Raw genomic sequence first — 57,346 nt, 5'->3', positions numbered from 1 at the left:
ACCGTGCCGCGCGCGCCCACCCACTCGCCGCGATAACGGGCGCCGGCCGCATGGGCCGCATCTTCAATCAGTGGAATATTGTGCCGCTGCGCCACGTCGCGCAGCGCGGCGATATCCAGCGGCGCACCGGCATAATGCACCGGCACAATCGCCTTGGTTTTCGGCGTGATAGCCGCTTCGACCGCAGCTGCGCTAACCATCAGTGTATCGCGATCCACATCAACCATCACGGGCGTGGCGCCGAGCAGCTCGATCATATTCGGCGTAGAAACCCAGGTCATTGAAGGTGTAATGACCTCATCACCCGGCCCAATGCCCAACGCCATCAGCGTGACATGCATACCCGCCGTGGCAGAATTAATGGCAATCGCGTATTTACAGCCAAAGGCGGCGCAAAAATCCGTTTCCAAACGTTGGTTGTGCGGACCGGTGGTAATCCAACCGGAGCGTAATACCTTTTCAACCGCCGTTATTTCTTCTTCACCCATGGATGGACGAGAGAATGGCAAGAATTGTTCCTGAGCCATAGTTAACCCTAAGCATATCGAGTTTGCGATAAGGCAATTATAGGGCGCTATTATTTAATGAAGATTAAACGACAAAGGAACAACCCAATAATATTTTATGAAAGGTGAATTTCTGTAAGTATAGTTAACCACCGCAATTAGAATCGTAACAATATTAATCCATGCATATGATTGTATTGAATAAAAATACCAAGCAAATATTAATTTATTTTGTTAACTTAATACAACCTTAATAAAAGATAGTTTAATCGCCGATTGTTCTCTTGTTCTTGTCGCAAAAATAAGAAAGTCTTGAAGAAAAATTCATATTCCGCAAATTCAATTTCATTTATATTCGTTTTGTTTAACTTCTATTTATAGTGCAAATCAAAAGCAACTTAAAATTTAAGCATCACGCGTCATAAGCCAACGCTGCTCGCCGACCATTTGTAAGTGAAAACCAATCTCATAAACCGGCGATAATAACGCCGGCACCATCACATCATGGCTTGCCCCTTGCGCCACCACCCGCCCGGCACTCAATAACCACACCTGATCGGCCTGCTGCAATGTCTGGTTCAGATCGTGCGCACAAACCAACACGCTGCGCCCGTGTTGGCAAAACTCGTGCAATAACCGATCCAATGCGGCTTTCTGCGCCACATCCAGGCTATTGCCCGGCTCATCCAGCAGCAACAACCGGCTCAATGGGTTGACCGCAGGCCAAACCTGCAGCAGCGCGGCAACCAGGCGCACCCGTTGCCATTCGCCACCGGAAAGTTGGGCAAGCGTGCGCGGCAACTTATCCGCCAGCTTCAACTGCCGGCACAGATATCCCAGAGTCTCTTCCACAACGGCGGCGGCGCACCCCGGCGGCTGATGCAGCGCCAGATATTGAAAAACCGGCATGAATGCCGCCGGCGGCTGTTGCTGGCCCAAATAGGCGCGCCGGCGTGCCAACTGCCCCGCCGAATAGTGGCTGAGCGGCTGCCCATCCAGCAGCACCTGGCCGCCGCCGGGCAGCAGCCCCGCTACCCGCGCCAACAGGGTGCTTTTACCGGCGCCATTGGGGCCAATCAGGTGTATTTGCCTGCCTGGCGCCACCCGGGCAGACAACGGGAATAAGCGTTGATCAACGCTGACCTGATTAAGCTCCAGCATCGCGAATTACTGCGCCAGCGCCTGTTCGATGGCGGTGACAATGGCGGGATCCTGCGGCTTCATATCCGGGGCAAAACGCACCAGCACGCTGCCATCGCGCCCAATCAGGAATTTCTCAAAATTCCACAGAATATCGCCGGGCTGCTTTGGCCCCTGCCCTTTGCTGATCCGGCGCGCCTTGAACTCGCTGCCGGCTGGCGACACGGCTTCAGGCTTGGCGGCAATCAACGCCTGATACAACGGATGGCGGTTTGCGCCGTTGACTTCAATCTTGCTGAACATAGGGAACTGCACGCCGAACGTGCCGCGGCAAAACGCCAGAATCTCTTCGTTGCTGCCGGGTTCCTGCCCGAGAAATTCGTTGGACGGAAAGCCCAGCACAGCAAAACCGCGATCGCGATAGTTTTCATACAGCGCTTCCAAACCTTCATACTGGTCGGTCAGGCCGCATTGTGAGGCCACATTGACCACCAGTAAAACGTCGCCTTGATACTCCGCCAGCGTGGTTGCACGGTTATCAATCGTTTGCAGTGGTATCGCGTTTATTGGCTGACTCATCGGAACCCTTCCTTTCTGTGTATTTGCAGGTGAAGATACGCGGGGCACGGCGCAGCGGCCAATGCGTAGCGTATCGATGCCATTACCTTACGCTTTTTACCCGCAGCAGTAACCAGATAAAAAGCGGCGCCCCCAGCGTAGCGGTGACCACACCGATAGGCAATTCGGCTGCGGCCAGGGTAACCCGAGCCGTCACGTCTGCAGCCAGCAAAACGCCGGCGCCGGCCAAGGCGCAACCCGGCAAAAGGTAGCGCTGATCGGTCAGCCCAATCAGACGCAATATGTGGGGGATAACCAAGCCAACAAAGCCTATCACACCGGCCAACGCCACGCTGATGCCAACCAGCCAGCCGACCGCCAACACCAGCAAGTTGCGCCACAGGTATAAAGGCAACCCGAGTTGCCGTGCCTGCACCTCGCCCAGCGTCATCACATTAAGCACGTTGCCCTGCCGGCATAGCCACAGCAATACGGGCAAGAGCGCCAGAACCAGCCATTTTTGCCGCCAGTCCACACCGCCAAAACTGCCCATCATCCAATACATCAGTTGGCGCAGATCCAGACTGGTACTGATGTAGACCGCCCAGGTCATGATCGCGGAGCACACGATGCCGAGCGCCACGCCCACCAGCAATAAACGCGCGTTGGTCACGCGGCGGCGGGCAAACGCCAGCAGCAGGAAGGTTATCAACAGAGCCCCGATAATCGCATTCAGGCTCATCAACGCAACCGGCAACACACCATGCCCCAACAACACGGTGAGCACCAGCGTCACCCCGGCCCCGTTAGCCACGCCAAGCAGCCCCGGCTCCGCCAGCGGGTTTTCGAACAGCGCTTGCATCACTGCACCGCTCACCGCCAGGCTCGCCCCCACGGCCAACACCCCCAGCGCGCGCGGCATGCGCAGTTGCCAAACAAATAATTGCGCCGAATCGCTCAACCACTGCGACGGCCAGATCCAACTATCGCCGGCGCACAGGCTGATAAGGAAAATAACCAAGGTGCCGAACGCCAGCAAAGACAGGTGTTTTTGATCGTGGGAGCGTTGCTGTTGCAAAAGAGTGGTAAAAGTGGGCTTGGTTGGCATAAACAAACAGGTTCCCGGCGGCGATAAAACAGCACAAACGTGAATGAGCGATGCCAAATAGTAGGATGTTAGCCTGCAACACGCAATGCTGGCTCGGGCATGGCCTTCATACCAAAGAGATAAGAGATACGGAAAACGCAGGGGCTATAAGCGCAGGCAATTACACGTGGAGGGAATCAGTCTGCCTAAAGCACCACCAACGTAGCCAAACGAAGTTAGCGGCGCATAAAGGAGCAAGCCTGCTGGCCTTGCCTGCCACGCTACGGTGACGGCAAAACCAGCAGCGCTTGATTTTTTAGTTATGCGGGCCGTTGTTTCTCTGCGGGTACTGTTGCTGCCCCGGCCCGTTGTCGTGCCCGCGATCATTACCATGGCCTTTATCATTGCCGTGGTTATCACGACGATCGCCACCGTTGTCATGCCCGTGCTCGCCACGGAACGGGTTGCCGCCTCTCGGGGCATTGTTTTGGCCGTGCGGCGGCTGTGGCTGCCAGCGGCCGCCATCCCAGTACATGCCATGGCCGTTGCGCTCGCCAATGCCGTGGCCCTGATGCGCATGCCACCACTGCGGTGGACGCCAGTCATAGCCATCCCAGTAATAACCGCGGCTATCCCGATCCCCCAGATGCACGGATACCCCCGGCACATTAATGTCGATAGAGACATCAGCGCTGGCAGCCAATGGCAGCATCAGCGGTAAACACACCAGTAACAGGATCTTTTTCATATTTAACTCTCACGTTATTTGACGCTGAGAAAGGTTATAACAAGGCAATTATTTACCGACTATCTCATTTGTGCTCATTTTCAGTTTGCTTTCACATAACTTACAAAATACTTACAATCAATTCTTTCTTATTTAATTAATATAGCTGCTAACAACGATTAACGATTTACTGATGTACTGTGATTATTTAATCTATTTATAATCAGTTTATCCCCACAACCCAGAGATAATATTATGTTGAAACGTATTGGATTGTTCCTGACCGTAACGGTGCTGGCAACAGCGCTAAGTGGCTGCATCTTCCCACCATGGGGGGGGCCTGGCGGCGGCCATGGTGGCGGCGGCGGTGGTGGCCACGGTCATCATTTTGATCGCTAAGTTATTAAAAGGGGCTACGGCCCTTTTTTTATTTACAGGAAACAATAAATATATATAAGAATAATCCGCAAAGCAGTCTGTCAATTTTAATTAACCACTTTTGCTAAAACTCACCGCTAATTCATACCTGCTTTTTTAGGAATAAACTGAAATATATATTAGAAAAGAAAAAAGGCCGCAAAAGCGACCTTTTTGGTTTTATAGCCATTAGCCTTTTGGATTGGCGTTCTCCACTCGGCTTTTCAACTTTTGCCCTGGACGGAAAGTAACCACACGGCGCGCCGTAATCGGAATGTCCTCGCCAGTTTTCGGGTTACGCCCCGGACGTTGGTTCTTGTCCCGTAAATCAAAGTTACCAAAACCTGACAGTTTTACCTGTTCTCCGTTCTCAAGGGCCCGACGGACCTCTTCAAAGAACAGTTCCACCAAGTCTTTGGCGTCCCGTTTGCTAAGCCCAAGCTTCTCAAACAGGTGTTCTGACATTTCAGCTTTAGTAAGCGCCATAGGTTCAATCCCTCAAGGATGCTTGGAATCGCTGTTTTAAAGCCTCTACGCATTTTGCAACGGTAGTGGCTATCTCCTCTTCTTCCAGTGTACGAGCGGTATCCTGCAATATCAGACTGATAGCCAGGCTCTTATAACCCTCTGCCACGCCCTTACCACGGTACACGTCAAACAAGTTTACGCCAACTATATGATTTACGCCAACTTTCTTACACTCTGCCAAAATATCTTCTGCAGGCACGTTTTCAGCGACCACAACGGCGATATCACGGCGGTTTGCCGGGAAGCGAGAAACCTCCCGCGCCTGAGGCACCACGCGGGTTGAAACCTTGTTCCACTCCAGCTCAAACACCACGGTGCGGCCATTAAGTTCCAGTTTACGCTCAAGTTCCGGATGCACAACACCAATGAAACCGACACGCTCACCATGCAAATAAATCGCGGCGCTTTGCCCCGGGTGCAGAGCAGGATTCGCTTCTGCCTTGAACTGAATTTCGGATAATTTACCCGTTAATTCAAGCACAGATTCCAGATCCCCTTTCAAATCATAGAAGTCTACCGCTCTGCGCGCCAGATCCCAATGTTCTTCGTGGGTGGAACCGGCGATCACGCCAGCCAGCATGACATCCTGACGGATACCCAGATCTGCCGTAGTATCAGGCACAAAGCGCAGGCCGCTTTCGAACAGGCGCACACGGCCTTGCTGGCGGTTCTGGTTGTACACCACGGCGGACAACAAGCCGCTCAACAGCGACAGACGCATCGCCGACATATCAACCGAAATGGGGCTTGGCAGAATCAGCGCTTCTTCAGCCGGATGCAACAACGCCTGCACTTTCGGATCGACAAAGCTGTAGGTAATCGCTTCCTGGAAGCCGCGATCCACCAGCAGCGTTTTAACGCGTTTCAGCGCCAGATCCGCTTCACGATGGTGGGTCATCACCAGATCGGCACGCACCGGTACGTTGGGAATGTTGTCGTAACCGTAAACACGCGCAACTTCTTCCACCAAATCTTCTTCGATTTCCATATCGAAGCGCCAGCTTGGCGCCACCGCCAGCCAGTCATTCCCCTGCTCTGTCACCTGGCAGCCCAGACGGCGCAGAATATCGCTCACTTGTTCGCTCGGCACCACATGGCCAATCAGGCGATCCAACTTCTCGCGGCGCAGGGTAATGGTGGCGCGTTTTGGCAGTTCGCTCTCGGCGGTGACGTCAATCACCGGCCCCGGTTGGCCGCCGCAGATGTCGATCAGCAGGCGCGTGGCGCGTTCCATGGCCTGGTGCTGCAACGCCGGATCCACCCCGCGTTCATAACGGTGGGAGGCATCGGTATGCAGCCCGTGGCGACGAGCGCGGCCGGTAATGGCCAACGGATTGAAGAAAGCGCATTCCAGCAACACGTCTTGCGTTTCAGCGTTCACACCGGAGTGTTCGCCGCCGAAAATGCCGGCCATGGCCAGCGCTTTTTGCCGATCGGCGATCACCAAGGTATCGGCATTCAATTTGGCTTCGTTGCCGTCCAGCAAGGTTAACGTTTCACCTTCCTGCGCCATACGCACGACGATCCCGCCGTCAATACGGTTCAAATCAAAGGCGTGCATCGGCTGGCCCAATTCCAGCAACACGTAGTTGGTGACATCCACCACCGCGTCAATAGAACGAATACCGCAACGGCGCAGCTTCTCGCGCATCCACAGCGGCGTTGGCGCATTGACGTTGATGCCTTTCACCACCCGGCCCAGGTAGCGCGGGCACGCCTGCGGCGCCTCAACCTGAATAGGCAGCGTGTCGTTGACGGTAGCGGCCACCGGGCTCATGTCCGGCGCGGTTAGCGCAACCTGGTTCAGCACGCCAACATCACGTGCAACACCGATAATGCCCAGGCAATCAGCGCGGTTTGGCGTGACGCTGATATCAATGGCCACATCGTCAAGCTTGAGGTATTCACGGATATCGCTGCCGACCGGCGCGTCTGCCGGCAGTTCGATGATGCCGTCATGATCGTCGGAAATGCCCAGCTCAGAGAACGAGCACAGCATCCCTTCAGACGGTTCGCCGCGTAGCTTGGCAGGTTTGATTTTGAAATCGCCCGGCAGTACCGCGCCAACGGTAGCCACTGCCACCTTCAGGCCCTGGCGGCAATTCGGCGCGCCGCAAACGATGTCCAGCAGGCGATCGCCGCCGACGTTGACTTTCGTCACGCGCAGCTTATCGGCGTTGGGGTGCTGCGCACACTCCATCACCTGGCCAACGACAACGCCGTTAAATGCGCCGGCAACCGGCTCCACGTCGTCCACTTCCAGGCCGGCCATGGTAATTTGTTCTGCTAATGCTTCGCTGCTGATGGCCGGGTTTACCCACTCGCGCAACCAAAGTTCACTGAATTTCATGTGATATTCCCGCCTTACTTAAACTGTTTGAGGAAACGCAAATCGTTTTCGAAGAATGCGCGCAAATCGGTTACGCCGTAGCGCAGCATGGTCAAGCGCTCCATACCCATGCCGAAGGCAAAGCCGGAGTATACTTCCGGATCGATACCAACATTACGCAGTACGTTCGGGTGCACCATGCCGCAGCCCAGTACTTCCAGCCACTTACCGTTCTTGCCCATAACATCCACTTCGGCGGAAGGCTCGGTAAACGGGAAATATGAAGGGCGGAAACGGATCTGCAAATCTTCCTCAAAGAAGTTCTTCAGGAAATCATGCAATGTGCCTTTCAGGTTGGTGAAACTGATNCGGCTGCTGATCTTTCATGGTACGGATCTGCACGCCGGAAGTTTGCGTACGCAGCAAGCGTTTGGCGTCAAACCAGAAGGTATCGTGATCGGCGCGCGCCGGGTGGTGGCCTGGAATGTTCAGCGCGTCAAAGTTATGGTAGTCATCTTCAATTTCCGGGCCGGTCGCCACGGAAAAGCCCAGCTCGCCAAAGAAGGTTTCAATACGATCGATGGTGCGGGTCACCGGGTGCAGGCCGCCATTTTCCAGGCGGCGCCCTGGCAAGGAGACATCGATGGTCTCTTCTGCCAGGCGGGCATTCAGTGCGGCGGATTCCAGCGCGCTTTTACGCGCATTGAGCGCTTCTTGCACCTGTTGTTTGGCCTGGTTGATCACGGCCCCCGCGGCCGGGCGCTCTTCCGCCGGCAGATCGCGCAGCGACTGCATCTGCAAGGTGAAATGGCCTTTTTTGCCTAAATATTCGACGCGCACCAAATCCAACGCGGCTACATCCTGGGCATCTTCTACGGCTGCCTTGGCATTGGCAACCAGCTCTGCGAGATGTGGCATTGTGTTCCTCTTCTTGGGCCGCTATGGCCGCTAAGTAGTGATTGAGTAATTTATTTGATAGCCAGAAACAAAAAAGCCTCCGCTTAGGGAGGCTTAGGCGCTACTTTCCGTTTCTTTTCTTACGCGCAAGCCCCCTGAATTCAGGCGCTAAAGTAAAAAAAGAAGCGGAAAATAGCAGCGTTCATGCTTGCATTACCTTTCTGAGTTACGCGGCGTGATGTGATTAAGCGCCAGCTAACAGAAGTCTATAGGTTAAAAATACAGGATAAAAGAGGGAGCAAGCTCCCTCTTCCACTGACTTACGCCAGAGCTGCTTTCGCTTTTTCAACCAGCGCGCCGAAGGCCACTTTGTCGAATACCGCGATGTCAGCCAGGATCTTACGGTCAATTTCAATAGAGGCTTTTTTCAGGCCGTTAATGAATTTGCTGTAAGACAAGCCGTTCTGACGAGCAGCTGCGTTAATACGTGCAATCCACAGCTGACGGAACTGACGCTTACGTTGACGACGGTCACGGTAAGCATACTGACCTGCTTTGATTACTGCCTGGAAGGCAACACGATATACGCGCGAACGGGCACCGTAGTAGCCTTTCGCCTGCTTCATAATTTTCTTGTGACGTGCGCGTGCAATTACACCACGTTTTACGCGAGCCATATGCTCTCTCCTAAAGTCTTATTCTTGATTCAAAAAAAGGGCTTATGCGTACGGCAAGCACGCAACAACCAGTACCAGATCGCTATGCGCTACCATGCCTTTCGGACGCAGGTGACGTTTACGCTTGGTTGCTTTTTTGGTCAGAATATGACGCAGGTTAGCATGTTTACGCTTAAAACCACCGCTGCCGGTTTTTTTGAAGCGCTTGGCTGCACCACGTACAGTTTTAATCTTTGGCATTTTAATTAAATCCACTTCGCATTGTTAAACAACGAATCAGTGAGGCGAATAAAGCCCACACAGCGCAAGCGTTGCGCGGGCCTGATTACTTGGAAGCCTTACTGTTTCTTCTTGGGTGCGAGCACCATGATCATCTGGCGGCCTTCGATCTTCGTTGGGAAGGATTCGACCACTGCCAGATCCATATCTTCACACAGATCTTTACGGACGCGGTTAAGCACTTCCATGCCGATCTGCTGGTGCGCCATTTCACGCCCACGGAAACGCAGGGTGATTTTGGCTTTATCGCCATCTTCCAGAAAGCGAACCAGGTTGCGTAGTTTGACCTGATAGTCGCCATCATCGGTACCAGGACGGAATTTGATTTCCTTGACCTGAATAACTTTTTGCTTCTTCTTCTGTTCTTTCGTCGACTTGCTCTTCTCGTAGAGGAATTTGCCGTAATCCATAATTCGGCAAACTGGCGGTTCGGCATTTGGGCTGATTTCGACTAAATCAACGCCCGCTTCCTCAGCTTTTTCAAGAGCTTCATTCAGACTGACAATACCAATCTGCTCGCCATCGACGCCGGTTAGGCGAACTTCTTGCGCGCGAATTTCTCTGTTAATGCGATTAGGACGCGCCGTTTGAACTCGTTTTCCGCCTTTAATACTTTATTCCTCCAGTTGATGAAGACTACGGCTGCGAATTTCTGTCAGCAGCTTGTCTACAAATGCGTTTACGTCTTGGCTACCCAGATCTTTGCCGCGGCGAGTACGAACGGCAACTTTGCCTGCTTCGACTTCTTTATCACCGCAGACCAACATATAAGGCACCCGACGTAAAGTATGTTCGCGAATTTTAAAGCCAATCTTCTCATTTCTCAAGTCTGCTTTGACCCGAATGCCTGCATCTTGCAGTTTTTTGGTCAATTGCTCGACGTATTCCGATTGGCTGTCGGTGATATTCATCACCACCACCTGTACCGGGGCAATCCAGGTTGGGTAGAACCCGGCGTATTCTTCGGTAAGGATACCGATGAAACGCTCCATGGAGCCCAAAATAGCACGGTGAATCATTACCGGCACCACGCGATCGTTGTTTTCGCCAACGTACGACGCGCCTAAACGGCCCGGTAAGAAGAAATCGAGCTGCACGGTACCACATTGCCAGGCGCGATCCAAACAATCATGCAGAGTAAATTCAATTTTTGGCCCATAAAAGGCGCCCTCACCCGGCTGATATTCAAACGGAATGCCGTTTTCAGTCAGCGCGGCGGCCAGATCGTCTTCCGCGCGGGTCCACATTTCTTCCGTACCAATACGCTTCTCTGGCCGGGTGGACAACTTCACCGCTATCTTTTCAAAGCCGAAGGTGCTGTACATGTCATAGACCATCTTGATGCAGTCGTTGACTTCAGCGCGCACCTGGTCTTCGGTACAGAAAATATGTGCGTCATCCTGGGTAAAGCCGCGCACACGCATCAGCCCATGCAGAGAACCCGAAGGCTCGTTGCGGTGGCAACTGCCGAACTCGCCCATGCGCAGCGGCAGATCGCGGTAGGACTTCAGGCCCTGGTTGAAGATCTGCACGTGGCCCGGGCAGTTCATCGGTTTAATGCAGTACTCGCGGTTTTCCGACGAGGTAGTGAACATGGCGTCTTTGTAGTTGTCCCAGTGGCCAGTTTTTTCCCACAGCACACGGTCCATCATAAACGGCCCTTTCACTTCCTGATACTGGTATTCCTTGAGCTTCATGCGCACAAAGGCTTCCAGCTCGCGGAAAATCGTCCAGCCGTCGTTGTGCCAGAACACCATGCCCGGCGCTTCTTCCTGCATGTGGTACAGATCAAGCTGTTTGCCGATTTTACGGTGATCGCGTTTGGCGGCTTCTTCCAGGCGTTGCAGGTAAGCATTAAGCTGCTTTTTATCCGCCCAGGCCGTGCCATAGATACGCTGCAGCATTTTGTTTTTGCTGTCGCCACGCCAGTAGGCGCCGGAGGTTTTCTGCAGTTTGAAATGGTGGCAGAAACGCATGTTCGGCACGTGCGGCCCACGGCACATATCAATGTATTCTTCGTGGTGATACAGGCCTGGATGATCGTCATGGCTGATATTTTCATCCAGGATCGCCACTTTGTAGTTTTCGCCGCGCGCCACAAAGGTGTCACGCGCTTCTTGCCAAGTGACCTTTTTCTTGATGACGTCGTAATCTTTGTTGGCCAACTCATGCATCCGCTTTTCCAGCAGATCCAGGTCTTCCTGCGTCAGGGTATGGTCGATATCAACGTCATAGTAAAAACCGTTGTCGATTACCGGGCCAATGGCCATTTTGGTATCCGGCCACAGTTGTTTGATGGCATGGCCCAACAGGTGCGCACAGGAGTGGCGCAGAATTTCCAGGCCTTCAGGATCTTTGGCGGTGATGATCGCCAGTTGCGCATCGGATTCAATCAGGTCACCGGCATCAACCAGCTCACCATTCACCCGCCCGGCAATACAGGCTTTCGCCAGGCCGGGGCCAATATCAAGGGCGACATCCAGAGGGGAAACGGCACGATCGTAATGGCGTTGACTTCCGTCAGGAAGGGTAATAACAGGCATTAAAAATTCCTTATCTACAGTGGTGACCCACACGACAGATCACATGCAGTACGAAAATTGGGTTTGGATTTAGTCAGTTAGATTGCAGATCTCGCCCACAATTGCCAGATTGTTTTCTAACTTGGTACACAGCGTGGCAAGCATACCTTCACAGCCGCATTTGGCTAAGTGGATAGTATCACTAAATTTCTTCTGGATAAATAAACGGCCTTGTCGCCACCAAGCGAAACAAGAAAAACCCCGGCATCGCTGCCGGGGCTTGCCAGTCTTTCCTGGCTGCCACTCCACTTTGTGAAGAACCGGCCTCTCATCCCTGCTTTGAGACGCGCAAACGGGCCGGGGTATGCGGTTATTTTACCACTACGCGGCGGGCGTTAGTCTTAACCCCCCACAACCCTGCCAGCGCACTGATTACGGCACCGATCAACAGCGCAAAGAACGACCACAGTGCGGCATGGGCCAACGCATCAGCAGCAATGGCCGCCTGTTCACGCGCCTGCTGTTTCAGTTCGGTGTATTCCTGTTTGGCCTGGTTGATTTTCGCATCGGCGTCGTTTAAACGCTGATTGACTATCTCTGCCGTTTTGTTTTTCGCTTCAACCAGGTTTTTAACCGTCTGATCCACCTGCTGCGGGGTCATATCGGTATTCTCCACCAGCGCTTTTTTCACCGCGTCCTCATCCACATCCTGTGAAATCGCGGTACCGTGCATTTTCAGCTTGGCCAGCAAATCCTGAATAATCGCGTCGCTGTTGTCCGGCCGAAGCGCCAGCGCCTTCACCGCATCGGCCACATCGTTTTTGGCCGCGTTCAGTTGCTGCTGCATGAATTCCGGCTGCAGCGAAGGGATGCCGCTTTTTTTCAGCGCGGCCACCACATCGCCCTGTACCTGCTGCGGCTGCAGCGTGGTGTCGATACCCAGCTGTTCAAAGGCTTTGCCGCCGGCGTCCGCCAGCCCAGAAGCGCCTTTGCCGATGGCCGAGCCGGCGCCGGAAAGCAGGCTGCCAGAGGTGGATGCAATCGCGCCGAGTGCATTGCCGGTTGCCTTTACGGCAGAACCCACCAACAACCCGCCCAACACGGCGGCCACAATCAGCGCCGTCGCCCACACCAGGAAACCGTGGATCAGGCCATCATTCGCCGCCAAACGGCCGGCGATAAAGGCACCTGCCGCCAGGCTGATGATAATTGAAACCGCAGACCAAACCGCCACTGCGGTGCCTGCGCCGTTAACCGGATCGTCAGACGTTGGCTCAACCATAGAAAAACCCAGGCTGGTGCCCAACGTTGACAGCAACAGCGACACCGCCAGTACGGTGATCACACCGCCAATCACGCTCCCCCATGAGATTTTTTTTACTGTTGCAAATTCATTTGCCACTTCCATAGTAAAACTCCTTTTAAGTTTTCGATTATGCAGAACCGCCATAATTCTTTATTAGTATAGGATTAGTTGAAAAAACCAGGGAGGAAATGGTGAAAATAAACAAACAAACTTAATAACATGCCCATTTCTAATGTATTTTCATCCCTCGCTACCCCGGCCCCAACCCGCACCGGCAGCGGCAAAAACAACCCAGGCGGCAAATAGTATTTTGCCTGCCGTTTAACAACGGCTAACCTGCATCCTTTAAACATGGTGCGATTTAGCATGAGGGAGCTGTTTTGATGTCGAGCATTTTACAATTGTTCCAGGCCGTCAGCCTTGGCCTGGTGTTATTGTTGCCCTTGGCCAACCCACTGACCACGGTAGCGCTGCTACTGGGGTTATCCGGCAATATGACCCGCGAAGAACGCCAGCAACAGTCGCGCATGGCGTCAATCTATGTCTTTTTCATCATGATGGTGGCGTTTTATGCCGGGCAATTCGTGATGAAAACCTTTGGCATTTCCATCCCCGGCCTGCGTATCGCCGGTGGGCTTATCGTGGCGTTTATCGGTTTCCGCATGCTGTTCCCACAGCAAAAAGCCGATGAGGCGCCGGAGGTGGAAAGCAAAAATACCGAACTGCGTAAAAAAACCTCGGCCAATATCGCCTTTGTACCGCTGGCAATGCCGAGCACGGCCGGACCAGGGACCATCGCGATGATCATCAGTACGGCTTCCAGCATCAAGGAAAACACCCTGGGGTTTTCGCATTGGGTGCTGATGGTCGCGCCGGTGGTCACGTTCCTGTCGGTATCGTTGATTCTGTGGGCATGCCTGAGCAGCTCCGGCGCCATCATGAAGCTGGTCGGCCAAAGCGGTATTGAGGCGATTTCGCGCCTGATGGGCTTCTTGCTGGTGTGTATGGGGGTACAGTTTATTATCAACGGCATTTTGGAGATTATTGCCACCTATCCCCAATAGCCAGATGGCATCGTGCGGTCCACTCGCGTCAGCCAGCGGTTTACACAGGTGAATCAATAAACGGCGCGCGGTGGCCCGCACGCCGCCGGGATCAGATCAAACCATAAATCAGCGCGGACAGCGCAATAACGCCCATCACCAACACGAAGATATTGCTCAACGCCCGGTAACGGTGCATGGCAGGCACTGCGCGCACGGCATACATCGGCAAAATAAACAAAATCACTGCGATCAGCGGCCCGCTGATGGTTTCAATAATATGCAGTGCGCTGGGGTTCCATACGGTCGCTCCCCAGGTCAGCAAGAACAGCAGTACGCCGGAAAGCCGGTGGGTGACGCGCGAACTCAAGGGCGTGCCTAGCGCACGCGTCAGGCCGTCAATCAGGCTGGTGGCCCCTTCGGTGACCCCCAGCGACGTGCCGAGATACGATTTCGCCATCGCCAGCATCGCCATCAGCGGCGCCAGATAGGCAATCAGCGGGTTGGAGAACTTGTTCGCCAGGGTGGTCAGCACCGTGATGTTCTGTTCTTTCGCCTGTGCCATTTCCTGGTGGGATAGACTGAGCACGCAGCTAAAAACGAAAAACAGCACGGTAACGCAGATCAACACGTAGCTGTAGCGCATGATGCGTGCGCAGCGACGTTCGGCGCGTGCGCCGTACAGGCTTTTCTGCGTCGATGCAAACGAAGAGATGATCGGCGCATGGCTGAATGAAAATACCATCACCGGCACCGCCAGCCACAGAGAGTGCCACAGGCCGGGGCTATCAAAACGGGTATTCACCAGGCCATCAACGAAATTCGCCGTCTGCCAGGTCGGCACCAGGTACAAGGCCAGGCCCATCAGGAATATCAACAGCGGGAACACCAGCATGCCCATCGCAGCGACAATGGTATCTTTGCCCCGCAGCAATACCAGATTCAGCACGATAATCACCGCCAGGCTGAGCCAGACGCGCGGCAACGGCGTGATATGGAACTGGTGGATCAGGAAATTATCCAGCGCATTGGTGATCGAAATGCTGTAAACCAAAACGATCGGGAAAAAGGCCAGAAAATACAACACCATGATCAGTTTGCCGGCCAGCACGCCGAAATGCTCCACCACCACATCATGGATGTTGCCGTCGCGGCTGGAACCGGAAAGCACAAAGCGGCACAGCGCGCGGTGTGGCAGATACGTCAACGGGAACGCGAACAGCGCCATTAGCACCAACACCAGCGGGCCATTCAACCCGGCGTTGACCGGCAAAAACAGCGTGCCCGCCCCCACTGCCGTTGCATATAGGCCGAACATCCATACGGTGTCGGTTTTATTCCACTTGCCGGGCCGGGACGCCGCCAGCGTGTTGGAATCGGAGGAAATTGTACTCATTAGGACAGCTTACCTTAATCTATAGCGACAACGATTGCGCTCAATGGAATATCCTTATTCGTAAAATTTATTGAAAACAGTGCGTTAGAGAATTAATTGATTCTTGCGCATGATGAAAGGACGGCAAAGCATAAATAAAAATGGTTGCGGGGTCTATGTTTCGGTGGTTAACCGGGCACTTAATAATCAAAAAAACGGGTAGAAATACCCGGCCGGGAACGGCAATAACGGTAGGTGGGTTGGCAAACACAAAGAAAAACCAGGCGACGGGAGTCACCAGGCTGGCGGGCCTGAACGGGCCGCCGGGCATGGCAAAACGGCTATTTAAAAAACGCCATCAGCCAGAAAAAAAGCAGCGTCAGCACGATGATAACCACGGTCTGCACCGTTTTCCTCAACAACCGATCCGTACCGATGCGGGTCACCGTCAGTTGTGAATCCAGCAAGGAAAGCACCGGCACAATCAACATAATATAAGCCAGGATAATCAGCGATGTTACTGCGGGGTTATTCATGATGCCCCTCCATTACGGTTTACCGGGTTGGCGAAACCAATGATATGCACCAATACACGCGCACTGCCGGCACTGAAAGTCGCGTATTCAACACCGGCCTGCTGAGCAGGCACATCCTGCACAAGCGGGTTCAGCGATAAGCGGCCCAGCGCCTTCAGCAACTTTTTTCTGTGCCTTTCCGAGTGATCGACCATCCTACCTCCAGCCATACGGCAACGCGCTCAACGCCATTGCGGCGGGCCCTCAGACATACCCGCGCAACCAATAAGATTATTATATTGTAAACGATAATCATTATCAATTATGGTTGAGTAAAAAAATGCAAATTTCACACATTTCACGCAAGAGGAAGAACAGACTGAGCGTTGTCTGGCTGGCGCCACGGCCACGAAAAAATGCCAGTCAGGATGAACTGACTGGCATCATACTGGCAGTTGGGCGAGATCGGCCGCTTACCCAGCGATAATCACCGCTACCTGGTCGCCTCGGGATGCTCCTGCACCTGGGCGCTGCCCATAGCGTTGGCGTCACCGACCATTGAACGATCGTTACGCACTTTGGCAACCTCTGAAGCGGTGATCGGTTTGGCCTTATTGCCCCAACTGCTGCGGATAAAGTTCACCACATCCGCTACCTGATTATCATCCAAACGCCAGCCAAACGGCGGCATGGTGATATTGGAAACGGCACCCTGCACCGCCGGCGTGGTGTTGCCGGTCAGCACAATATGAATCAACGACGTCGCATCGTCCGTCTGCACCACTGCGTTCCCTTTCAACGCCGGGAAGGCGCGCGAGTAACCCATGCCATCGGTACGGTGGCAAGCGGCGCAGTTATCCACGTACACGGCGGCGCCGGGCTTGCTGTCATTACCGCGCCACAGTTCCCTGGAGGTGCTATCCTCAACCGGCACCGCCTGTGACTGACCACCCTTCGGCGCCAGCGTTTTCAGATAACGGGCGATGGCGGTGATGTCGTCATCGCTTAAGTATTGCAAGCTGTGCTCGACCACATCGCTCATGCCGCCGAACACTATCGACTTATCGTTGCGCCCGGTTTTCAGGAACTCGCGCAGTTCATCTTCACTCCAGGTGCCAAGGCCATCACGGTGCTCGCCACGCAGACTGGAAGCCACCCAACCGTCGATAGGCGCATTGCTGCCGGCAAGATACTCATCCCCGTCTTGATTACTCAACGCCTTTTCTTGCATGGTGATGCTGCGCGGCGTATGGCAGGCGCCACAGTGCCCCAGCCCCTCCACCAAATAGCGGCCGCGTTCAATCACCGGATCGGCATTGGCATCAGCAACAAAATCCGCCGGCGCAGGTGCAAAAATACCGCGCCAGATACTCAGCGGCCAGCGCATAGACAGCGGCCATGGAATATCGGATTCCCGGTTCGCCTGTTCCACCGGCGCCACGCCGTGCATGAAATAGGCATACATCGCGCGCATATCGTCTTCTTTCACCAGGGCAAAAGACGGATACGGCATCGCCGGGTATAGCGTGCTGCCGTTTTTGGCAACGCCTTTACGCACCGCGTTGTCAAAATCTTCAAAACTGTAATCGCCGATACCGGTTTTTTTATCCGGCGTGATGTTGGTGGAATAGATCGTGCCGATCGGGGTTGCCATCGCCAGGCCGCCGGCAAAAATCTTACCGTTGCCGCCATTGGTGTGGCAGGCCACGCAGTCGCCGGCGCGCGCCAGATATTCGCCGCGCTGGATCAGTTCACTGCTGACCGTGGCGTCCTGCGCCCAGACCGAAAAACTTAACGCACTGGCCAGCAGTGCGGGTGCAAAAACTTTCATCATCAGCCGTCCTTATGCCTGTACCAGTGGGCCTGGGTTCTTCAGATATTGCTCACGGATGGCACGCGCAGACCAATACGCCAGTGCCGCTACGGTGCCGGTTGGGTTATAGCCCAGCCCCTGCGGGAACGCGGATGCGCCGATGGAGAAAACGTTGTGCACATCCCAACTTTGCAGATAACGGTTCACCGCGCTGGTTTTCGGATCTTCCCCCATCACCGCCCCACCATTCATATGGGTGGTCTGGTAGCTGGTGGTATCAAAATGGCTGTTGGCGTTTTTCGGGCTGCCGGTGATCAATTTCGGCTTCATCGCTTTGGCGATCGGCGCCATTTTTTCATACATGAACTGAGCCATGCGGATGTCGTTCTCTTGCCAATCGAACGTCATGCGCAACAACGGCTGGCCGTAGATGTTTTTATAGTTGGGATCCAAATCCAGGTAGTTCTGGCGATAGGACTGGTGCGCGCCGTGCGCATCCATCGACAGATGATGGGTATAGGCATCCGCCACTGCCGCCTTCCATTTGCTGCCCCACGCCGGGGTGCCCGGCGGGGTCGGCAAGCCGGAAATCGGTTTGGTGCCCGCCTGGTTGACCCACATCGGCGATCCGCCCACAAAACCGGCCTGCGCGTGATCGAAGTTATCCGCGTTGAAATCGTCCACCCCGACGCCGTTACCGCCGGCGCCGATGAACGGGTTGGTGAAGGTGTCTTTATCAAAGAACGCTTTGATGGTGGTCATGTTCTGGTAAGCAAAATTACGCCCGACCACACCTTCGCCCGTCAGCGGATCGTACGGTTTGCCGATGCCCGACAGCAGCATCAGGTGCACGTTGTGGAACTGGAATGCGCCCAGGATCACCAAATCCGCCGGTTGTTCAACCTCACGCCCCTGAGCATCAATGTAATTAACGCCGGTGGCACGGGTTTTATCGTCGGTCAGGTTGACCTTCAGCACATAGGAATTGGGGCGCAGTTCGAAACGTTTTTCCCTGCGCAACGCCGGCAGGATATTGACGTTCGGCGAAGCCTTGGAATACATGTAGCAGGCGTAGCCGCTGCAGTAGCCGCAGAAGTTGCACGGCCCCATCTGCGCGCCGTAAGGGTTGGTATAGGAATCAGACGTGTTCGCCGAAGGCAGGTTATACGGGTGGTAGCCCACTTCCAACGCCGCTTTTTCAAACAGTTGCGCCGAGAAGGTGTTTTTTTGCGCCGGCAGCGGAAAGTCGTCAGAGCGATCCGGTGCAAACGCGTTGCCGCCTTTGCCTTTGCCAACCAGTTTGCCCTTCACCGTCCACGCGGTGCCGGAGGTGCCAAACACCTTTTCCGCCTTGTCGTAGAACGGCTCCAGTTCGTCGTAGCTGACGCCGAAGTCCTGAATGGTCATGTCCGGCGGGATAAAATGCTTGCCGTAACGTTCTTCATAGTGGCTGCGCATCCGCAGTTCAATTGGATCAACGCGAAAATGCACGCCGGACCAGTGCAACCCCGCCCCGCCCACGCCAGTGCCCGGCAAAAAGGCCGCCAGTTGGCGATACGGCATGGCGGTCTGGCTGGTGTTGTGGCGAATGGTCACCGTGCTTTTCGATAGATCCTGGAACAGTTTGCGGCGAATGTTATAAGTTAACTCGTCGATCACCTGCGGGTAGGAGCCGTCCGGGTAGGTATCGCGCATTGGGCCGCGCTCTAGCGCCACTACGTCCAGGCCGGCTTCGGTCAGTTCTTTCGCCATGATGGCGCCAACCCAGCCGAAGCCAACGATCACCACGTCTTTTTTCTTCATTAAATTGGCCATCGTTATCCTCTCTCCCCACGAATTGATACCGGTGGGAAGGGATAACGTTCCCCTCGCTCAACCCAGTCCATAAAATCGGCGCGTGCGCCCGGAAAGTTAATCAGCGTCCAGCCCACCATGCCTTTATTGCCGCCATGGATAGGATCGCTGAAGAAGCCTTCACGGGTGTTTTGCAGCAGGTAAGAGAAAAACAGCGCGGAAGGCACTTGCTCAAACTGCGCCGTGCCGGATTCGAATTGGCTCAGCAACGCATCCTGCTGTGCGCCGTCCAGTTCATTAAAGGCTTTGCCGGTGGTTTTTTTGCTATAGGTTTGCGCATCGGCGATGCCCAGATTGTAGATTTGGCGCGGCACCAGCGGCAGTTGATAGCCCAGCTCTTTCGGCGCCTCCGGGTGAAACGGGCCCTGCATATACCAAATAGCGCCGGTGGCATAGGGCGTATTCATTTGGCGATCGATAAACTCCGGCACGCCGGCTTCCAACGCGCCGGCGCCGTGCTCGTCTGCTGGGATCAGGCGGGCCACGGCGGCCTGAATAAAGGCCCATTCTTCCGGAGTAAAGAACGTAGGCTGATAGTCATTTTTGGTTTGCGTGGCGTTGGCTGCTTGCGCCGCCGCAGGGGCCACCAGCGCCCCTACGCTGCCACTGCCGATCACTGCTGCGGGGATTAAGGTCATCGATTTCAATAAAAAATCGCGCCGTGAATTATGAGTTATATTGTCCGACATATCACATTCCATCCAAAGATAATCACAACTATTTAACCTCAACCTTGTTGCTTATGCGGGTTTTGAACACAATTTGTAACTTTTTTATCTATTTATTGGATGCCTAAATGTGAACGTTAACAGTGACGTTACCGGTAACTTATTGAATGAACGTAAAGTTTTCTCTATTAAGGTAAATTTAGCTTTTAGTGCGTTTTTTCACTAACAGTGTGGGATTAGCCGGTGTTTTGAACAGTGCCCGACGGGGCGTGAAAAAAACAAAACCGGCCTGAACGGCCGGTTTTAGCATGGAAGGTTTGGCGCTTTACTGCTGCATCGCCATCGCCTGGTAAGCGGTGTTCACTTTCCACAAATAGCGCGGCGCCTGCGGCGCAGGATGGTTGCGCTGAATATGCTGGTAAAACGCTTCCGGGCTCATCTGATTGATGCGGTTCACCGCCACCCGTTTATCTTGGGCAAACGTGCGCAACATCGCACCGGTGCCATTGACATAAGAAACGATGGTGGCGTAGCGCAGGGTCTGCGGGTTGCTGATACCGGCAAGCTGTTGGTTTTGAATAATATTGATATAGGCGGTTCCCAGATCAATATTAACCGCGGGATCCTTCAGTTCACGCGAGCTTGGTTGGCCGTTTTTACCTTTCATACGGTAAGCATCGCGGCCGGCGGTTGATGCCTTCAGTTGCATCAGCCCCACCGCATTGGATGTGCTGACCACGTTTGGGTTAAACCCAGACTCAACCTGAATAATCGCCTTAATCAAGGTTTCATCAACGCCATAGTTGTTTGCCGCCTGGCGGATGTAGTCATTATAAGCAACGGGCGTACCGGTATGGTTATTTGCCCCGCTCTGTGGTGGCTTTAGCCAGCCGTTACGCGGCTTGCTGCCTGAATTATTATCCGCCGTTCGCGGGCCTTGCGCGCACCCCGCTAAAACCATGATCGCCACCAGGCAGCCTATTTTTAAATTCACAGAATTCGTAACCCCTTTCAATAAATTGCGCAGCATATCCGGCTAATAAGAATGCCAGTATTGATTTATTAGACTGATCTCACGCTATTCATATACCAAGGGAGGATTTTTGAGTCAATCAGCAGGCGCCTGTTTTGCGGCGCTATTTCATTATTCTCAGGCGATGCCAAGCCCGCAGAAGCTTAATGAGTTACACCCTGACACACAACATGGTATAAATTCGCCGATGAACACGTGTTATTAACCCAAAAGCAACATTCAAACTCGCGCTATCGGCTCTTGACTTCAGCTCAATTGATATTGATAATCATTTTCATTTAAGACGAAAGGAGTCATCATGTTTTTGAAATCACCATCCCTTTTGCGCCCTCTGGTGCTGTTCTCCCTGCTGTGTTGTGCCCTTTTCACCAGCCAAGGCGCGTTCGCTGAAAAGAAACTGCGCGTCGTCACCACCTTTACCATCATTCAGGATATTGCGCAAAACGTGGCGGGTGATGCCGCGATCGTCGAATCCATCACCAAGCCTGGGGCGGAGATCCACGATTATCAGCCCACCCCGCGTGATATCGTTAAAGCACAGCATGCCGATCTGATCCTGTGGAACGGCATGAATCTGGAACGCTGGTTCCAGCGTTTCTTCGATAACATCAAACAGGTGCCGGCCGTTGTAGTGACCGATGGCATCACGCCATTGCCAATCCGCGAAGGGCCGTATAACGGTAACCCTAACCCGCACGCCTGGATGTCGCCGAGCAATGCCCAGATTTATATCGAAAACATCCGTAAAGCGTTGGTGCAATATGATCCAGCCAACGCAGAAACCTACAATCGCAATGCCAAGGTCTACGCCGCCAAAATCGCCGCTCTGGATGCGCCGCTGCGTGAGCGCCTGGCGCGCATCCCTGCCGGCCAACGCTGGTTGGTGACCAGTGAAGGCGCATTTAGCTACCTGGCAAAAGACTATCAGTTGCAAGAAGTTTACCTGTGGCCGATCAACGCCGATGAACAGGGTTCGCCGCAGCAGGTGCGCCGGGTGATCGACGCCGTGCGCGCCAATAATATCCCCGTGGTATTCAGCGAGAGCACCATTTCCGACAAGCCCGCCCGCCAGGTGGCAAAAGAGACCGGCGCCAACTATGGCGGTGTACTGTATGTCGATTCACTGTCCGCCGCCGACGGCCCGGTGCCGACGTACATAGATCTGCTGAACGTGACCGTACAAACCATCGCCAAAGGATTCAACCAATGAAGACAGAGGGGACCTTCATACGCCCGGAACTGCACGTTGATAACGTTACCGTCACCTATAATAATGGCCACACCGCGATTTTTGATGCCAGCTTTACGTTGGCCGGCGGCACCATCTGCGCACTGGTGGGGGTAAACGGCAGCGGTAAATCCACCCTATTCAAAAGCATCATGGGGCTGGTGCACCCCACCCGCGGCAGTGTGCGGCTCAATAATCGCCCGGTGGCACAGGCGCTGAAGAAAAACACCATCGCCTATGTGCCGCAAACCGAAGACGTTGACTGGAACTTCCCGGTGCTGGTGGAAGACGTGGTGATGATGGGCCGCTACGGCAAAATGAATTTTCTGCGTATTGCCGCCAGGGAAGATCGGCTGCGCGTTGATAACGCGTTGGCGCGCGTGGGCCTAAGCGAACTGCGCCAACGCCAGATCGGCGAGCTTTCCGGCGGCCAGAAGAAACGCGTATTTCTGGCGCGCGCCATGGCCCAGCAAGGTTCGGTGCTGTTATTGGACGAGCCGTTCACCGGCGTGGATGTGAAAACCGAAAATGCCATCATTGATCTGCTGCGCGCGCTGCGCGATGAAGGCCACCTGATCCTGGTGTCCACCCATAACCTGGGCAGTGTGCCGGAGTTTTGCGATCGGGTGATCCTGATCAACCGCACCGTACTGGCCGCCGGCCCGACGGAAACCACCTTCACCCAAAGCAATCTGGAGCAGGCTTTTGGCGGCGTTTTACGCCACATCAACCTCTCCGGCTCCGCACTGCATGACGATAATGATGCGCGCAGCGTCACGGTGCTGACCGATGATGAACGCCCGGCGGTATTTTATGGCCACACCAAGAGCGATCCGCCAACCCAGCGCCAATCAACGGAGAAACAGCCCTGATGATGGAACTGCTGCTGCAACCCTTTCATTACAATTACATGGTGAAGGCCATCTGGGTCAGTGCGATAGTCGGCGCAGCCTGCGCCTTTCTTTCCGCCTACCTGATGCTGAAAGGTTGGTCGCTGATGGGCGATGCCTTGTCCCACTCGGTGGTGCCCGGCGTGGCGGGCGCCTATGCCCTTGGCCTGCCCTATGCCGCCGGCGCGTTTTTTACCGGCATGCTGGCGGCGCTGGCGATGACGCTGGTGCGCCATGTGACCCGTTTGCGGGAAGATGCAATCATCGGCTTTATTTTTTCCACCTTCTTCGCCGTGGGGCTGTTGATCATCTCTCTTAACCCCACCTCGGTAAATGTGCAGTCAATCATCTTTGGTAATATTCTCGGCATTGCCGATGAAGATGTATTGCAGGTCGAGATCATCATCGGGGTTTCCCTGGTGATCCTGTGTCTGCTGTGGAAAGACTTGCTGGCCGTGTTCTTTGATGAGAATCATGCCGTCTCGATCGGTCTTTCTCCACTGCGCCTGAAAATCTTGTTTTTCACCCTGCTCAGCGCCTGCACCGTCGCCGCCTTGCAAACCGTCGGGGCGATACTGGTGATTGCCATGGTGATCACGCCGGGAGCCACCGCCTATCTGCTGACCGATCGCTTCAGCCGCTTGGTTGCCATCGCAATTCTGATCGGCACGTTCACCAGCGGCATTGGCGCCTATATCAGCTTCTTCCTGGATGGCGCCACCGGCGGCGTGATCGTTACGCTGCAAACGCTGGTTTTCTTGTTGGCGTTCGTTCTGGCGCCCAAGCATGGCCTGCTAGCCAACCGGCGCCGCGTAGCGCGCGCTGAACATGCGGAGGACAACTGATGGAGACGCTTTATCAACTGCTCAGCGAGCCTTTCGCCTATCCCTTTATGCTACGGGCGATCATTGCCGCCATCGTTACCGGCGTGGTGTGCGCCGTGCTGTCTTGCTATCTGGTGCTAAAAGGCTGGTCGCTGATGGGTGATGCCATTTCGCATGCGGTGCTGCCTGGCATCGTGCTGGCGTTTGTGCTGGGTATTCCGCTGGCGATCGGCGCCTTTCTTTCCGGCATTTTCTGCGCGGTGGCCACCGGCTATCTGAAGGAAAACAGCCGGGTGAAAGAAGACACGGTGATGGGCATTGTGTTTTCCGGCATGTTCGCGCTGGGCCTGGTGCTCTTTGCCCGTATCGACACGGATCAGCATCTGGCGCATATCCTGTTTGGCAACATGCTGGGCATTACCGACGGTGAGCTGCGGCAGACCCTGCTGATTGCCGGAATTACGCTGGCGGTGGTGCTGTTGAAGCGCAAAGACTTCATGCTGTACTGCTTCGATCCCAACCATGCACGCGTTATCGGGCTGCCAGTGAAGCTGCTGCACTATGGTCTGCTTTGCCTGCTGGCTCTGACCATTGTCGCTTCGCTGCAGGCGGTAGGGGTTATTTTGGTCATCGCCATGCTAATTGCCCCCGGCATTATCGCTTTCATGCTATGCCGCAGCTTTGATCGCATGCTGATTGTCGCCACGGTAGTTTCCGTCTTCTCCTGTGTGCTTGGCACATTGATCAGCTTCCATATCGATGGCGCGACCGGCCCGTGCATTGTTATCGTGCAGGCGGTGTTGTTTGTCATCACCCTGCTCTACGATCGCTTAAGTAAGTTACAACGTCACTCATTCAGCTAGCGATTGCACGTTCCGACGCATGCTTCCCCCGGCGGCCCCGCGCCGCCGATTTTCACTCCTCCGCCCTTAACGGCCAATATTGCGAGCCAGGGCTGTACTTAATTTAACCGATCACGTATATATTCAGTGCTAATGCGCCGCGGGGCGAAATAAGGGCTGCCGATGATCTCAGTCTGTGCGCCGCTTCGTATTCTCACCGCAGTTAAAGACGTTAAGCTAATGAAACAGCAGGCAACACGGAGGGGAAGACCATGTGGCAAGCTATTAGCCGTCTGTTAGGCGAACACCTTGGCAGTGCAGAGATCCGTGAACGAACCGAACTCCCCGGCGGGGAAATCCACCCGGCGTGGCGCGTCGGCTATGGTGAACATGAGGTGTTTGTGAAGTGCAACACCCGCGAGTTGTTGCCGGTTTTCACCGCCGAGGCCGATCAGTTGGCCCTGCTTGCGCGCAGCAATACCGTGAATGTGCCGCAGGTGTATGGCGTGGGCAGCGGGCGCGACTACAGTTTTCTTCTGCTGGAATACCATGCGCTAAAACCGCTGAATGCCCACGGCGCTTACTGCCTGGGCCAACAGTTGGCCCACTTGCACCAGTGGAGCGAACAGCCGCAGTTCGGCCTGGATTTCGATAACGATCTTTCCACCACGCCGCAGCCCAACGCCTGGCAGCGGCGCTGGGCGCAATTCTATGCGGAACAGCGGATCGGTTGGCAGTTACAGCTCGCCGCGGAAAAGGGCATGACCTTCGGCGATATCGACCAGATTGTCGATATCGTCTACCAGCGCCTGCAAAACCATCAGCCCCAGCCCTCGCTGCTGCACGGCGATCTTTGGCCTGCCAACTGCGCCCTGGCGGCGCAAGGCCCGCTGTTGTTTGATCCCGCTTGTTACTGGGGCGATCGCGAATGCGATCTGGCGATGCTGCCGCTATACCCGGAACTGCCCGCCCAGATTTATGACGGTTATCAGAGCGTATGGCCGCTGCCGGCGGCGTTTATTGAACGCCAGCCGTTGTACCAGCTGTATTATCTGCTCAACCGTAGCAACCTGTTTGGCGGCCAGCACCTGGTGGCGGCACAGCGGGCGGTGGAAGCCTTGCTGCACAATGGCGCATAACGCGCCGCCGCGCCCGGCGCTTAACCGGCGGCCAGTTGGCCCAGCAGTTTCAGCACAAAATAGGCCACCAGCGCCACCACCACCGGCAGGATATACAGCGGGAAGTATTGCAGGAAAATGGTGTGATGCGGCAGCGTAATACGCGCTTCAAGTTGTTCACGCGTATGCCCTTCGCTGCCCTTCGCCTGCTCCAGGATCATTTGGTCTTCCAACCCCTCACGGATAAACTTCACCTGGCGCGACATGCGCGCGCCGGAAGCCTGCAGCGCCAGCCCGACGAAGATCAAAAAATAGATGACAAGAAACATCAGGTTGGCGCCACTGAATACGCTTTTATCAACGTCCGGTACCGGCGAGTTGTACCAGAAAATATTCAGAAACGGCGTATTAAAGCGCACCATATCCACCATGACGTGAATAAAATCCAGCATAACCGCATTGATGCCCTTGGTTTTTTCGCTGTGCTGATAAACAAAGCTCAGCAGAGAAATCAGCGTTGAGAGCAGTGCCGGGATAAAAACCACCCACCCCAAAATGCGTTTCACAATGGCGATACGCCCTGCCTGTTGATACGTCATTCCTTCCCCTTGTTAGCGACGCAGTCGAGAGGCTAAGTTTACCCGCAGTTGGCAAACCGCGCCCACCGTTTTCTTGATTTATAGCAGGATCATGGCGCGGAGGCGGGCAAAAAGTTTAGTCTGGCGGGCCGTGGTGGTAGAGTAGCAGCCCCACTCACCAAGCCCACAGGAGTTGACCTTAATGGCTTATTCGCACCGTATTGATACCGCTATTTTCGACATGGACGGTCTATTGATTGATTCTGAACCGCTGTGGCTGCAGGCCGAACTGGATACCTTTGGCGCACTGGGGCTGGATTTGTCCGAGCGCCACAAACTGCCGGATACGCTGGGCTTACGTATCGATCTGGTGGTAAAACTGTGGTACCAGGCGATGCCATGGCAAGGTGCGTCACAGGAAGAAGTGACCAAGCGGATCATCGAACGCGTGATTGAGCTGGTTAACGAAAAGCGCCCCCTGTTACCCGGTGTGCGCCATGCGCTGGAGCTGTGCCGCAGCCTGGATCTGAATATCGGGCTGGCTTCCGCATCCCCGCTGCATATGCAGCAACAGGTGCTGAAAATGTTCGATTTGGAAAACTATTTCGATCAACTGGTTTCTGCCGAATACCTGCCATACAGCAAGCCGCACCCGCAGGTCTACCTGCTGGCCGCAGAGCGCCTGGGCACCGATCCGCTGCGCTGCGTAACGCTGGAAGACTCCTTCAACGGCATGATTGCCACTAAGGCGGCGCGCATGCGCTCCATCGTGGTTCCCGCCGTGGAAAACCGCCATGATGCCCGCTGGGCGTTGGCCGACAGCAAACTGAACGCCCTCACCGAGCTCACCGCAGAGCACCTGTCTTAACCTCATTCCCGTGCAGGCACCATACGGCCGATGCGCCAACGTGGTGCTGCCCGCCATGCATTGCTCATTCGCTATGCCGCTTTCAATCAAAAATGCACCAAGCCGTTATAAAATCAGCTAAAAATACACGATTAGTTACAGCGTCACGGCTTTTACTGCCGATGAATTTACATTATACTGGATAAATTACCAGCTCAACATCCGGAATAATCACTGCATGACCGCGGAAGGGCACCTTATTTTCTCTGTCGCTTGCGCGATCTTGGCCAAGAAGGCGGAAGTGACGCCTGATATCGCCAGCGGCGACTGGTGGCACATCATTCCTGGCGCCTTGCTGACGTCGCTGCTGCCGGATATCGATCACCCCAATTCGGTGTTGGGGCAGCGGCTGCGCTGGGTTTCGGCGCCGATTGCCCGTGCCTTCGGTCACCGCGGCTTTACTCACAGCCTGTTGGCTATCCTTGGCGGCATCGCGCTTTTCCACATGAATATCCCCCGCGGTTGGTTTATCCCGGCCGACGCCCTGCATGCCATGATCATCGGCTATTTCAGCCACCTGCTGGCCGATATGCTCACGCCTGCTGGCGTGCCGTTGCTGTGGCCCTGCCGCTGGCGTTTTTGCCTGCCGCTACTGAATTCGCAAAAAGGGAACCAATTGGAGCGCGCGCTGTGCCTGTGCCTGGTGGCTTTTGCGCTTTATTGGCAGGGCGGCTATACCTTCCCGGTTCAATCGTATGTCGAACAGATAAAAAACTTCAGGTTTTAATCCTGCGCGCGCCCTGCTCTGGAAATAGCAAAAAATTATATTTAATTCCATTCAAGTATAAGCTGCGCCAACGCCGAACTGTTAGGATACGCGGCTTGCTACAGTTTGGTGCGTAGCTATATTGAAATAAGTAAATATTATGGAGAATCGGGATGAATCTACCACTCGTTGTCAACGTACTGGTTTTTGTCGCCCTGCTGCTGCTGTTGGCGCAAACCCGTCATAAGCAATGGAGCCTGGCGAAAAAAGTCTTGGTGGGTCTGGTGATCGGCGTGCTGTTTGGCCTGGGCCTGCAATGGGTATACGGTGCGGACAGTCCGGTACTGAAAGCCTCTATCAGTTGGTTTAACATTGTCGGTAACGGCTATGTGCAACTGCTGCAGATGATTGTCATGCCGTTGGTATTCGCCTCGATTCTGAGCGCGGTCGCCAAGCTGCATAATGCTTCTTCGCTTGGGAAAATCAGCGTGCTGACAATTGGCACCCTGCTGTTTACCACGCTGATTGCCGCGCTGGTCGGCGTGTTGGTCACCAATCTGTTCGGCCTAACCGCCGAAGGGCTGGTGCAAGGGGCACAGGAAAGCGCTCGCCTGTCCGCAATTGAAACCAACTATGTGGGCAAAGTGGCCGATCTGAGCGTGCCGCAATTGGTGCTGTCTTTCATACCGAAAAACCCGTTTGCCGATCTGACCGGTGCCAACCCAACCTCTATCATCAGCATCGTGATCTTCGCCGCGTTTCTGGGCGTGGCGGCGTTGCAACTGCTGAAAGATGACGCGGCCAAGGGCCAACGTGTGCTGACCGCCATCGACACTCTGCAGTCCTGGGTGATGAAGCTGGTACGCATGGTGATGAAACTCACCCCTTACGGCGTGCTGGCGTTGATGACCAAAGTGGTGGCAGGTTCTAACATTCAGGACATTATCAAGCTCGGCAGCTTTGTGGTCGCCTCTTATCTGGGCCTCGCCATTATGTTCGTCGTGCACGCCCTGCTGCTGTCACTCACCGGCGTGAACCCGGCCCGGTTCTTCCGGAAAGTGTGGCCGGTACTGACCTTCGCCTTCACCAGCCGCTCCAGCGCCGCCAGCATCCCGCTAAATGTGGAAGCGCAAACCCGCCGCCTGGGCGTGCCGGAATCCATCGCCAGCTTTTCGGCGTCCTTTGGTGCCACCATCGGCCAAAACGGCTGTGCGGGCCTGTATCCGGCCATGCTGGCGGTGATGGTCGCGCCGACCGTCGGCATCAACCCGCTGGATCCGGTTTGGATCGCCACGCTGGTGGGGATTGTGACCATCAGCTCCGCCGGCGTTGCCGGTGTAGGCGGTGGTGCAACTTTCGCCGCGCTCATCGTCCTGCCGGCGCTCGGTCTACCGGTCACCTTGGTCGCCCTGCTGATTTCCGTGGAACCGCTGATCGATATGGGCCGTACCGCGCTGAACGTCAGCGGCTCGATGACGGCAGGCACCTTGACCAGCCAGTTGATGAAGCAAACGGACAAGGCCGTGATGAACAGCGAAGACGACGTCGAGCTGGCCCATCGTTAAACCTACCACTTAACCGCCTCTCCCGAACGGGAGAGGCGCTATTTCCCCCTCGCTGCCGCCGCGCTTAAAACGGATAATCCCCGTAGCCCATTTGTTCAGAAATTTTCCGCCCCGCCGCCTGTAACCGCGTAATGTAATCCGCTTTAATCTGTTCAGAAAACCGAATGGTCGGGAATGAAATGCTCAAACCAGCAATCACCACGCCGAAGCGGTCGAAAATCGGCACCGCAATACAGCGCAGGCCAATTTCCTGCTCTTCATTATCTTCGGCAAACCCCTGTTGCCGCACCTGTTCCAGCGCCGGCAGCAGCTCGGCAACGCTGCTCAGGGTGTTCGGCGTGCTGCGCGTAAAGACCACGTCAGCAAGGATGGCGCTCGCCTCCGCCCGGCTGCGCCAGGCCAACAGCACCTTACCTATCGCCGTGCTGTATAACGGGTTACGGCGGCCGATGCGCGAATACATCTGCAGGTTATACAGCGCATCGATTTTATGGAGATACACGATGCTGTCGTCATCCAATGCCCCGACGTGAATAGTTTCGCGGGTATGTTTTGACAGATCACGCATCTGAACATCCGCAATGCGGATCAAATCAACGTTCTGCAGCGATAAGGCACCCAGCTCGAACAGTTTAAGCGTCAGCGAGTATTTGTCCGTATCTTCTTCCTGCGCCACATAACCCAGCGCCTTCATGGTTTGCAAAAAACGGTAAACCGTGCTCTTGGACATCATCACCCGCTGGGCAAGCTCGGTAATACCGAGTTCGCGCGCGTCGCCGAGCGCCTGCAGGATACCGAATACTTTCAGCACCGATGACACCGCGTCGGGTTGTTTGTCTGGCTGTGCATTGGTCATCGTTTTTCCTTACGAACGTTCTGTTTTATCAAGTTAAACCAGGATGCAGTATAGGGGCATCGCCCGCCGCCAGCAATCAGGCTGCCGGCAACATCGCCATGCGGCCAATATAGCGGCGCTCATCATCGCTATTTACAATTAGCGCGCCACAGAAGAGTGATTTCATCGGCGATTATGATTAGCATGTTAACTTTCTCCCGGATTAACCACCTCAGGACTGATATGGGTTCTTGTACCGATGGGCTTCCCCTTCCCCAGCGCTATGGCGCGATTCTGTGTATCGCACTCGGCATTACCGTTTCCGTCTTGGACGGCGCCATCGCCAACGTTGCGTTGCCGACGATCGCGCGCGATCTTAACGCCAGCCCGGCAGCCTCGATTTGGGTGGTGAATGCCTATCAATTGGCGATCGTCATTTCACTGCTTTCGTTGGCCTCGCTGGGCGATATGATTGGCTACCGCCGCGTTTATCAAACCGGGCTGTTGGTCTTTAGCATCACCTCGCTGTTTTGCGCGCTGGCGGACTCATTGCTCACTCTGACCATCGCCCGCGTGCTGCAGGGGTTTGGCGCCGCCGCCATCATGAGCGTCAACACTGCGCTGATCCGTATCATCTACCCACAAAAGATCCTGGGGCGCGGTATCGCCATCAACTCGCTGATTGTCGCCTTCTCCTCTGCGGCAGGCCCGACTATCGCCTCAGCAATCCTTTCAGTTGCCTCCTGGCAGTGGCTGTTCGCCGTTAATCTGCCCATCGGTATCCTGGCGCTGCTGCTGGGCCTGCGATTCCTGCCGGCCAACAGCCAGAAAAGCAACAATAAACGTTTTGATCTGATCAGCGCACTGATGAATGCATTGACTTTCGGGCTGTTGATCAGCGCCATCAGCGGCTATGCCCAGGGTATGAGCCTGCGGCTGATCGCCGGTGAATTGGCGCTGCTGCTGGTTATCGGCTATTTCTTCGTGCGCCGCCAACTCAGCCAGGCGTATCCGTTGCTGCCGGTGGATCTGCTGCGCATCCCTATTTTCTCACTGTCGATGGGCACCTCCATCTGTTCGTTTGCCGCCCAGATGCTGGCGATGGTTTCGCTGCCCTTCTTCCTGCAAATCGCCCTGGGGCGCACCGAGGTGGAAACGGGGCTGCTGCTAACGCCATGGCCGCTGGCGATTATCGTGGTTGCGCCCATCGCTGGGCGCCTGATAGAACATATTCATGCGGGATTGTTGGGCGGCATTGGCCTTTGTGTCTTTGCCCTGGGGCTATTCTTGCTGGCATTGCTACCGGCGCAACCGACCAACATCGATATCATTTGGCGTATGGTGCTGTGCGGCGCGGGCTTTGGCCTGTTTCAGTCGCCCAATAACCACACGATTATTTCCTCCGCACCGCCTAACCGCAGCGGCGGCGCCAGCGGGATGCTCGGCACCGCGCGTTTGCTGGGCCAGACCTCCGGCGCCGCGCTCGTGGCACTGATGTTCAACTTGTTCCCCCATTCGGGCACGCACGCATCGCTGGTGCTGGCCGGTATCTTTGCCGCCGTGGCCGCCGTGGTCAGTAGCCTGCGGATCACCCAGCCACGCGCATCACAGGCGGGAAGCCAGGGTGAAAACCGCTAGCGCGGCGCGTGTAGGCCAAATAAATATCCTCCGGCATAGCCGGAGGTTTTTCAGATGCGCCTATAAGGCTCTCTTACCAGCCGCGCCCTAACAGGCGCATGCGTTCTGACATTTGCATCAAACTTCGTTACTTACGGCCCGTAAACGGGCTTCCCGGATAAGGGATCGATAACTGCTCGCCCATTTTATCCTCTTCAAGTTGGTGCTTTATGTATTCCTGTATCTTCGCAGTGTTCTTCCCCACCGTATCTACGTAGTACCCCCGGCACCAGAACTCCCTGTTTCTGTAATTGAATTTCAGATCGCCAAACTGCTCATAAAGCATCAGACTGCTTTTCCCTTTCAGATACCCCATAAATCCGGATACGCTCATTTTAGGCGGGATTTCCACAAGCATATGGATATGATCTGCGCAGCATTCAGCTTCCAGGATCCGTACGTTTTTCCACTCACACAGCTTTCTTAAAATGCTGCCTATCGCCAGACGTTTCTCTCCGTAGAACGCTTGTCTTCGGTATTGTGGCGCAAAAACTATGTGATATTTACAGTTCCATCGGGTGTGCGCTAAGCTCTTTTCGTCCCCCATTGGGACCCCCTTTTGATTTCTTGTTGAACTTTTGCAGTTGCCAGACCGCAAGGTGTTTTAACAAATCAAAAGGGGTTTTTATAACTGGCTTAAAGCTGAAAGCTTTCCGGAACTCCCAGCCTAGCTGGGGGTTTTCTATAGACAAAAAAACCGCTCGCCTAAGCGAGCGGTTTTTCTGCAAGCCGAAACGGCTGGCGTTACTTCAGATATTGGCCGGAACGTAGCGCTTCAATACGTTTATCCAGCGGCGGGTGCGACATGAACAGCTCGCTGAACGACTTGGATTTACCGTTGATGCAAAAAGCCATCATGCTGCCCGCTTCCTGCGGTTCATAGCTGGTTTTCAGCCGTTGCAACGCGGCGATCATCTTCTCACGGCCCACCAGTTTGGCAGAGCCGGCGTCGGCGTGGAATTCGCGGTAGCGCGAGAACCACATGGTAATGATGCTCGCCAGAATACCGAACACCAGTTCAAGCACCATCGATACGGCAAAATAAATCATCGGGTTGCCGTTGCCTTCCCCCTCGCCGTCACGGTTGCCCAAGAAGCCGGCGGCCACCTGCGCAATCAGGCGCGAAATAAAGATCACGAAGGTGTTCACCACCCCCTGGATTAGCGTCATGGTCACCATGTCGCCATTGGCAATGTGACTGATTTCATGCGCAATCACCGCCTCGGCCTCATCGCGGCTCATGTTCTGCAGCAGCCCGGAGCTCACCGCAACCAACGATGCGTCGCGGCGTGCGCCGGTCGCAAAGGCGTTGATATCCGGTGCGTGATAGATAGCGACCTGCGGCATAGCGATACCCGCCTGCTGCGCCTGACGGCCGACTACGTCTACCAACCAACGTTCGGTTTCATTACGCGGCTGTTCAATCACTTCTCCGCCCACGGAGCGCAGCGCCATCCATTTGGACATCAGCAGTGAAACAAACGCACCGCCAAAACCAAACAGGCCGGCCATGATCATCAGGCCCTGAACGCTACTGGATTGGATTCCTGTCAGACTGAGCACCAGTCCGAAAACCAACATCACCGCCAGGTTGGTGAGCAGGAACAGAGCTATACGCATCATAAAATGTTTGCTTCCTCGTAAATGTTAACAAATGCTGCCAAAGATACCCTTGATCGTATGGGCATCTGTCACAATTTCAAGAGCTACCTGTGATTAACCTACTAAAAATACGAAACTTTACAAAATCAGCGCTTTCGCTGGAGATTGCCAATTGTAAACGGTTGTTGCATTAAAACGTAAAATTTAGCGAATTAGATCGCACTAAACCAACATTGGAATGAATGATGGCGGCAAGGTAACACGCAGCGTGGCTAAAATGACTGCGCATAACAGCCCAAATCCAAATAGAAAGAAAAACGCCCCCGAAGGAGCGTTATATTTTAGGTTATTTCGCCGGCTGCGGCTGTTTTTCCAGCCGCCAGAGATCAAGCGCGATATGCACGGTTTCATCCAGGTAAGGATCGGGCTCCTGGTAATCCTTCGGCAAATCCTCAAGCGACTTCAGCGGTTTCTTGCCGGCGCGCGCCAGACGATCGTTAATCCGTTGCAGCCGGGTTGCGTCGTCATCGTGGTTCTCTTTTTCACGCTGCGCATAGTTCAGAGAAACGATGTTGCGTTTGTCTTTCAGCGCTTTGTAACGCGCAATATCCTGGGCGATGTATTGGAACTCCGGATCCTTGGCGATACGCTGCTCATGGTCTTTCAGCAGTTCCGGCTCAAACGGTTTCAAATCACCAAACCGGGTGTAGGTTGCCGCATTGATGCTATCCCACGGCATGGCGTTATCTTCAAAGCTTTCGCCCGTTTCAGCCGGATCGATACCGGTCGGCATCAGGATATCCGGCGTCACCCCTTTGCGCTGGGTGCTGCCGCCGTTAATGCGATAAAACTTCTGGATAGTGTACTGCACCGAGCCCAACGCCGGCCATTCCGGGCGCAGCATCTGGTCGTAGATGCGGTTGAGCGAACGGTACTGCTGCACGGTGCCTTTCCCGAAGGTCGGCTCGCCGACGATCAGCGCGCGGCCATAGTCCTGCATGGCGGCGGCGAAAATCTCGGAAGCCGAAGCGCTGAAGCGATCAACCAGCACCACCAGCGGGCCTTTGTAGTAGATAACGTCATCGGTATCGGCGTCTTCACGGATTTTGCCGTTGTTGTCACGCACCTGCACCACCGGGCCGCTTGGGATAAACAGGCCGGAAAGCGAAACCGCTTCGGTCAGTGCCCCACCGCCGTTGGAACGCAGATCGATCACCAGGCTTTTCACGTTTTGCTTGGCCATCTTCTGCAACTGGACTTTCACATCGTCGGTCAGGCCAACGTAGAAGCCCGGGATATCCATCACCGCAACTTTGTCTTTGCCCACGGTTTTGATGGTCATTTTCACCGCTCGGTCTTCCAGGCGGATACGCTCACGGGTCAAGGTCACCACGCGGGTCTTGGTGCCCTTACCGGCCGGCAGGATCTCCAGGCGCACCTTGCTGCCCTTCGGCCCCTTAATCAGGGAAACCACGTCGTCCAGGCGCCAGCCGATGACATCCACCATCGGCTTGCCGGTCTGGCCAACGCCAACGATACGATCGCCCACGGTGATCGCTTTGCTCTTGGCCGCCGGGCCGCCCGGCACCATGGAGTTGATCAGGGTGTAGTCATCATCCATCTGTAACACGGCGCCGATGCCTTCCAGCGACAGGCTCATCTCGGTATTGAACTGCTCGGTGTTGCGCGGCGACAGATAGTTGGTATGCGGATCGATTTCATGCGCGAACGCATTCATGATCAGTTGGAAAACGTCTTCGCTATTGCTCTGCGTCAGGCGCTTGATGGCCGACTGATAGCGTTTGGTCAGCGTTTCGCGAATTTCTTTGTCGTTTTTGCCCGCTAGCTTCAGGTTGAGACGATCGTACTTAACCTTCGCATCCCACAGGCGATCTAGCTCGGCCTTGTCTTTTGGCCACGGAGCTTTGCTGCGATCGATATCGATCGTGTCGTTGCCGGTGAACGCCACCGGTTTATCCAGCAGCGTTAGCGCATAGCTGTAGCGCTCGAAACGGCGTTTCTGCGCCAGATTGTACAGCGCGTAGGCGGTATCCAGCTTGCCGCTTTTCAGCTCTTCGCCGATCTGGTTGCGCTTGTCTGCGAACTGCGCCACGTCGGATGCCAGCAGCACGTTATGGTTGTAATCCAGCATATTCAGGTAGCGATCGAAGATCTTGCCTGAAAACTCTGCATCAAGGGAAAATTGGCGGTAATGAGAGCGGGTGAAGCGCGAAGTCACGCGCTCACTCACTGTCGCATGCTGGGGTTCCTGATGGAGCTGCGGCAGTTGATCAATGCGGATGTTGGCGGTATCCGCACCAAAACTGACGCCAGCCCACAGCAGGCCAGCCACTGCGGTCAATCTGACAAATTTGTTCATGCCTTAGTTGGCCTCCGTATCAGAACTGCAAGTGTTCTGCGCGCACAATCATCGCCAGACCGGAAGATAGCTGCACACGTACGCCGTCTTTAGCGACTTCAAGCACGGTGGCATCCATAGCGTTCTTGCCAGCTCTGACTTTGATTTCCTGACCAATTTGCAGTTTCGATATATCCGTAACTGGCACTGGGCGAGGCTGACGTTCCTCTTTTGCCGCACGAGGTTGACGTGCTTGCTGCGGGCGGGCTTGTGAGCGCGGCTTGCGGCCTTCCGGCGCAGCCCCGGCTTCACGGCGTGCAACCGGCGGTTTGCCGGCGGCGCGTGGGCGACGTGGTGCATCCGCAGCAGCGGCGCCAGCGGCCTCGCGCTTCTTGGCATTTTGCTCGGCACGCTGTGCCTGAACGCGCGCTTTGGCTTCTTCAAGCTGTTGGCGGGCATGATCGACGTGCTGCTGTTCCAGCTCACCACAAGGGTTACCGTCAAGATCAACGCGCTGTGCGCCTACTTTGACACCGTACAGGTAGCGCCAGCTTGAGGTATACAGGCGCAAAGCAGAACGCAATTGTGTCTTGCTCAGGTTTTCTTCGCCCTGCACACGCTCTACCAAATCCTGAAAAATACCGATTTTCAGCGGACGTGCTTCGCCTTCGGCACTAAAGCAGAGCGGAAAACGCTCGGCAAGAAAAGCAATGACTTCTTTACTAGAGTTCAACTTAGGTTGATTTTCCATGAAATTTCCTGATTACAACGGGTTTGCCAACCAGCGCAGGCATGAACAGGCGTCATTATAATGACGCCATCGGTAATTGCCACGTTAACTGTCGATCAACTTACCGTTGCAGTGACGTATTTCTCACTATCACACTGCTCCAACTGCGCGCAAAGCCCCGCCACCACTGCCTTCAGCCCTAACTCATCCTGTTCGTCGAAGCGTTGATAAACTGTGCTATCAATGTCCAGCACGCCGATAATTTTCCCGCCAACCACCAGCGGCAGGACAATTTCTGCATTGCTGGCCGCGTCGCAGGCGATATGGCCAGGGAAAGCATGCACATCATCAACGCGCTGCACCCGGTTTTCCGCCACGGCCGTTCCGCACACACCTTTCCCCACGGGAATACGCACACAAGCGATTTTGCCTTGAAAAGGCCCCAGCACCAGTTGGGCGCCGTCCATCAGGTAAAAGCCCACCCAGTTGACGTCATCCAGTCGCTCATTAATCAACGCGCTGGCGTTCGCCAGGGCGGCAATAAAATGGCGTTCTCCATCCAGCAACGCCGCCAAATCGCGCGCCAATTCTGCATAGCTTTGTTCTTTGTTCATTTATTAACCATAACACTCTGTTCTGTAGATAACCGAAGCATAACCCGTATAAATAAGCATTAAATGCGTATCGTCACAAGGCCAATCATCCGTTGCTTCACAAAACCCTCTGCCTCAGGGTATGTTTGGCTGCGGCAGAAGTGACACTTTTTTACCATTAATCGCGGCAGGCAGCGCAACTTCCGGCTACGCTGAACAGGCAATGCCAGGCCCGCGCCGCAATCAATATGCACCGTTATCAGCGGTTTATCATCACCAACCCGTAGAGCCGTTTTCCCATGATGGAAATACACGCAATCACCAGCCAACCGCTTAAGCCGCGCTACCAACGCTGCAGCGAATGCGATCTGCTGTTCTGCGTACCACCGCTGGCGGCGAACCAGGCGGCCTTTTGCCCGCGCTGCAACGCCAAAACCCTGCGCGGGCGCGACTGGTCGATGACGCGTCTGACCGCCATCGCGGTGGCGATGCTGCTGCTGATGCCGTTCGCCTTTACCGAACCGCTTATTAACATTCATCTGCTGGGCACCAGTATCAACGCCAGCCTGCTGCAAGGCATCTGGCAAATGAGCAGCCAGGGCAACCCGCTCACCGCCAGCATGGTTGCCTTTTGTACCCTCGGCGCCCCGCTGACGCTGGTGCTTTCCCTGCTCTACCTGCGCATTGGCCATACTTTCGGCATGAACCTGCGCCCGGTGCTGCTGATGCTGGCCCGGCTGAAAGAATGGATCATGCTGGATGTCTATCTGATCGGTATGGCCGTCGCCGCCATCAAAGTGAAGGAATATGCCGACATTCAGTTCGGCAATGGGCTGGTTGCCTACCTGTCGCTTACGCTGCTGAGCATCCTGACGCTGATCCACATGAATCTGGAGCAGCTTTGGGCGCGTTACTACCCGCAGAAGAAACACCGGGAAGGCCCGCCGGAAACCCTGCAGGTTTGCCTGGCGTGCCATTTTACCGGCACCGCCGATGCGCAGGGGCGCTGCCCGCGCTGCCATACCCCACTGTGCCGGCGCCAACCCTATAGCCTGCAAAAAACCTGGGCGGCGTTGATCGCAGCCATGATCCTGCTGTTGCCCGCGAACCTGTTGCCGATTTCGGTGATTTACGCCAACGGCGAGCGCCTTGAGGACACGATTTTTTCGGGCGTGGTGTCGCTGGCGACCTCCGGCAACGTGCCGATTGCCGGGATTGTCTTTATCGCCAGCATACTGGTACCGTTCACCAAAGTGATCGTGCTGATTACCCTGCTGCTCAGCATCCACTTTAAAGCCACGCACAACCTGAAAACCCGGATCCGCCTGCTGCGGCTGGTGACCTGGATTGGGCGCTGGTCAATGCTTGATTTGTTCGTCATCGCGTTGATGATGTCGCTGGTGAACCGCGACCAGCTATTGTCTTTTACCATGGGGCCTGCAGCCTTTTACTTCGGTTCTGCAGTTATCTTAACCCTCCTTGCCGTTAAATGGCTGGATAGCCGACTGATTTGGGATGCGCATGCCACAGGAAATGCCGAATACACCGATTGAAGCACGGGTCACCAAGAAACGCCGCATCTCGCCATTCTGGCTATTGCCGTTTATTGCGTTGTTGATCGCAGGTTGGCTGCTTTACAGCAACTACTTGGAGCGCGGCACCACCGTTACCATTGAATTCCAGTCGGCGGCGGGCATCGTTGCCGGCCGCACGCCGGTGCGCTATCAAGGGGTGGACGTCGGCACCGTGCAATCCATCAGCCTGAGTAAAGATCTGCGCACCATTTTGGTTGAAGCCAGCGTTAAAAACGAACTGGCGGACTCGCTGCGTGAAGGCACACAGTTCTGGCTGGTCACGCCGAAAGCGTCATTGGCCGGGGTTTCCGGCCTGGATGCCTTGGTGGGCGGTAACTACATCGGTATGCTGCCCGGCAGCGGCAAACCGCAAAACCACTTCAGCGCGCTTGATACCCAGCCCAAATACCGTCCGAATACCGGCGAGTTGATGATCCACCTGCATGCCGACGATCTTGGCTCCCTCACCTCCGGCTCACTGGTCTATTACCGCAAGATTCCGGTCGGCAGCGTTTACGACTACACCGTCGCCGAAGGCAATAAGGGCGTGACCATCGACGTGCTGATTGACCGCCGCTTCACCCACTTGGTGAAATCCGAAAGCCGCTTCTGGAATGTCTCCGGCTTTAAAGGCGATGTCAGCCTCGCGGGGGCTTCGGTGCAAATGGAAAGCCTGGCGGCCTTGGTCAACGGCGCGGTGGCTTTCGATTCGCCGGCGCCGGGCACTCCGGCCAAGGCCGATCAAAACTTCACGCTGTACCCGGACCTGGCCCACAGCCAGCGAGGGGTGAGCATCACGCTCGATCTGCCGAGCGGCAACGGCCTGAATGAAAACCACACACCGCTGATGTACCAGGGTCTGCAGGTCGGCACCTTGACCAAACTGACGCTGCAACAAGACAACAAGGTCAGCGGTGAATTGACGGTCGATCCTTCCGTGGTCGATCTGATGCGCAGCGGTACCCGTATTGTGATGCGCAGCCCGAAAATCAGCCTCAGCGATGCCCGGCTAAGCCAACTATTGACCGGCAATACGCTGGAACTGATCCCCGGTGAGGGCGAGCCACAGCAGCATTTCAACGTACTGGATAACAATGAAACGCTATTGCAGCAGCCGGGCGTACTTACCGTTACGCTGTCTGCGCCGCAAAGCTACGGTATCGACGCCGGCCAGCCACTGCTGATCCATGGCATCAAAGTGGGCCAGATCGTCGGCCGCACCCTGACCGGCGGCGGCGTGGTTTTCCAGGCGGCGATCGACGCCCAATATCGCGATCTGCTGCATAAAGACAGCAAGTTTGTCGTCAACAGCCGCGTGGATATTAAACTCGGCCTGGACGGGGTGAACGTGCAAGGCGCCAGCGCCCAGGAGTGGCTTGACGGTGGGGTGCTCATCATTCCCGGCGGCAAAGGCGAACCCGCCCGTCAGTACCCGTTGTATGCCAATGCCGATAAGGCTGCAGCCGGCATCACCGGCGATACGCCGCTGCCCACCCTGACGCTGATGGCGACCAGCCTGCCGGACGTGCAGGCCGGTTCGATCGTGCTATACCGCAAATTTCAGGTTGGCGAGATCGTCAACGTGCGCCCCAAGGCCAATGAGTTCGAGGTAGATGTCTACATTAGCCCGGAATACCGCAAACTGCTTACCGAGCAAAGCATTTTCTGGGCCGAAGGCGGCGCCAGGGTGCAGTTGAACGGCAATGGCCTGACAGTGCAGGCTTCGCCACTGAACCGTGCGCTCAAGGGCGCCATCAGCTTCGATAACCTGCAAGGGGTAACGCTGGACAAAGGTGCCAAACGCGTGCTGTACGGCAATGAGACCGCGGCACGCGCCGTCGGCAGCCAAATTACGCTGAGGACCTACAATGCCAGCAAGCTGTCTTCGGGAATGCCGATCCGCTATCTCGGCATTGATATCGGCCAGGTGGAATCACTGCAGCTCTCGCCGCAGCGCAGCGAGGTGTTGGCCAAAGCGGTGCTGTATCCGGAATACGTCGCTACCTTTGCCCGCGCCGGCACCCGTTTCTCTGTCGTCTCCCCCGAAATTTCCGCGGCCGGGGTCAATAACCTGGATACGTTGTTGCAGCCCTACATTAATATTGAGCCGGGCCAGGGCGGCTCGCGGCGTGAGTTTGAGCTGCAAGAAGCCAGCATCACCGATTCCCGTTACCTGGACGGCCTGAACGTGGTGCTGGATGCCAGCGACACCGGTTCGCTGCAAATCGGCACGCCGGTACTGTTCCGCGGGATTGAGGTGGGGACGGTCACCGGATTCTACCTGGGGGCGATGTCGGATCGCGTGCATGTGGCGCTGCGGATCAGCAAGAAATATCAGAACCTGGTGCGTAACAACAGCGTGTTCTGGCAGGCTTCTGGTTACAATCTGCAGTTCGGCCTTACCGGTGGGATTATAAAAAGCGGTACCTTCCAGCAGTTTATCCGCGGTGGGATTGCCTTCGCCACGCCGCCAAGCATCCCACTGGCGCCTAAGGCTGGGCCGGGGAAACACTTCCTGCTCAATGCCGAAGAGCCGAAGGATTGGCGTTCCTGGGGCACGGCGATCCCGCAAAATTAACCTTACGGCCCCTCACCCTAACCCTCTCCCACAGGGAGAGGGAACCGACTGGTGTGCGTTTTGGCTCCTTTGCCCCTCACCCTGGCCCTCTCCCATAGGGAGAGGGAATCAGCCAGTGCTCGCTTTACCCCCTGCGCTTCTCCCACAGGGAGAGGGTACTGGCCAGTGTTCGCTGCAATCGCTGCGTTTTGTTGAATAGCCTTTACAGTGCTGCTGGCGGTAGACACCTGTTTCACAACGGAACGGCTCCCTCTCCCGCTGGGAGAGGGTTGGGGTGAGGGCAATCCCATCCCCCGCCCGGCATTTTCATGCTAAAATCCCGCCTTTCATTTTTACAGCCCAGAGAGCTCCCCCGTGGCCAAACCCGCCTCCGTATTGCTACCGCCCGAATTTCTTGCATCAACACGCGCCATTATGCCTGCCGAACTGTCGATGGAGGCGTTCATCGCCGCCTGTCAACGCCCGCTGCGCCGCAGCCTGCGGGTGAATACGCTTAAAATCACCGTGGCGGACTTCCTGGCGCTGGTGCAGGACTACGGCTGGCAACTGGAGCCGATCCCATGGTGCGCCGAAGGGTTTTGGATCAGCCGCGCGGATGAAGATCTGCGCCTAGGCAGCGCGGCCGAACACCTGAGCGGCCTGTTCTATATTCAGGAAGCCAGCTCAATGCTGCCGCCCAGCGCACTGTTCGCCGCAGAAGCGGCGCCGAGCCGGGTGCTCGACATGGCTGCCGCGCCCGGCTCAAAAACCACGCAAATCGCCGCGCTGATGCACAATGCCGGCGGCATCATCGCCAACGAATACTCCGCCAGCCGGGTGAAAGTGCTGCACGCCAATATCAGCCGCTGCGGGGTGAAAAACGTCGCCTTGACCCATTTCGACGGGCGAGTGTTCGGTGCCGCCTTGCCGGAAAGCTTCGATGCCATCCTGCTGGACGCCCCCTGCTCCGGTGAAGGTGTAGTGCGCAAAGATCCGGCCGCCATGAGCAACTGGTCGCCGGAAAGCGTGGCCAGCATCGCCGCCACCCAGCGTGAGCTGATCGATAGCGCATTCCACGCGTTGAAGCCCGGCGGCGTGCTGATTTACTCCACCTGCACCTTGAACGAACAGGAAAACCAGCAGGTGGTGAATAGCCTGCTGGCCGCCTATCCCGAAGCGGTAAGCGTCGAACCGCTGGGGGATCTGTTCCCCGGCGCCGAAAAAGCGCTGACGGCGGAAGGGTTCCTGCACGTCTTCCCACAAATTTACGACAGTGAAGGCTTCTTTGTTGCGCGCCTACGCAAGCACTGCTCCTCCCCGGCGCTGCCTAAACCCAGCTATAAGGTCGGTAAGTTCCCCTTCACCCCTCTCGCCGCCAAAGCCGCCGCCCAGCTGTGCCAGAGTGCAGCTGCAGCCGGGCTGGCATGGGATGAAAATAGCCGCCTGTGGGAGCGGGATAAGGAAATTTGGCTGTTCCCCGCCGAGCTGGAGCCACTTTTTGGCAAAGTGCGTTTTTCCCGCATAGGCCTGAAGCTGGCCGAACGCTTCCCGAAAGGTTACCGCTGGCAGCATGAAGCCGTGATAGCGTTGGGTGATGGGCGCGGCCGGCAAGCCTTTGAGCTGAGCGCCGATCTGGCACAGGAGTGGTATCACGGGCGCGATCTATATCCTACCGATTTACCGGCAAGCGATGAGTGCATCGTTACTTATCAGCATCAGCCGCTGGGGATCGCCAAACGCATCGGTAACCGGATCAAAAACAATTTGCCGCGTGAACTGGTGCGCGACGGCGCGCTGGATTTTCACCCATAGCACAGGCTTTGGCGCCCACGGTGGCATTTTTTGCCCTGTTGACTATGCTCATAGAGGACTGGTCGTACCTCCATTCCGCAACGTAAGGAGTTCCTATGGGCAAAACCGTGGTAAAAATTGGCACCTTCGAGATTGACGATGCGCACCTTTCCCCCGCCGATGGGCAGGCGGAGGGAGACAGCACGCTAAGTATTCCCTGTAAATCAGATCCTGATTTATGCATGCAGTTGGATGGCTGGGATGAGCACACCAGCATCCCTGCCGTGCTCAATGGGAAACAATCTCTGCTGTATAAGCACCACTACGATAGCCAGGCCGATGCCTGGGTGATGAAACTAAAATAATGGCTGGAAAGACAAGGAGCGCGCTGTGATCCACAACGGCACTGCGCGTTTTTTTATTGCTCTGGTACGGCCAGGGTTCAGAACCGCTCCACCACCTTGAAGTGCATCAGGATCAGTGACATGTCCGGTGAAAACATCTCGTACTCTTCAAAGAAGCGTTTATGCTCCCGGCGCCAGTGCGCCAGCGAACGGTCGCCTTCACCTTCCGCATAGGCATGGGCTTCGTCCACCTGATCGTAGGTTTTCAGATCGACCGCGGTCAGTTCCACCGCACACACCGGCTCCCCTTTGCCGTTAACAACGACAAAAGCGTCGCCCACCACTGGGATACCGTCTTCATCCAGTGCTGAACAGGTAGCCGTTTTCTGCCCATCGAGCACCAGCGCGACTAACTCATCCGCCAGTTGCTCGGTATCGCCAAAAGCCCAACGTTCGGCGTTTTCATACTTCTTCGGTACCGCTGTTGACATCATTTACCCTGCGTGATTGCATTAGAGAGGCAACAGAATAATACGCGCTCTCAACGTGAGGAAGCAGAATTGGCAATCCCTCCCGCCGCCAATACGGATTTACCCTATTTTACCCCTCGGCTATGTGCCCAAGGGTATTACGCAGGCATACTGGTTGGCTACACACATAAGCCGCAGCGCCGCACCAGGTGGAGATATGAAGAATTCCGATAAAGATCCCGATGATACCTTCAGTGATTTATTAAAAGTGATCGCGGTGGTGGTTATCATCATTATCATTGCATGTATCTGGTATATTAGCGCCTAAGCGAATAAGGAGGTTCAGGTGGTCACCAAACGTATGCGGCTAAAACACTGGAAAATGTTTATCATTCTGGTGCTGATTTGCCTGGGGTTGCTGCTTTTGCGCTGGGCGGCGATCGCTTTCGGCTAAGGTGGCGTGCGCGCTGTGGCTCAAGCAGCTCGCGCAGGTAGGCAATACGCGCCTCCCCCTGCGGCAGCCACCAGCGGCACAACCCATTCTGCACTTCAGCGTGTTGGCTCAGGCGGTAATATTCCGCCAGTTGATCCACCAGGTTCATCGCGCTCCCTCCTCGATTATTCGGTACCTTCTATTATTAGGTGAATAACCAGAAGAAATACTGACGAATATATTTTTATACTTCCGGTTTTCGGCCCGATTAGCCACCCGGGGTAGCGACATGGGTGTACAATTGCTACATTGAACAAAAATCACCCAACCGAGGTAACCCATGAATTTCTCGGAGCAGGAGATCAAACCCGTATGGGATGAAGTCGCCCGCTTGATCGGTGAAAGCGTGATGGAACTGCGCCATCGGGGTGAAGTTTTATCGGTAGAAACCTTGGCAAAACACCTGGAACAACAGCGGGACAATAACCGGGATATTGAATCGCGCATTTTGATCGGCGCGGCAATTAATATGTTGAAGGATAAAAAATGAATCGCCAACCCGAAGGTTGGCGATCCGTTAGAAACCCGAGGTATGCAAGCCCGGCTTTCTGTGCGCATTATCGCACTCTCAGGCCGCGTCGTTAATAAGAATCGTCGGATTTTTGCGTAATTAACAGCATTTTACGCTCATCACTTACTGTTTCCGTTGATAACAACAGATATCATACCGCCCCCCGCTGCCGCCATGCCCAGCGAAAATAATTGATTGTTTTGCCATATAAATTTAGAACAGACGGAAGGAAACGCAACCGTGGGAATACACAATGGCATCACACACCGGGGAGATCACCCTGCGCCAATCCAGGCAGGCATTGCTGGCCGGTTCGGTCGGTAACTTTATTGAATGGTACGAATTTGGCGTTTACGGCTTTCTGGCCACGGTAATCGCCGCCAACTTTTTCACCCTGCAGGGCGAAAGTGAAATCACCAGCCTGATCCTCACCTATGCGGCCTTTGCACTGGCCTTTTTCTGCCGCCCGATCGGCGCGGTTATCTTTGGCCGCATCGGCGACAGAATCGGCCGCCGGTCTACGTTGATCGCCGTGCTGTTGTTGATGACGCTGGCCACCGCCCTGATCGGCGTAATGCCAACCTACGCCAGCGTGGGCGTTGCCGCGCCGCTGCTATTGACCCTGCTGCGTATGTTCCAGGGGCTGTTTGCCGGTGGTGAGTTCGGCGGCGCAGTCGCCCTGATGACGGAATTCGCCCCCAAGGGTAAACGCGGTTTTTTCGGCGCGTGGCAATCGCTGACCGTGGCGCTCGGCCTGCTGGCCGGCGCCGGGCTGGTGGCCTTGCTGGCGGCGTTGTTGAGCACGGAACAACTCCACGCCTGGGGGTGGCGCATCCCGTTCCTGCTGGCGCTGCCGATGGGCGCCGTCGCGCTGTGGCTGCGCCTGAAGTTGGAAGAAACCCCAACGTTCAGGCAGGCGAAGCAAGAAAACCCGGCTAACGCCACCGCCCGGCCCGGCCAGGTGGTGAAAGCCATCCTGATCGGCATTGGCCGTATGATGGGCTGGTCTGCCGCTGGCTATACCTTTTTGGTGGTGATGCCCTCTTATCTGCAAACCTCGTTGCACGCCACTTTCCAGCAGGCGCTGGTCGCCACCGTATTGGCCAACATCGGCTTTGCCCTGACCATTCTGCCTGCGGGCATCATCAGCGACAGGATAGGCCGCAAAACCGTGATGCTGACCGCCACCGGGGCGGTCATCCTGTTCAGCTTCCCGCTGCTGCACCTGCTGCAAGATGCGCACGCCGGCCTGGTGGCGAAAGGCGCGGCGGTGATGGCGGCCGGCGCCGTGGTCGGCTTGCTGGCAGGCCCCGGCCCGGCGATGCTGGCGGAAATGTTCCCCACCCACGTGCGCTATACCGGGCTGGGGCTGGCCTATTCGCTGTCCAACGCGGTGTTTTCCGGTTCTGCGGGCCTGATCATCACCGGGCTGATTAAACAGACCGCCAACATTGACATCCCCGCTTATTACGTCGTCGCCACCGCCGTCGCCAGCCTGTTTGCGCTGATGACGCTGCGCCGCGACGACCACCTGCGATCACTCAACCAACGCTAAACATTCGGGCGCCCACGCGGCGCCCCATTATTGCCCACCCGCGCCAAAACTGGGCGCAGAAATGGTGCGCGCACCATCAAGCCAGGGCAAAAACACTGTTCGCGCAACCAACGACTAAATCAAAGTTTTTATAAATCAGCCAGCTGATAAATATCCTCGCCGAACTGCCGCGATTGGCCTTTAACTTGCTTTGGCTTGTATATACATGGACGGACATTACCGATGAGGACATCAACTCACCAGTGCGAAAGATGAGGGTTCCAATGAAGCAACCAATAACAACGTTGAAAAAAATGCTCGCCGCCGCCTGCTGTATCGGGATGTTGTCGGCCCAGGCACTCGCCGCCGACGCCCCGCTGCCCAAACCGGAGCCCGGTACCTTTAAAATGGGCATTGAGCCTTGGCTGGGCTATGGTCAATGGCACGTAGCCAACCAACTTGATTTATTTAAACAGCAAGGACTGGAGAAGGTTGAGATCATCAACTTTGCCGAAGACAAAGACATTAACGCCGCGCTGGCCAGCGGCCAGATCGATGCGGCCAATATCGCCACGCATACCGCGATGGGGATGGTTTCCGCCGGTTTGCCGGTGAAAATCGTGCTGCTGCTCGACCAGAGCCAAACCGCCGATGCGCTGATTGTCGGCGCGGGCATCAACGCCCTGACCGATCTGAAGGGCAAACAGGTTGCCTATGAAGAGGGCACCACCAGCGACATTCTGCTCCATAGCGCCCTCGCCTCGGCCAACATGCAGTGGAGCGATATCGTGCCGGTGCCTATGCCGGCCGATTCCGCCGGCAGCGCCTTGATCGCCAAGCGCGTCACCGCCGCCGTCACCTACGAGCCCTACCTGAGCATGGCGAAAAAACAGGATCCCAACGTAAAACTGCTCTATAGCGGTGAATCCGATCCGGGCCTGATCAGCGACGTCCTGGTGGTGCGCGATGAAGCCATCAAAAACAAACCGGGCCAGGTAGCCGCGATGATAAAAAGCTGGGATTCCGCCCTGCAGCACTATCAGCAAAACACCGCCGAAGGCCGGGCAATCATCGCCAAACAGGTGGGCGCCAGCCCGGCAGACCTGGAAACCGCTTTCGACGGCGTGAAGTACTACACGCTGGCGGAAAATAAACAGGTATTGAGCGAACATTTCGCCAAAGTGACCTTTGCCCACGTGCTGAAAGCGGCCACGGAAGCCAAACTGGTAAGCAAGCCGGTCACGCCAGAACAAATTATCGAACCGAAGTTTGTTAACGGCCTGTAAGGCCGTTTTGCCCCTCGTTTCTGGCGAGGGGTTTTCGCGTGCCCGTGCAACACCCACCCTGCCGGCAGCATACCGGGGCCGACAGGGTGCGAGATAACACCAGAGGAAACACCGATGAGTTCTGTGAAATTGGATGCGCCGGAGACGCGCGCCCAAGCGCGCCCACCCCATCCACCCAATCATAAGAAACGCCGCTCCGCCGGCCTGTTTGTGATCGGAAAAACGCCCTCGCGCAAACTGTTCGTCAGCATTGCGGTGGCGGTATTCGCCCTGCTGCTGCTCAGTTGGTGGCTGGCAACCCGCAGCGGCGCGGTGCCGGCAATCTTTATGCCGACGCTGGGCAACGTTTGGCAGCGCATGATCAGCCTGGCGCAGGACGGCACGCTGTGGAGCGATATCCGCAGCAGCCTGTATCGTATTTCCATCGCCTTTCTGATCTCATCGCTGATGTCGATCGTGATCGGCGTGCTAGCCGGCTGCTACGGTTTTTTCAAGGCGATCACCGAGCCGCTGGTGGACTTCATCCGCTACATGCCTGTCGTCGCCTTTGTGCCGTTGACCATCCTGTGGACCGGCACCGACGATTTCCAGAAATTCCTGATTATCTGGATCGGCACCTTCTTCCAACAGGTATTGATGGTGATTGATGCGGTAAAACGCGTTCCGGGTGATTTTGTCGGCCTGGGGCGCACGCTCGGCATGCCGGATCGCAACATTCTGTTCAAAATCGTGCTGCCCGGCGCACTGCCGGAAATCTGGGACGCACTGCGCATTAGCCTGGGCTGGGCATGGACCTGGCTGGTGCTGGCCGAACTGGTTGCCTCCACCTCCGGGTTGGGTTATCGCATCGTAGTGTCGCAGCGTTTCTTCCAGACCGACACCATCATTGGCTACATCCTGTTGCTCGGCCTACTTGGCCTGGTTACCGATCAGGCGATGCGCGCAGCCGAGCGCGTTCTGTTCCGTTACAACGCGAGGCGTAAATAATGGCTACCTTAACCATCAGCGGCCTGAACAAAAGCTTCCGGGTCGGCAAGGGCACGCGCCAGGTATTGCATAACATCGATCTGACGCTGGGCAACAACGAGTTCGTTTCCGTGGTCGGCAGCTCCGGCTGCGGCAAAAGCACCCTGCTTTCCATCGCCGCCGGGCTGGAGGATTTTGACGACGGCAGCGTGCGCGTCGACGGCGAGGATATCCGCGGGCCGGGCATCGATCGCGGCGTGGTGTTCCAGTCCTATACGTTGCTGCCGTGGCTGACGGCGCGGCAAAACATCGAATTCGCGCTCAAGGCCGCCGGCTATGCCCGGGCCGAATGCCGGGAGATCGCCGATAACCATCTGGCGCTGGTGAACCTGTCGCCGTTTGCCGACGCCTACCCCAACGAGCTTTCCGGCGGGATGAAACAGCGGGTGGCGATCGCCCGGGCGCTGTCATACAGGCCGAAAATCCTGCTGATGGATGAGCCCTTCGGCGCGCTGGACGCCATGACGCGCCATCAGATGCAGTTGTTGCTGACGCGCATCTGGGAAACCCACCGCCTGACGGTGATGTTCGTCACCCATGATATTGAAGAGGCCGTGTATCTATCGGATCGCATCGTGGTGATGGGGCCCGGCAACATCAACACCACCTTCCAGGTTGACCTGCCACGCCCACGCAGTGAAGAGATCAGCGCCGACATGCGCTACATCGAGCTGCAACGCCAGGTTCTGAAATCCATCCGGGAACAGGCTTCCCAACACGAATTTGCCCAGGAGTAAACGCATGACACAGACAGTGACCTTTCACGATCTCAGCGATTGCCAACAGTTGCCGGACGCGTTGTTTAAACGCACCGAGGCGGATCTGTCGTTCTTCATCGAACGGGTTCAACCGATTATCGCCGCCGTGCGCAGCGAAGGCGATGCGGCGCTGCGGCGTTTTGCCCGCGAATTCGACGGCGTGCAGGTTGAACAAATGGCGATTCGCGCCGAAGAAAGCGAATTTGAAGCCGCGTTTGCCCGGCTGGATCCCAAGGTGATCGAATCCATTTCCTTTGCGGCGGAAAATATCCGCGCCTTCCACCAGGCGCAAAAGCCCGAAGAAATGTGGTTGAAGGAGATGCAGCCCGGCGCCTTCGCCGGCGACCGGATGGTGCCGATCGACTCCGTAGCCTGCTATGTGCCGCGCGGTAAAGGTTCTTTCCCCAGCGTGCTGCTGATGACCACCATTCCTGCGGTGGTAGCCGGCGTGCCGCGCCCGGTGGTGATCACCCCACCCGGCCCGGACGGCAAGGTGGACGACGCCACGCTGGTGGCGGCCCGCCTGGTCGGCATCAAGGATATTTATAAGTGCGGTGGCGCTCAGGGCGTGGCGGCCGTGGCCTACGGTACGGAAACGGTGCCCAAGTGCCTGAAAATCGTCGGCCCCGGCAGCCCGTGGCTGGTTGCCGCCAAACGCCTGTTGGCGCAACATATCGATCCCGGCGTGCCCGCCGGCCCGAGCGAAAGCATTATCCTGGCGGATGAAACCGCCAACGGCGCCCTGGCCGCGCTGGATCTGATCATCGAATCGGAACACGGCCCGGATTCCTCCGCCTGGCTGGTCACCTCCAGCCGCCAGGTAGCGGAACAGGCCATCGCCGCCCTGCCGGGCTACTGGGCGCAATTGGATGAAAAACGCGCCGGCTTTTCCCAGGTGGTGCTGTGCGGCGAACACGGCGGCGTGGTGTTGACCCGCGACTTTGCCACCGCCGTGGAGTTCGTCAACCAGTACGCGCCGGAGCACTTGGAAATTCTGGCGGAGGAACCGCTGGCGGTGATGGCGAAAATCCGTAACGCCGGCGAGATTTTGCTCGGCAATTATACGCCGGTAACGCTGGGCAACTTTGTGCTGGGGCCGAACGCGGTGCTGCCCACCAACGCCGCGGCCAAAGTGGCCGGGCCGCTTTCAGTGTTCGACTATATGAAACGCATTTCCGTCGGTTACGTCACCCGCAGCGGTTATGACGCCCTGGCGGATAAGGCGCACGATTTTGCCGTGTACGAAGGTTTTACCGGCCATGCGCTGGCGGTATCTCCGTTACGCAAAACCCTGCTCGGCCGTTAACCCCAAACCCCGGGAGGTTGTGATGACCGATAATCCCATTCCCCAGCGTGAACCGCTGGCAGCCCAGGCGCGCGCCCTGACGCACGCCGGTGAATGGCCGCAGGCAGCCGCCAAACTGCGCCAGTTGGTCGGGGAGATTACCGGCGCAACGGTAACCCAGTTGGCCATCAACCGCGATCAGTACAGCCTGAACTCGCTGAACGGCACGCTGACGTTGGCCGATGGGCGCGGGCTGTTCTTCAAGTATCACCATGAGGAAGGCGAAGATCACACCATCGAGGAGTATTACAACGCCGAGCTGCTGCGCGACAGCGGCTTTCGCGTCGACGTGCCGCTGTATGCCTGCGGTGAGCCGGGGCGGCAGATCCTGCTGTACCGCCTGCGCCACGATCGGCGCCTGGCGGACGTTTGCCGCGAAATCGAACTGCATCAACGCTGGGACGCCGCCGCGCCGGTGATTGCCGCCCAGCAACGCGCCGATCGGGAAATCCTGGCGCTAACCCTGCCGACGCTGCAGGCCGGCGAGCCTGACGCAGTAGCACGGGAGCCGATCCACCAGTTGTTCCACCACCGGCTGGTCAGCCCTGGCGCCGCGCCCGGCTTCGGTGGCCGGGCGGCGCAGTTCTACGTCGGCCAAACGTTCACGCTGGCGCAGCTCACGCTGCCGTGGGCGCAGTTGAAAAACCTGCGCTGGCAGATAAACGGCATACTTTACCCGCATACGCTGGGGGAATTGCTGTTGCAGGCCGGCGAGCTGCTGGCGCCGGCAAGGCTGGCGCAGCACGGCGTCGTCACCGCCCACGGCGACGCGCACAACGCCAACGTGTGGTATGAAACCGAACACCCGGAGCCGCAACTGGTGAGCTTCGATCCCGCCTTTGCCGGGCGCCATATCCCGGCGCTGCTGGCGGAGATCAAGGCCACGTTTCACAACATCTTCGCCCATCCGTTCTGGCTATATGAACCCCAGCGCTGCGATGAGCGTTACCAAATCAACGTGCAGTTGCAAGGCGATCGCCTGCTGGTGGAACACAACTGGCAGTTGACGCCGCTGCGCGCGCCCTTCCTGCAAAGCAAAGGTGAAGGCTACTGGCGGCCATTATTGGCCGAGCTAAGCGCCCACGGTTGGCTGCCGGCCAATTGGCAACGGCTGATGCGGCTGGCGCTGTTCTGCTGCCCAACGCTGGTGTTGGATCTGCGCGCCGGCGGCAGCGGCGGCCACAATGCCACCAGCTCGGCGCTGGGGTTCGCCATCGCCGTGATGCTGGGCAGCGAACCGCTGGCCGGGGAGGATCTCGCCAGCCGCTGGTTCACGCTTATCGATCCGGCGAACGGCGGTGAAGCATGAAAGCCGCCCGTTTTTATGGCATTGGCGATCTGCGCATCGAACAGATCCCCCCGCCCGCCGCCCCACCCGCCGACGGGGTGTGCCTGCGGGTGCTGGCGGCCGGCATTTGCGGCTCCGATCTGCACAACTTCCGCACCGGCCAGTGGATCGCCCAACTGCCGGTAACGCCGGGGCATGAATTTTGCGGTGAAGTGCTGGCGATCGGCAGCGCGGTGCGCGGGCTGGCGGAGGGCGATCGCGTGGTGGCGGATTCCCGCGCCTGCTGCGGCGTTTGCCCCACCTGCCGGGCCGGGCGCAGCAACCTGTGCCCGCGGCTCGGCTTCGTCGGCGAAGTGTGCGACGGCGGCTTTGCCGAACTGGCCCTGTTGCCGGCATCCAGCTTGTTGAAGGTGCCGGCAACGCTGCCGGCGCCGATCGCCGCCCTCAGCGAACCGCTGGGGGTCGCATTGCGGGTGGTAAACCAACTTAACCCACCGCCCGGCGCGCCGGTATGGGTCGCCGGCGGCGGCACCATCGGCGGGCTGGTCGCGCTGCTGCTGCACCATCTGCGCGCCTGCCCGCTGCTGTTGGCCGAGCGCAACCCGCAACGCCTGGCGTTGCTGCAGCGCGTTCTGCCGCTGCAGGCGCAGGAATTAGGGCGCCCGCTGCCGCAGGCCGTTGCTTTTGCCGTGGAAGCCACCGGTTCGGCCGGCGTGCTCAATCAGCTGATTGAACATATCGCCCCCGCCGGGCGCATCGCCATGGTCGGCCTGTTCCACGGCCAGGCGCCGATTGACGCCAACCGTTTGGTAGAACGTGAAATCACGCTGGTGGGCTGCAGCGTATTTGCCGACGAACAGCAACAGGCGATCGCGCTGCTGCCGCAGCTTGCCGATAAACTGGCGCAGTGGCTGGCGCCGCCGATCGCCCTCGACGCGCTGCCGCAGGCTTATCAGGCGTTGCTGGCCGGCGATGCCGCCGCGTTGAAAACCATCGTGGTGCCTTAAGGAGAAACTATGCAAAACGCAACTTTACCGCCTGGGCTGGCGCCGTTTTCACTGCAGGGCAAACGGGCGCTGGTAACCGGGGCGACGCGCGGCATCGGCCAGGCGCTGGCCATCGGGCTAGCCCAGGCCGGCGCACAGGTGATCGTCGCCGGCCGCCAGCGTGCCGCACTGCAAGCGGTGGCGCAACAGTTGAACAATGGGGGCGAACACCCGCAGATGGTGCAACTGGACGTGCAGGATCCGGCGTCGATCCGCGCGGCGTTCGCCAGCCTGGCCGACAAACCGTTGGATATCTTGATCAACAACGCCGGTATTGAACAGGTGCGCCCGTCGCTTGAAGTTGACGAAGCACTGTGGGACAGCATCCTCAATACCAACCTGAAGGGGGCGTTTTTCTGCGCGCAGGCCGCCGCACGCCTAATGATGGCGCAAGGCGGCGGAAGCATCATCAACCTGTGTTCGCTAACCACCGCCGTTGGCGTGCCGGGCGCCACCGCTTATGGCGCATCGAAATCCGGGCTGGCGGGCATGACGCGCGCGCTGGCCAGCGAATGGGCGCCCCATGGCATCCGGGTGAACGGCATCGGCCCCGGCTATTTCCAAACCGCCATGACCGACGTGTTTTACCAGGACAGCGAATGGTGCAGCGCCATGCAAATCAAGATCCCGATAGGGCGCTTTGGCGAGCTGCAAGATCTCATCGGCGCCGCCATCTTCCTCGCCAGCCCGGCAGCCGCCTATATTACCGGGCAGATCCTTTACGTTGACGGCGGCTACCTGGCCAGCATCTAAACCCTGCCCCTGCGCTTATCTCTCACCACGAGGGATAAGCGCCGCCCATCATCAACACGTGATTTCGATCACATCGCAAAAATGTTAACGTTAACTTTTGTGATTAACATCGCAATCAGCCGCGATGGTGTCTTTATCTCGTCAAAAGTTAACGTTAACAATAGAGCCAATCTCACTCATCAGGGCAACATCACCATGAACCGCGAAACCAAAAAGTACTATGTGCTCCTAAGCGGCCTGCTGTTTTTTTTCTTTTTTACCTGGTCGTCCAGTTTTTCACTGATTTCCATCTGGCTTAACCAGAAAATCGGGCTGAAAGGCGCCGAAACCGGTTTGATTTTCTCGGCCATTTCGCTGGTTGCCCTTTGTGCCCAGCCGCTGTACGGCTTTATTCAAGACAAGCTGGGCCTGCGCAAACACCTGCTGCAATACCTGGGCGTGATGCTGCTGCTCACCGGGCCATTTTTTATTTACGTTTACGCGCCGCTGCTGGCCATGAACCTGCTGCTGGGCGCGCTGATCGGCGGGCTGTTTATCGGCGCCACCTTTTTTGCCGGCATCGGCGCGCTAGAATCCTATACCGAACGCGTCAGCCGTATCGTCGGCTTTGAATTTGGCCGCGCCCGCATGTGGGGCTCGCTCGGCTGGGCCTGCGCCACTTTCTTCGCCGGGTTTATTTTCAACATCAACCCCAACATCAACTTTTGGCTGGCCTCGGCTTCGGCAGTCGCGTTTCTGCTGCTGCTCAGCCAGGTGCGTGAGCTAAAACCCAATGCCATGGCCGGGTTGGAATACGGCAAGCCGGAAAATCTGCAGCTCAACGACGCGCTGGCGCTGCTGCGCCTGCCGGGATTTTGGGCGTTGGTGGTGTTTGTGCTCGGCATCAGCGTGTACAACGTGTTCGATCAGCAGTTCTCGGTCTATTTCGCCTCACAATTCCCAACCCACCAACAGGGCAACGAAATGTACGGCTTCCTCAATTCGCTGCAGGTGTTCCTGGAAGCCGGCGGGATGTTTCTGGCGCCATTTCTGGTGAACCGCATCGGCGCCAAACAGGGCCTGCTGCTGGCTGGCGCCGTCATGGCGTTGCGGATGTTCGGCTCAGGGCTGGCCAGCGGCGCGCTGATGATTTCCGCCATGAAGCTGTTGCACGCCGTTGAATTGCCGATCCTGCTGATCGCGCTGTTCAAATACATCGCCACCCGCTTCGACAGCCGGCTGTCTTCCACGTTGTATCTGGTGGGCTTCCAGTTTATCACCCAGGTGATGGCCAGCTTCCTGTCGCCGCTGGCCGGCCACGGCTATGACCATATCGGCTTTGCCGCCACCTATCTGCTGATGGGTTGTATGGTCGCCTTTACTACCCTGCTTTCCTGTTTCCTGCTGCGCGGCGAAAACGCCGGGAAGGATGCACACTTTCAACCCACGATAAAATCAAGCGAGTCGATGCAATGAAAAATGCCTTACTGTCCGCCGATCATGCCGTTGAAGCCCTGCATGCTCAACGCCAGGATGATTACTATCCGCGTTTTCACCTGGCGGCGCAGGCCGGCTGGATTAACGATCCCAACGGCCTGATCTGCATCAACGGCGTGTACCACGCGTTTTATCAGCACCACCCTTTTGATGCGAACTGGGGGCCGATGCACTGGGGCCATGCCACCAGCCACGATTTGGTGCACTGGCAACATCAACCGATCGCACTGGCGCCGGGCGATGAGTTCGATAAAGACGGCTGTTTCTCCGGCTGCGCGGTGGACGATCGCGGCGTGCTGACGCTGATCTACACCGGCCACGTCTGGCTGGGCAACGCGGGCGAAGACGACCAGGTGCGCGAAGTTCAGTGCCTGGCCACCAGCAGCGATGGCGTGCACTTCGTCAAGCATGGCCCAGTGCTGTTGCCGCCAGAGGGTATTCAGCACTTTCGCGATCCCAAAGTCTGGCAACAGGACGGCCAATGGTGGATGGTGGTCGGCGCCAAGGAAAACCAACTGGGCCAGGTGCGTCTCTACCGCTCGCACGATCTGCGTGCCTGGACATTCGAGCGCGTGCTGGCGCGCGCGCAAACCGCCGCTGAAGGGTATATGTGGGAATGCCCGGACTTCTTCCCGCTGGGCGAACGCCACCTGCTGATGTTTTCGCCGCAGGGGTTGCCCCCCCATGGCTACCATAACCGTAACCGTTTTCAGAGCGGCTACCTGCTGGGCGACTGGCAACCGGGGCAAGCCTTCACCCCTAACCAGCCGTTCCGCGAGCTGGACGCCGGACATGATTTCTATGCGCCGCAGTCTTTCACCGCAGCCGATGGGCGCCGCATGCTGTTCGCCTGGATGGATATGTGGGAGTCGCCGATGCCGAGCAAAGCCCACGGCTGGGCCGGCGCGCTTACCCTGCCGCGCGAGCTTTCGCTGGATACGGATGGCAGTGTGTTAATGAACCCGGCGCGGGAATTGCGCGCGCTGCGCGGCGAAACCCAGTCATTCGGCGCTGCGCAGTTGCGTAACCAGCGCCTGGTGTTGGGCGCGGTGCTTCAGGAGCTGGCGCTGACGGTGGATACCGCGGCGAGTGATGCGGAACGTTACGGTGTCACCATTGGCAACGCCGCCCGGTTGTATATCGATAGCCAGGCGCAGCGGCTGGTTCTGGAGCGGTTTAGCGATGAGCCGGGGCTGTGCGGCTGCCGCAGCGTGCCGCTGCCACCGGCGGGAAACATGCAGCTACAGGTGTTTATCGATCGCTCTTCCGTCGAGGTGTTCGTCAATCAGGGTCGCGCTTGCCTGACCAGCCGCATTTACCCGGCAGACGGCGAGCGCACCATCAGTATGTTTGCCGAAAGCGGCGC

General features: G+C 56.6%; 55 protein-coding genes, 1 pseudogene and 1 other annotated feature (2 of these 57 cut by a window edge). Of the genes and pseudogenes, 26 read left to right on the top strand and 30 right to left on the bottom strand.

Going from position 1 to position 57,346, the window contains the following annotated elements; all coding sequences use genetic code 11:
* From arnB to AC559G_RS16925, 15 genes and pseudogenes are all read right to left on the bottom strand, one after another.
* On the bottom strand, positions 1–527 hold the start of the coding sequence (arnB, locus tag AC559G_RS16995) for a UDP-4-amino-4-deoxy-L-arabinose aminotransferase (protein ID WP_498913350.1). It extends 634 nt beyond the left edge of the window; 527 of the gene's 1,161 nt are visible here — the first part of the coding sequence; its start codon is at positions 525–527; its stop codon lies off the left edge, out of view.
* A gap of 384 nt (positions 528–911) precedes the next feature.
* Positions 912–1,667, bottom strand: a complete 756-nt coding sequence (gene btuD / locus AC559G_RS16990) for a vitamin B12 ABC transporter ATP-binding protein BtuD (RefSeq protein WP_498913349.1) — start codon at positions 1,665–1,667, stop codon at positions 912–914.
* Positions 1,668–1,673: 6 nt separating this feature from the next.
* The gene (locus AC559G_RS16985) at positions 1,674–2,225 is read right to left on the bottom strand and encodes a thioredoxin domain-containing protein (protein WP_498913348.1); all 552 of its coding nucleotides are present in this window, start codon (positions 2,223–2,225) and stop codon (positions 1,674–1,676) included.
* A gap of 82 nt (positions 2,226–2,307) precedes the next feature.
* Positions 2,308–3,312, bottom strand: a complete 1,005-nt coding sequence (gene btuC, locus AC559G_RS16980) for a vitamin B12 ABC transporter permease BtuC (protein WP_498913347.1) — start codon at positions 3,310–3,312, stop codon at positions 2,308–2,310.
* A gap of 295 nt (positions 3,313–3,607) precedes the next feature.
* A complete protein-coding gene (locus AC559G_RS16975) occupies positions 3,608–4,039 on the bottom strand; it encodes a DUF2502 domain-containing protein (protein WP_438597522.1) in 432 nt (143 codons plus the stop codon).
* Positions 4,040–4,624: 585 nt separating this feature from the next.
* Positions 4,625–4,921, bottom strand: a complete 297-nt coding sequence (ihfA, locus tag AC559G_RS16970) for an integration host factor subunit alpha (protein WP_095848541.1) — start codon at positions 4,919–4,921, stop codon at positions 4,625–4,627.
* A 4-nt stretch (positions 4,922–4,925) separates the two neighbouring features.
* Complete coding sequence (gene pheT / locus AC559G_RS16965; protein ID WP_498913346.1) at positions 4,926–7,313, bottom strand: phenylalanine--tRNA ligase subunit beta; 2,388 nt, start codon at positions 7,311–7,313, stop codon at positions 4,926–4,928.
* Positions 7,314–7,327: 14 nt separating this feature from the next.
* Positions 7,328–8,210 (bottom strand): annotated as a pseudogene (locus tag AC559G_RS16960) (phenylalanine--tRNA ligase subunit alpha).
* 66 nt (positions 8,211–8,276) lie between these two features.
* Positions 8,277–8,400, bottom strand: a sequence feature (Phe leader region).
* The gene (pheM, locus tag AC559G_RS16955) at positions 8,351–8,395 is read right to left on the bottom strand and encodes a pheST operon leader peptide PheM (protein ID WP_106120997.1); all 45 of its coding nucleotides are present in this window, start codon (positions 8,393–8,395) and stop codon (positions 8,351–8,353) included. Its footprint overlaps the feature before it by 45 nt.
* Before the next feature lie 109 nt (positions 8,401–8,509).
* On the bottom strand, positions 8,510–8,866 hold the full coding sequence (rplT, locus tag AC559G_RS16950; RefSeq protein WP_004931417.1) for a 50S ribosomal protein L20: 357 nt from the start codon (positions 8,864–8,866) through the stop codon (positions 8,510–8,512).
* 42 nt (positions 8,867–8,908) lie between these two features.
* A complete protein-coding gene (gene rpmI / locus AC559G_RS16945) occupies positions 8,909–9,106 on the bottom strand; it encodes a 50S ribosomal protein L35 (protein WP_279023373.1) in 198 nt (65 codons plus the stop codon).
* A gap of 98 nt (positions 9,107–9,204) precedes the next feature.
* Positions 9,205–9,756 carry a translation initiation factor IF-3 gene (gene infC / locus AC559G_RS16940; protein ID WP_438596453.1) on the bottom strand — a complete coding sequence of 184 codons (552 nt, stop codon included), beginning with the start codon at positions 9,754–9,756 and terminating at the stop codon, positions 9,205–9,207.
* A 3-nt stretch (positions 9,757–9,759) separates the two neighbouring features.
* Positions 9,760–11,688, bottom strand: a complete 1,929-nt coding sequence (thrS, locus tag AC559G_RS16935; protein ID WP_438596450.1) for a threonine--tRNA ligase — start codon at positions 11,686–11,688, stop codon at positions 9,760–9,762.
* A gap of 349 nt (positions 11,689–12,037) precedes the next feature.
* Complete coding sequence (locus AC559G_RS16930; protein ID WP_498913345.1) at positions 12,038–13,075, bottom strand: CAP-Gly protein; 1,038 nt, start codon at positions 13,073–13,075, stop codon at positions 12,038–12,040.
* Between the two features lie 62 nt (positions 13,076–13,137).
* Positions 13,138–13,341 carry a hypothetical protein gene (locus tag AC559G_RS16925; RefSeq protein ID WP_498913344.1) on the bottom strand — a complete coding sequence of 68 codons (204 nt, stop codon included), beginning with the start codon at positions 13,339–13,341 and terminating at the stop codon, positions 13,138–13,140.
* Positions 13,342–13,356: 15 nt separating this feature from the next.
* On the opposite strand from AC559G_RS16925, the gene AC559G_RS16920 reads away from it, so the two are divergent.
* Positions 13,357–14,037, top strand: coding sequence for a MarC family protein (locus AC559G_RS16920; RefSeq protein WP_498913343.1), 681 nt, complete (start codon positions 13,357–13,359; stop codon positions 14,035–14,037).
* Positions 14,038–14,128: 91 nt separating this feature from the next.
* On the opposite strand, the gene AC559G_RS16915 is transcribed toward AC559G_RS16920, so the two are convergent.
* From AC559G_RS16915 to AC559G_RS16885, 7 genes are all read right to left on the bottom strand, one after another.
* On the bottom strand, positions 14,129–15,412 hold the full coding sequence (locus AC559G_RS16915) for an SLC5/6 family protein (protein ID WP_498913342.1): 1,284 nt from the start codon (positions 15,410–15,412) through the stop codon (positions 14,129–14,131).
* A gap of 320 nt (positions 15,413–15,732) precedes the next feature.
* Positions 15,733–15,927 carry a hypothetical protein gene (locus tag AC559G_RS16910; protein ID WP_498913341.1) on the bottom strand — a complete coding sequence of 65 codons (195 nt, stop codon included), beginning with the start codon at positions 15,925–15,927 and terminating at the stop codon, positions 15,733–15,735.
* Complete coding sequence (locus tag AC559G_RS16905) at positions 15,924–16,121, bottom strand: hypothetical protein (protein WP_498913340.1); 198 nt, start codon at positions 16,119–16,121, stop codon at positions 15,924–15,926. Before AC559G_RS16905 ends, AC559G_RS16910 begins: the two co-directional genes overlap by 4 nt.
* Positions 16,122–16,399: 278 nt before the next feature.
* Positions 16,400–17,737, bottom strand: a complete 1,338-nt coding sequence (locus tag AC559G_RS16900) for a c-type cytochrome (RefSeq protein ID WP_498913657.1) — start codon at positions 17,735–17,737, stop codon at positions 16,400–16,402.
* Between the two features lie 12 nt (positions 17,738–17,749).
* Positions 17,750–19,534: a GMC family oxidoreductase gene (locus AC559G_RS16895; RefSeq protein WP_498913339.1), complete on the bottom strand. Its 1,785-nt coding sequence runs from the start codon at positions 19,532–19,534 to the stop codon at positions 17,750–17,752.
* Positions 19,535–19,536: 2 nt separating this feature from the next.
* Positions 19,537–20,262, bottom strand: coding sequence for a gluconate 2-dehydrogenase subunit 3 family protein (locus tag AC559G_RS16890; protein ID WP_438597393.1), 726 nt, complete (start codon positions 20,260–20,262; stop codon positions 19,537–19,539).
* Between the two features lie 304 nt (positions 20,263–20,566).
* The gene (locus AC559G_RS16885) at positions 20,567–21,235 is read right to left on the bottom strand and encodes a transglycosylase SLT domain-containing protein (RefSeq protein ID WP_498913338.1); all 669 of its coding nucleotides are present in this window, start codon (positions 21,233–21,235) and stop codon (positions 20,567–20,569) included.
* Between the two features lie 337 nt (positions 21,236–21,572).
* On the opposite strand from AC559G_RS16885, the gene AC559G_RS16880 reads away from it, so the two are divergent.
* The 5 genes from AC559G_RS16880 to AC559G_RS16860 all read left to right on the top strand — a co-directional run bounded on the left by AC559G_RS16880 (position 21,573) and on the right by AC559G_RS16860 (position 26,197).
* A complete protein-coding gene (locus tag AC559G_RS16880; RefSeq protein ID WP_498913337.1) occupies positions 21,573–22,484 on the top strand; it encodes a metal ABC transporter substrate-binding protein in 912 nt (303 codons plus the stop codon).
* A complete protein-coding gene (locus AC559G_RS16875; protein WP_498913336.1) occupies positions 22,481–23,374 on the top strand; it encodes an ATP-binding cassette domain-containing protein in 894 nt (297 codons plus the stop codon). Before AC559G_RS16880 ends, AC559G_RS16875 begins: the two co-directional genes overlap by 4 nt.
* Positions 23,374–24,237 (top strand): metal ABC transporter permease, encoded by an 864-nt coding sequence (locus AC559G_RS16870; protein ID WP_416260088.1) that lies wholly within the window; start codon positions 23,374–23,376, stop codon positions 24,235–24,237. The genes AC559G_RS16875 and AC559G_RS16870 overlap by 1 nt, the downstream gene beginning before the upstream one ends.
* On the top strand, positions 24,237–25,079 hold the full coding sequence (locus tag AC559G_RS16865; protein ID WP_498913335.1) for a metal ABC transporter permease: 843 nt from the start codon (positions 24,237–24,239) through the stop codon (positions 25,077–25,079). Before AC559G_RS16870 ends, AC559G_RS16865 begins: the two co-directional genes overlap by 1 nt.
* A 251-nt stretch (positions 25,080–25,330) precedes the next feature.
* Positions 25,331–26,197 carry a fructosamine kinase family protein gene (locus tag AC559G_RS16860; protein ID WP_498913334.1) on the top strand — a complete coding sequence of 289 codons (867 nt, stop codon included), beginning with the start codon at positions 25,331–25,333 and terminating at the stop codon, positions 26,195–26,197.
* Positions 26,198–26,217: 20 nt separating this feature from the next.
* Here AC559G_RS16860 and AC559G_RS16855 read toward each other — a convergent pair whose 3' ends face one another.
* On the bottom strand, positions 26,218–26,775 hold the full coding sequence (locus AC559G_RS16855) for a YniB family protein (RefSeq protein WP_438597253.1): 558 nt from the start codon (positions 26,773–26,775) through the stop codon (positions 26,218–26,220).
* Between the two features lie 181 nt (positions 26,776–26,956).
* Between AC559G_RS16855 and hxpB the strand changes: the two genes are divergently transcribed.
* The 3 genes from hxpB (at position 26,957) to AC559G_RS16840 (ending at position 29,932) form a co-directional block, all read left to right on the top strand.
* Positions 26,957–27,622 carry a hexitol phosphatase HxpB gene (gene hxpB, locus AC559G_RS16850; protein ID WP_438597252.1) on the top strand — a complete coding sequence of 222 codons (666 nt, stop codon included), beginning with the start codon at positions 26,957–26,959 and terminating at the stop codon, positions 27,620–27,622.
* A gap of 217 nt (positions 27,623–27,839) precedes the next feature.
* Entirely contained in the window at positions 27,840–28,388 is a 549-nt protein-coding gene (locus AC559G_RS16845; protein ID WP_095848520.1) for a metal-dependent hydrolase, read from the top strand.
* Between the two features lie 152 nt (positions 28,389–28,540).
* Positions 28,541–29,932, top strand: a complete 1,392-nt coding sequence (locus AC559G_RS16840; RefSeq protein ID WP_498913333.1) for an L-cystine transporter — start codon at positions 28,541–28,543, stop codon at positions 29,930–29,932.
* Positions 29,933–29,996: 64 nt separating this feature from the next.
* Here the strand turns inward: AC559G_RS16840 and kdgR are convergent, their stop codons facing one another.
* On the bottom strand, positions 29,997–30,788 hold the full coding sequence (kdgR, locus tag AC559G_RS16835) for a DNA-binding transcriptional regulator KdgR (RefSeq protein WP_498913332.1): 792 nt from the start codon (positions 30,786–30,788) through the stop codon (positions 29,997–29,999).
* A gap of 222 nt (positions 30,789–31,010) precedes the next feature.
* Between kdgR and AC559G_RS16830 the strand changes: the two genes are divergently transcribed.
* Complete coding sequence (locus AC559G_RS16830; protein WP_462613642.1) at positions 31,011–32,405, top strand: MFS transporter; 1,395 nt, start codon at positions 31,011–31,013, stop codon at positions 32,403–32,405.
* A 127-nt stretch (positions 32,406–32,532) separates the two neighbouring features.
* Here the strand turns inward: AC559G_RS16830 and tnpA are convergent, their stop codons facing one another.
* The 5 genes from tnpA to AC559G_RS16805 form a co-directional block, all read right to left on the bottom strand.
* Positions 32,533–32,991 carry an IS200/IS605 family transposase gene (gene tnpA / locus AC559G_RS16825; protein ID WP_498913331.1) on the bottom strand — a complete coding sequence of 153 codons (459 nt, stop codon included), beginning with the start codon at positions 32,989–32,991 and terminating at the stop codon, positions 32,533–32,535.
* A gap of 197 nt (positions 32,992–33,188) precedes the next feature.
* Positions 33,189–34,067: a protease HtpX gene (gene htpX / locus AC559G_RS16820; RefSeq protein WP_438599272.1), complete on the bottom strand. Its 879-nt coding sequence runs from the start codon at positions 34,065–34,067 to the stop codon at positions 33,189–33,191.
* Between the two features lie 325 nt (positions 34,068–34,392).
* The gene (gene prc, locus AC559G_RS16815) at positions 34,393–36,426 is read right to left on the bottom strand and encodes a carboxy terminal-processing peptidase (RefSeq protein WP_438599271.1); all 2,034 of its coding nucleotides are present in this window, start codon (positions 36,424–36,426) and stop codon (positions 34,393–34,395) included.
* A gap of 19 nt (positions 36,427–36,445) precedes the next feature.
* Positions 36,446–37,156: an RNA chaperone ProQ gene (gene proQ / locus AC559G_RS16810; protein ID WP_438599270.1), complete on the bottom strand. Its 711-nt coding sequence runs from the start codon at positions 37,154–37,156 to the stop codon at positions 36,446–36,448.
* A 95-nt stretch (positions 37,157–37,251) separates the two neighbouring features.
* On the bottom strand, positions 37,252–37,749 hold the full coding sequence (locus AC559G_RS16805; RefSeq protein ID WP_438599269.1) for a free L-methionine (R)-S-oxide reductase MsrC: 498 nt from the start codon (positions 37,747–37,749) through the stop codon (positions 37,252–37,254).
* A gap of 281 nt (positions 37,750–38,030) precedes the next feature.
* On the opposite strand from AC559G_RS16805, the gene yebS reads away from it, so the two are divergent.
* The 4 genes from yebS (at position 38,031) to AC559G_RS16785 (ending at position 44,015) form a co-directional block, all read left to right on the top strand.
* A complete protein-coding gene (gene yebS, locus AC559G_RS16800; protein WP_498913654.1) occupies positions 38,031–39,281 on the top strand; it encodes a membrane integrity lipid transport subunit YebS in 1,251 nt (416 codons plus the stop codon).
* Complete coding sequence (locus tag AC559G_RS16795; RefSeq protein WP_498913330.1) at positions 39,250–41,880, top strand: PqiB family protein; 2,631 nt, start codon at positions 39,250–39,252, stop codon at positions 41,878–41,880. The genes yebS and AC559G_RS16795 overlap by 32 nt, the downstream gene beginning before the upstream one ends.
* Before the next feature lie 354 nt (positions 41,881–42,234).
* Positions 42,235–43,671 carry a 16S rRNA (cytosine(1407)-C(5))-methyltransferase RsmF gene (rsmF, locus tag AC559G_RS16790; protein ID WP_498913329.1) on the top strand — a complete coding sequence of 479 codons (1,437 nt, stop codon included), beginning with the start codon at positions 42,235–42,237 and terminating at the stop codon, positions 43,669–43,671.
* Positions 43,672–43,766: 95 nt separating this feature from the next.
* Entirely contained in the window at positions 43,767–44,015 is a 249-nt protein-coding gene (locus AC559G_RS16785; protein ID WP_438596699.1) for a DUF1480 family protein, read from the top strand.
* 77 nt (positions 44,016–44,092) lie between these two features.
* Here AC559G_RS16785 and AC559G_RS16780 read toward each other — a convergent pair whose 3' ends face one another.
* Positions 44,093–44,485, bottom strand: a complete 393-nt coding sequence (locus tag AC559G_RS16780) for an ASCH domain-containing protein (protein WP_438596702.1) — start codon at positions 44,483–44,485, stop codon at positions 44,093–44,095.
* 340 nt (positions 44,486–44,825) lie between these two features.
* Here AC559G_RS16780 and yniD point away from each other — a divergent pair, with 340 nt between their 5' ends.
* From yniD to AC559G_RS16720, 12 genes are all read left to right on the top strand, one after another.
* Positions 44,826–44,918, top strand: a complete 93-nt coding sequence (gene yniD / locus AC559G_RS16775; RefSeq protein ID WP_438596701.1) for a small membrane protein YniD — start codon at positions 44,826–44,828, stop codon at positions 44,916–44,918.
* 319 nt (positions 44,919–45,237) lie between these two features.
* Complete coding sequence (locus AC559G_RS16770; protein WP_095848507.1) at positions 45,238–45,447, top strand: hypothetical protein; 210 nt, start codon at positions 45,238–45,240, stop codon at positions 45,445–45,447.
* A 274-nt stretch (positions 45,448–45,721) separates the two neighbouring features.
* Positions 45,722–47,023, top strand: coding sequence for an MFS transporter (locus tag AC559G_RS16765; protein WP_498913328.1), 1,302 nt, complete (start codon positions 45,722–45,724; stop codon positions 47,021–47,023).
* Between the two features lie 263 nt (positions 47,024–47,286).
* On the top strand, positions 47,287–48,288 hold the full coding sequence (locus AC559G_RS16760; RefSeq protein ID WP_498913327.1) for an ABC transporter substrate-binding protein: 1,002 nt from the start codon (positions 47,287–47,289) through the stop codon (positions 48,286–48,288).
* A gap of 114 nt (positions 48,289–48,402) precedes the next feature.
* Positions 48,403–49,275, top strand: coding sequence for an ABC transporter permease (locus tag AC559G_RS16755; RefSeq protein WP_498913326.1), 873 nt, complete (start codon positions 48,403–48,405; stop codon positions 49,273–49,275).
* The gene (locus AC559G_RS16750; RefSeq protein ID WP_498913325.1) at positions 49,275–50,051 is read left to right on the top strand and encodes an ABC transporter ATP-binding protein; all 777 of its coding nucleotides are present in this window, start codon (positions 49,275–49,277) and stop codon (positions 50,049–50,051) included. The genes AC559G_RS16755 and AC559G_RS16750 overlap by 1 nt, the downstream gene beginning before the upstream one ends.
* Before the next feature lie 4 nt (positions 50,052–50,055).
* The gene (hisD, locus tag AC559G_RS16745; protein ID WP_498913324.1) at positions 50,056–51,378 is read left to right on the top strand and encodes a histidinol dehydrogenase; all 1,323 of its coding nucleotides are present in this window, start codon (positions 50,056–50,058) and stop codon (positions 51,376–51,378) included.
* A gap of 22 nt (positions 51,379–51,400) precedes the next feature.
* Positions 51,401–52,726, top strand: coding sequence for a hypothetical protein (locus AC559G_RS16740; protein ID WP_498913323.1), 1,326 nt, complete (start codon positions 51,401–51,403; stop codon positions 52,724–52,726).
* Positions 52,723–53,712, top strand: coding sequence for a zinc-dependent alcohol dehydrogenase (locus AC559G_RS16735; protein ID WP_498913322.1), 990 nt, complete (start codon positions 52,723–52,725; stop codon positions 53,710–53,712). The genes AC559G_RS16740 and AC559G_RS16735 overlap by 4 nt, the downstream gene beginning before the upstream one ends.
* Positions 53,713–53,721: 9 nt before the next feature.
* Complete coding sequence (locus tag AC559G_RS16730) at positions 53,722–54,504, top strand: SDR family NAD(P)-dependent oxidoreductase (RefSeq protein WP_498913321.1); 783 nt, start codon at positions 53,722–53,724, stop codon at positions 54,502–54,504.
* Positions 54,505–54,699: 195 nt separating this feature from the next.
* Positions 54,700–55,959 (top strand): MFS transporter, encoded by a 1,260-nt coding sequence (locus tag AC559G_RS16725; protein ID WP_279027297.1) that lies wholly within the window; start codon positions 54,700–54,702, stop codon positions 55,957–55,959.
* Positions 55,956–57,346, top strand: partial view of a glycoside hydrolase family 32 protein gene (locus AC559G_RS16720; protein ID WP_498913320.1) — the 5' portion only. Its footprint extends 52 nt past the window's final position; only the first 1,391 of its 1,443 coding nucleotides appear in the window; the start codon lies at positions 55,956–55,958; its stop codon lies off the right edge, out of view. The genes AC559G_RS16725 and AC559G_RS16720 overlap by 4 nt, the downstream gene beginning before the upstream one ends.

Source organism: Gibbsiella greigii (assembly GCF_039540155.1).
Taxonomy (GTDB): domain Bacteria; phylum Pseudomonadota; class Gammaproteobacteria; order Enterobacterales; family Enterobacteriaceae; genus Gibbsiella; species Gibbsiella quercinecans.
This window is presented reverse-complemented; position numbering and strand designations above follow the sequence as displayed.

Coding starts and splice junctions, on each gene's coding strand:
- AC559G_RS16740 (WP_498913323.1), top strand. CDS start 51,401: ATGACCGATAATCCCATTCCCCAGCGTGAACCGCTGGCAGCCCAGGCG.
- AC559G_RS16780 (WP_438596702.1), bottom strand. CDS start 44,485: ATGTCAACAGCGGTACCGAAGAAGTATGAAAACGCCGAACGTTGGGCT.
- AC559G_RS16805 (WP_438599269.1), bottom strand. CDS start 37,749: ATGAACAAAGAACAAAGCTATGCAGAATTGGCGCGCGATTTGGCGGCG.
- AC559G_RS16770 (WP_095848507.1), top strand. CDS start 45,238: ATGAATTTCTCGGAGCAGGAGATCAAACCCGTATGGGATGAAGTCGCC.
- AC559G_RS16730 (WP_498913321.1), top strand. CDS start 53,722: ATGCAAAACGCAACTTTACCGCCTGGGCTGGCGCCGTTTTCACTGCAG.
- AC559G_RS16905 (WP_498913340.1), bottom strand. CDS start 16,121: ATGGTCGATCACTCGGAAAGGCACAGAAAAAAGTTGCTGAAGGCGCTG.
- rplT (WP_004931417.1), bottom strand. CDS start 8,866: ATGGCTCGCGTAAAACGTGGTGTAATTGCACGCGCACGTCACAAGAAA.
- htpX (WP_438599272.1), bottom strand. CDS start 34,067: ATGATGCGTATAGCTCTGTTCCTGCTCACCAACCTGGCGGTGATGTTG.
- AC559G_RS16915 (WP_498913342.1), bottom strand. CDS start 15,412: ATGAGTACAATTTCCTCCGATTCCAACACGCTGGCGGCGTCCCGGCCC.
- AC559G_RS16860 (WP_498913334.1), top strand. CDS start 25,331: ATGTGGCAAGCTATTAGCCGTCTGTTAGGCGAACACCTTGGCAGTGCA.
- thrS (WP_438596450.1), bottom strand. CDS start 11,688: ATGCCTGTTATTACCCTTCCTGACGGAAGTCAACGCCATTACGATCGT.
- yebS (WP_498913654.1), top strand. CDS start 38,031: ATGGAAATACACGCAATCACCAGCCAACCGCTTAAGCCGCGCTACCAA.
- AC559G_RS16765 (WP_498913328.1), top strand. CDS start 45,722: ATGGCATCACACACCGGGGAGATCACCCTGCGCCAATCCAGGCAGGCA.
- AC559G_RS16735 (WP_498913322.1), top strand. CDS start 52,723: ATGAAAGCCGCCCGTTTTTATGGCATTGGCGATCTGCGCATCGAACAG.
- proQ (WP_438599270.1), bottom strand. CDS start 37,156: ATGGAAAATCAACCTAAGTTGAACTCTAGTAAAGAAGTCATTGCTTTT.
- AC559G_RS16890 (WP_438597393.1), bottom strand. CDS start 20,262: ATGTCGGACAATATAACTCATAATTCACGGCGCGATTTTTTATTGAAA.
- tnpA (WP_498913331.1), bottom strand. CDS start 32,991: ATGGGGGACGAAAAGAGCTTAGCGCACACCCGATGGAACTGTAAATAT.
- AC559G_RS16925 (WP_498913344.1), bottom strand. CDS start 13,341: ATGCTAAATCGCACCATGTTTAAAGGATGCAGGTTAGCCGTTGTTAAA.
- AC559G_RS16845 (WP_095848520.1), top strand. CDS start 27,840: ATGACCGCGGAAGGGCACCTTATTTTCTCTGTCGCTTGCGCGATCTTG.
- AC559G_RS16910 (WP_498913341.1), bottom strand. CDS start 15,927: ATGAATAACCCCGCAGTAACATCGCTGATTATCCTGGCTTATATTATG.
- rpmI (WP_279023373.1), bottom strand. CDS start 9,106: ATGCCAAAGATTAAAACTGTACGTGGTGCAGCCAAGCGCTTCAAAAAA.
- AC559G_RS16975 (WP_438597522.1), bottom strand. CDS start 4,039: ATGAAAAAGATCCTGTTACTGGTGTGTTTACCGCTGATGCTGCCATTG.
- AC559G_RS16900 (WP_498913657.1), bottom strand. CDS start 17,737: ATGAAAGTTTTTGCACCCGCACTGCTGGCCAGTGCGTTAAGTTTTTCG.
- btuD (WP_498913349.1), bottom strand. CDS start 1,667: ATGCTGGAGCTTAATCAGGTCAGCGTTGATCAACGCTTATTCCCGTTG.
- AC559G_RS16875 (WP_498913336.1), top strand. CDS start 22,481: ATGAAGACAGAGGGGACCTTCATACGCCCGGAACTGCACGTTGATAAC.
- AC559G_RS16725 (WP_279027297.1), top strand. CDS start 54,700: ATGAACCGCGAAACCAAAAAGTACTATGTGCTCCTAAGCGGCCTGCTG.
- AC559G_RS16840 (WP_498913333.1), top strand. CDS start 28,541: ATGAATCTACCACTCGTTGTCAACGTACTGGTTTTTGTCGCCCTGCTG.
- AC559G_RS16865 (WP_498913335.1), top strand. CDS start 24,237: ATGGAGACGCTTTATCAACTGCTCAGCGAGCCTTTCGCCTATCCCTTT.
- AC559G_RS16760 (WP_498913327.1), top strand. CDS start 47,287: ATGAAGCAACCAATAACAACGTTGAAAAAAATGCTCGCCGCCGCCTGC.
- kdgR (WP_498913332.1), bottom strand. CDS start 30,788: ATGACCAATGCACAGCCAGACAAACAACCCGACGCGGTGTCATCGGTG.
- AC559G_RS16795 (WP_498913330.1), top strand. CDS start 39,250: ATGCCACAGGAAATGCCGAATACACCGATTGAAGCACGGGTCACCAAG.
- AC559G_RS16895 (WP_498913339.1), bottom strand. CDS start 19,534: ATGGCCAATTTAATGAAGAAAAAAGACGTGGTGATCGTTGGCTTCGGC.
- hisD (WP_498913324.1), top strand. CDS start 50,056: ATGACACAGACAGTGACCTTTCACGATCTCAGCGATTGCCAACAGTTG.
- pheT (WP_498913346.1), bottom strand. CDS start 7,313: ATGAAATTCAGTGAACTTTGGTTGCGCGAGTGGGTAAACCCGGCCATC.
- AC559G_RS16985 (WP_498913348.1), bottom strand. CDS start 2,225: ATGAGTCAGCCAATAAACGCGATACCACTGCAAACGATTGATAACCGT.
- hxpB (WP_438597252.1), top strand. CDS start 26,957: ATGGCTTATTCGCACCGTATTGATACCGCTATTTTCGACATGGACGGT.
- AC559G_RS16930 (WP_498913345.1), bottom strand. CDS start 13,075: ATGGAAGTGGCAAATGAATTTGCAACAGTAAAAAAAATCTCATGGGGG.
- AC559G_RS16750 (WP_498913325.1), top strand. CDS start 49,275: ATGGCTACCTTAACCATCAGCGGCCTGAACAAAAGCTTCCGGGTCGGC.
- prc (WP_438599271.1), bottom strand. CDS start 36,426: ATGAACAAATTTGTCAGATTGACCGCAGTGGCTGGCCTGCTGTGGGCT.
- AC559G_RS16880 (WP_498913337.1), top strand. CDS start 21,573: ATGTTTTTGAAATCACCATCCCTTTTGCGCCCTCTGGTGCTGTTCTCC.
- ihfA (WP_095848541.1), bottom strand. CDS start 4,921: ATGGCGCTTACTAAAGCTGAAATGTCAGAACACCTGTTTGAGAAGCTT.
- AC559G_RS16755 (WP_498913326.1), top strand. CDS start 48,403: ATGAGTTCTGTGAAATTGGATGCGCCGGAGACGCGCGCCCAAGCGCGC.
- yniD (WP_438596701.1), top strand. CDS start 44,826: ATGCGGCTAAAACACTGGAAAATGTTTATCATTCTGGTGCTGATTTGC.
- btuC (WP_498913347.1), bottom strand. CDS start 3,312: ATGCCAACCAAGCCCACTTTTACCACTCTTTTGCAACAGCAACGCTCC.
- AC559G_RS16785 (WP_438596699.1), top strand. CDS start 43,767: ATGGGCAAAACCGTGGTAAAAATTGGCACCTTCGAGATTGACGATGCG.
- AC559G_RS16830 (WP_462613642.1), top strand. CDS start 31,011: ATGGGTTCTTGTACCGATGGGCTTCCCCTTCCCCAGCGCTATGGCGCG.
- AC559G_RS16855 (WP_438597253.1), bottom strand. CDS start 26,775: ATGACGTATCAACAGGCAGGGCGTATCGCCATTGTGAAACGCATTTTG.
- AC559G_RS16870 (WP_416260088.1), top strand. CDS start 23,374: ATGATGGAACTGCTGCTGCAACCCTTTCATTACAATTACATGGTGAAG.
- AC559G_RS16920 (WP_498913343.1), top strand. CDS start 13,357: ATGTCGAGCATTTTACAATTGTTCCAGGCCGTCAGCCTTGGCCTGGTG.